This window comes from Chryseobacterium sp. UF-290 (assembly GCF_058245615.1).
This window is the reverse complement of sequence record NZ_JBSICB010000016.1, coordinates 1-57,671: the sequence shown is the minus strand read 5'-3', so window position 1 is coordinate 57,671 and position 57,671 is coordinate 1. Positions and strand designations below refer to the sequence as shown.

General features: G+C 37.5%; 54 protein-coding genes and 3 tRNA genes (1 of these 57 running past the window's edge). 47 read left to right on the top strand and 10 right to left on the bottom strand.

Going from position 1 to position 57,671, the window contains the following annotated elements; genetic code table 11:
- From AC4IF5_RS16760 to AC4IF5_RS16745, 4 genes are all read left to right on the top strand, one after another.
- On the top strand, nt 1–2,090 hold the 3' portion of the coding sequence (locus AC4IF5_RS16760; RefSeq protein WP_490736478.1) for a patatin-like phospholipase family protein. It extends 70 nt beyond the left edge of the window; only the last 2,090 of its 2,160 coding nucleotides appear in the window; its start codon lies off the left edge, out of view; its stop codon occupies nt 2,088–2,090.
- A 5-nt stretch (nt 2,091–2,095) separates the two neighbouring features.
- A complete protein-coding gene (gene ybeY / locus AC4IF5_RS16755) occupies nt 2,096–2,515 on the top strand; it encodes an rRNA maturation RNase YbeY (RefSeq protein WP_490736476.1) in 420 nt (139 codons plus the stop codon).
- A 147-nt stretch (nt 2,516–2,662) separates the two neighbouring features.
- Entirely contained in the window at nt 2,663–4,525 is a 1,863-nt protein-coding gene (gene mnmG / locus AC4IF5_RS16750; protein ID WP_490736474.1) for a tRNA uridine-5-carboxymethylaminomethyl(34) synthesis enzyme MnmG, read from the top strand.
- Between the two features lie 116 nt (nt 4,526–4,641).
- The gene (locus tag AC4IF5_RS16745) at nt 4,642–5,463 is read left to right on the top strand and encodes a class I SAM-dependent methyltransferase (protein WP_490736472.1); all 822 of its coding nucleotides are present in this window, start codon (nt 4,642–4,644) and stop codon (nt 5,461–5,463) included.
- Nucleotides 5,464–7,095: 1,632 nt separating this feature from the next.
- Here AC4IF5_RS16745 and AC4IF5_RS16740 read toward each other — a convergent pair.
- Nucleotides 7,096–8,286, bottom strand: coding sequence for a phosphoglycerate kinase (locus tag AC4IF5_RS16740; RefSeq protein ID WP_490736470.1), 1,191 nt, complete (start codon nt 8,284–8,286; stop codon nt 7,096–7,098).
- A 647-nt stretch (nt 8,287–8,933) separates the two neighbouring features.
- On the opposite strand from AC4IF5_RS16740, the gene rpiB reads away from it, so the two are divergent.
- The 8 genes from rpiB to tsaB all read left to right on the top strand — a co-directional run bounded on the left by rpiB (nt 8,934) and on the right by tsaB (nt 16,254).
- Nucleotides 8,934–9,368, top strand: a complete 435-nt coding sequence (gene rpiB / locus AC4IF5_RS16735) for a ribose 5-phosphate isomerase B (RefSeq protein ID WP_490736468.1) — start codon at nt 8,934–8,936, stop codon at nt 9,366–9,368.
- Between the two features lie 338 nt (nt 9,369–9,706).
- Entirely contained in the window at nt 9,707–11,860 is a 2,154-nt protein-coding gene (rnr, locus tag AC4IF5_RS16730; RefSeq protein ID WP_490736466.1) for a ribonuclease R, read from the top strand.
- A gap of 273 nt (nt 11,861–12,133) precedes the next feature.
- Complete coding sequence (locus AC4IF5_RS16725; protein ID WP_490736464.1) at nt 12,134–12,820, top strand: LysE family translocator; 687 nt, start codon at nt 12,134–12,136, stop codon at nt 12,818–12,820.
- Complete coding sequence (locus tag AC4IF5_RS16720) at nt 12,817–13,746, top strand: S66 peptidase family protein (protein WP_490736462.1); 930 nt, start codon at nt 12,817–12,819, stop codon at nt 13,744–13,746. The genes AC4IF5_RS16725 and AC4IF5_RS16720 overlap by 4 nt, the downstream gene beginning before the upstream one ends.
- Before the next feature lie 2 nt (nt 13,747–13,748).
- Nucleotides 13,749–14,240, top strand: a complete 492-nt coding sequence (locus tag AC4IF5_RS16715; RefSeq protein ID WP_490736460.1) for a hypothetical protein — start codon at nt 13,749–13,751, stop codon at nt 14,238–14,240.
- An 8-nt stretch (nt 14,241–14,248) separates the two neighbouring features.
- Complete coding sequence (locus AC4IF5_RS16710) at nt 14,249–14,620, top strand: YraN family protein (RefSeq protein WP_490736458.1); 372 nt, start codon at nt 14,249–14,251, stop codon at nt 14,618–14,620.
- 132 nt (nt 14,621–14,752) lie between these two features.
- Complete coding sequence (locus AC4IF5_RS16705) at nt 14,753–15,502, top strand: SDR family NAD(P)-dependent oxidoreductase (RefSeq protein ID WP_490736456.1); 750 nt, start codon at nt 14,753–14,755, stop codon at nt 15,500–15,502.
- 77 nt (nt 15,503–15,579) lie between these two features.
- A complete protein-coding gene (gene tsaB, locus AC4IF5_RS16700; protein ID WP_490736454.1) occupies nt 15,580–16,254 on the top strand; it encodes a tRNA (adenosine(37)-N6)-threonylcarbamoyltransferase complex dimerization subunit type 1 TsaB in 675 nt (224 codons plus the stop codon).
- Between the two features lie 71 nt (nt 16,255–16,325).
- Here tsaB and porW read toward each other — a convergent pair whose 3' ends face one another.
- From porW to AC4IF5_RS16680, 4 genes are all read right to left on the bottom strand, one after another.
- Entirely contained in the window at nt 16,326–18,860 is a 2,535-nt protein-coding gene (porW, locus tag AC4IF5_RS16695; RefSeq protein ID WP_490736452.1) for a type IX secretion system periplasmic lipoprotein PorW/SprE, read from the bottom strand.
- Between the two features lie 146 nt (nt 18,861–19,006).
- Nucleotides 19,007–19,570 (bottom strand): Maf family protein, encoded by a 564-nt coding sequence (locus tag AC4IF5_RS16690; RefSeq protein WP_490736450.1) that lies wholly within the window; start codon nt 19,568–19,570, stop codon nt 19,007–19,009.
- 8 nt (nt 19,571–19,578) lie between these two features.
- Nucleotides 19,579–20,097 carry a KdsC family phosphatase gene (locus AC4IF5_RS16685; protein WP_490736448.1) on the bottom strand — a complete coding sequence of 173 codons (519 nt, stop codon included), beginning with the start codon at nt 20,095–20,097 and terminating at the stop codon, nt 19,579–19,581.
- Nucleotides 20,087–20,836 carry a Rossmann-like and DUF2520 domain-containing protein gene (locus tag AC4IF5_RS16680; RefSeq protein WP_490736446.1) on the bottom strand — a complete coding sequence of 250 codons (750 nt, stop codon included), beginning with the start codon at nt 20,834–20,836 and terminating at the stop codon, nt 20,087–20,089. The genes AC4IF5_RS16685 and AC4IF5_RS16680 overlap by 11 nt, the downstream gene beginning before the upstream one ends.
- Nucleotides 20,837–21,018: 182 nt before the next feature.
- Between AC4IF5_RS16680 and AC4IF5_RS16675 the strand changes: the two genes are divergently transcribed.
- From AC4IF5_RS16675 to AC4IF5_RS16570, 22 genes are all read left to right on the top strand, one after another.
- Nucleotides 21,019–21,570, top strand: a complete 552-nt coding sequence (locus tag AC4IF5_RS16675) for an RNA polymerase sigma factor (RefSeq protein WP_490736444.1) — start codon at nt 21,019–21,021, stop codon at nt 21,568–21,570.
- 65 nt (nt 21,571–21,635) lie between these two features.
- A complete protein-coding gene (locus tag AC4IF5_RS16670) occupies nt 21,636–22,130 on the top strand; it encodes a hypothetical protein (RefSeq protein WP_490736443.1) in 495 nt (164 codons plus the stop codon).
- Between the two features lie 5 nt (nt 22,131–22,135).
- Nucleotides 22,136–22,651: a hypothetical protein gene (locus tag AC4IF5_RS16665; RefSeq protein ID WP_490736441.1), complete on the top strand. Its 516-nt coding sequence runs from the start codon at nt 22,136–22,138 to the stop codon at nt 22,649–22,651.
- 109 nt (nt 22,652–22,760) lie between these two features.
- On the top strand, nt 22,761–23,795 hold the full coding sequence (locus AC4IF5_RS16660) for a hypothetical protein (RefSeq protein ID WP_490736439.1): 1,035 nt from the start codon (nt 22,761–22,763) through the stop codon (nt 23,793–23,795).
- Nucleotides 23,796–24,012: 217 nt separating this feature from the next.
- Nucleotides 24,013–25,809 (top strand): translation elongation factor 4, encoded by a 1,797-nt coding sequence (gene lepA, locus AC4IF5_RS16655; protein ID WP_490736437.1) that lies wholly within the window; start codon nt 24,013–24,015, stop codon nt 25,807–25,809.
- Nucleotides 25,810–26,057: 248 nt separating this feature from the next.
- Nucleotides 26,058–26,753 carry an NUDIX hydrolase gene (locus AC4IF5_RS16650; RefSeq protein WP_490736435.1) on the top strand — a complete coding sequence of 232 codons (696 nt, stop codon included), beginning with the start codon at nt 26,058–26,060 and terminating at the stop codon, nt 26,751–26,753.
- 338 nt (nt 26,754–27,091) lie between these two features.
- Nucleotides 27,092–27,634, top strand: coding sequence for a riboflavin biosynthesis intermediates N-glycosidase (gene ybiA, locus AC4IF5_RS16645; protein ID WP_490736433.1), 543 nt, complete (start codon nt 27,092–27,094; stop codon nt 27,632–27,634).
- A 136-nt stretch (nt 27,635–27,770) separates the two neighbouring features.
- Nucleotides 27,771–28,106, top strand: a complete 336-nt coding sequence (locus tag AC4IF5_RS16640) for a hypothetical protein (RefSeq protein WP_490736431.1) — start codon at nt 27,771–27,773, stop codon at nt 28,104–28,106.
- Between the two features lie 2 nt (nt 28,107–28,108).
- Nucleotides 28,109–28,963 carry a hypothetical protein gene (locus AC4IF5_RS16635; protein WP_490736429.1) on the top strand — a complete coding sequence of 285 codons (855 nt, stop codon included), beginning with the start codon at nt 28,109–28,111 and terminating at the stop codon, nt 28,961–28,963.
- A 58-nt stretch (nt 28,964–29,021) separates the two neighbouring features.
- A complete protein-coding gene (locus AC4IF5_RS16630) occupies nt 29,022–30,092 on the top strand; it encodes an adenylosuccinate synthetase (RefSeq protein ID WP_490736427.1) in 1,071 nt (356 codons plus the stop codon).
- 80 nt (nt 30,093–30,172) lie between these two features.
- Nucleotides 30,173–31,405, top strand: a complete 1,233-nt coding sequence (locus AC4IF5_RS16625) for a TIGR02452 family protein (RefSeq protein WP_490736425.1) — start codon at nt 30,173–30,175, stop codon at nt 31,403–31,405.
- Nucleotides 31,402–32,037, top strand: a complete 636-nt coding sequence (locus tag AC4IF5_RS16620; RefSeq protein ID WP_490736423.1) for a DUF4291 domain-containing protein — start codon at nt 31,402–31,404, stop codon at nt 32,035–32,037. Before AC4IF5_RS16625 ends, AC4IF5_RS16620 begins: the two co-directional genes overlap by 4 nt.
- Nucleotides 32,038–32,040: 3 nt before the next feature.
- On the top strand, nt 32,041–32,940 hold the full coding sequence (locus AC4IF5_RS16615) for an ADP-ribosylglycohydrolase family protein (protein WP_490736421.1): 900 nt from the start codon (nt 32,041–32,043) through the stop codon (nt 32,938–32,940).
- Nucleotides 32,930–33,454 (top strand): O-acetyl-ADP-ribose deacetylase, encoded by a 525-nt coding sequence (locus tag AC4IF5_RS16610; RefSeq protein WP_490736419.1) that lies wholly within the window; start codon nt 32,930–32,932, stop codon nt 33,452–33,454. The genes AC4IF5_RS16615 and AC4IF5_RS16610 overlap by 11 nt, the downstream gene beginning before the upstream one ends.
- Before the next feature lie 63 nt (nt 33,455–33,517).
- Nucleotides 33,518–34,204 (top strand): SIR2 family NAD-dependent protein deacylase, encoded by a 687-nt coding sequence (locus AC4IF5_RS16605; RefSeq protein ID WP_490736416.1) that lies wholly within the window; start codon nt 33,518–33,520, stop codon nt 34,202–34,204.
- The gene (locus AC4IF5_RS16600; RefSeq protein ID WP_490736414.1) at nt 34,204–35,157 is read left to right on the top strand and encodes an ADP-ribosylglycohydrolase family protein; all 954 of its coding nucleotides are present in this window, start codon (nt 34,204–34,206) and stop codon (nt 35,155–35,157) included. The genes AC4IF5_RS16605 and AC4IF5_RS16600 overlap by 1 nt, the downstream gene beginning before the upstream one ends.
- 27 nt (nt 35,158–35,184) lie before the next feature.
- The gene (locus AC4IF5_RS16595; protein WP_490736412.1) at nt 35,185–36,141 is read left to right on the top strand and encodes an ADP-ribosylglycohydrolase family protein; all 957 of its coding nucleotides are present in this window, start codon (nt 35,185–35,187) and stop codon (nt 36,139–36,141) included.
- On the top strand, nt 36,141–36,680 hold the full coding sequence (locus AC4IF5_RS16590; RefSeq protein WP_490736410.1) for a hypothetical protein: 540 nt from the start codon (nt 36,141–36,143) through the stop codon (nt 36,678–36,680). The genes AC4IF5_RS16595 and AC4IF5_RS16590 overlap by 1 nt, the downstream gene beginning before the upstream one ends.
- Complete coding sequence (locus tag AC4IF5_RS16585; RefSeq protein ID WP_490736408.1) at nt 36,673–37,215, top strand: RNA 2'-phosphotransferase; 543 nt, start codon at nt 36,673–36,675, stop codon at nt 37,213–37,215. Before AC4IF5_RS16590 ends, AC4IF5_RS16585 begins: the two co-directional genes overlap by 8 nt.
- A 50-nt stretch (nt 37,216–37,265) precedes the next feature.
- On the top strand, nt 37,266–38,000 hold the full coding sequence (locus AC4IF5_RS16580; protein ID WP_490736406.1) for a metallophosphoesterase: 735 nt from the start codon (nt 37,266–37,268) through the stop codon (nt 37,998–38,000).
- A 134-nt stretch (nt 38,001–38,134) separates the two neighbouring features.
- Nucleotides 38,135–39,859 carry a M14 family metallopeptidase gene (locus tag AC4IF5_RS16575; protein ID WP_490736404.1) on the top strand — a complete coding sequence of 575 codons (1,725 nt, stop codon included), beginning with the start codon at nt 38,135–38,137 and terminating at the stop codon, nt 39,857–39,859.
- A 52-nt stretch (nt 39,860–39,911) separates the two neighbouring features.
- Nucleotides 39,912–40,076: a T9SS type A sorting domain-containing protein gene (locus AC4IF5_RS16570; RefSeq protein WP_490736515.1), complete on the top strand. Its 165-nt coding sequence runs from the start codon at nt 39,912–39,914 to the stop codon at nt 40,074–40,076.
- Nucleotides 40,077–40,124: 48 nt separating this feature from the next.
- Here AC4IF5_RS16570 and AC4IF5_RS16565 read toward each other — a convergent pair whose 3' ends face one another.
- Nucleotides 40,125–41,006 (bottom strand): cupin-like domain-containing protein, encoded by an 882-nt coding sequence (locus AC4IF5_RS16565; RefSeq protein WP_490736402.1) that lies wholly within the window; start codon nt 41,004–41,006, stop codon nt 40,125–40,127.
- Nucleotides 41,007–41,668: 662 nt separating this feature from the next.
- Here AC4IF5_RS16565 and AC4IF5_RS16560 point away from each other — a divergent pair.
- Nucleotides 41,669–44,380 carry a TonB-dependent receptor gene (locus AC4IF5_RS16560; RefSeq protein WP_490736400.1) on the top strand — a complete coding sequence of 904 codons (2,712 nt, stop codon included), beginning with the start codon at nt 41,669–41,671 and terminating at the stop codon, nt 44,378–44,380.
- 55 nt (nt 44,381–44,435) lie between these two features.
- Here AC4IF5_RS16560 and AC4IF5_RS16555 read toward each other — a convergent pair whose 3' ends face one another.
- Nucleotides 44,436–44,933, bottom strand: coding sequence for a DinB family protein (locus tag AC4IF5_RS16555; RefSeq protein WP_490736398.1), 498 nt, complete (start codon nt 44,931–44,933; stop codon nt 44,436–44,438).
- 186 nt (nt 44,934–45,119) lie between these two features.
- On the opposite strand from AC4IF5_RS16555, the gene AC4IF5_RS16550 reads away from it, so the two are divergent.
- From AC4IF5_RS16550 to AC4IF5_RS16510, 9 genes are all read left to right on the top strand, one after another.
- Nucleotides 45,120–46,019, top strand: a complete 900-nt coding sequence (locus tag AC4IF5_RS16550) for a GLPGLI family protein (RefSeq protein ID WP_490736396.1) — start codon at nt 45,120–45,122, stop codon at nt 46,017–46,019.
- 229 nt (nt 46,020–46,248) lie between these two features.
- The gene (locus tag AC4IF5_RS16545) at nt 46,249–46,530 is read left to right on the top strand and encodes a hypothetical protein (protein ID WP_490736394.1); all 282 of its coding nucleotides are present in this window, start codon (nt 46,249–46,251) and stop codon (nt 46,528–46,530) included.
- 122 nt (nt 46,531–46,652) lie between these two features.
- The gene (locus AC4IF5_RS16540; protein ID WP_123277129.1) at nt 46,653–46,907 is read left to right on the top strand and encodes a FeoA family protein; all 255 of its coding nucleotides are present in this window, start codon (nt 46,653–46,655) and stop codon (nt 46,905–46,907) included.
- Nucleotides 46,907–48,940, top strand: coding sequence for a ferrous iron transport protein B (gene feoB / locus AC4IF5_RS16535; RefSeq protein ID WP_490736391.1), 2,034 nt, complete (start codon nt 46,907–46,909; stop codon nt 48,938–48,940). Before AC4IF5_RS16540 ends, feoB begins: the two co-directional genes overlap by 1 nt.
- Before the next feature lie 245 nt (nt 48,941–49,185).
- Complete coding sequence (locus tag AC4IF5_RS16530; protein ID WP_490736389.1) at nt 49,186–50,172, top strand: DUF4421 family protein; 987 nt, start codon at nt 49,186–49,188, stop codon at nt 50,170–50,172.
- Between the two features lie 71 nt (nt 50,173–50,243).
- Nucleotides 50,244–51,626 carry a phosphoglucosamine mutase gene (gene glmM / locus AC4IF5_RS16525; RefSeq protein ID WP_490736387.1) on the top strand — a complete coding sequence of 461 codons (1,383 nt, stop codon included), beginning with the start codon at nt 50,244–50,246 and terminating at the stop codon, nt 51,624–51,626.
- A gap of 51 nt (nt 51,627–51,677) precedes the next feature.
- On the top strand, nt 51,678–52,259 hold the full coding sequence (locus tag AC4IF5_RS16520) for a Crp/Fnr family transcriptional regulator (protein ID WP_490736385.1): 582 nt from the start codon (nt 51,678–51,680) through the stop codon (nt 52,257–52,259).
- A 93-nt stretch (nt 52,260–52,352) separates the two neighbouring features.
- Nucleotides 52,353–53,324, top strand: a complete 972-nt coding sequence (locus tag AC4IF5_RS16515) for a quinone oxidoreductase family protein (protein WP_490736383.1) — start codon at nt 52,353–52,355, stop codon at nt 53,322–53,324.
- Between the two features lie 206 nt (nt 53,325–53,530).
- Nucleotides 53,531–54,913, top strand: a complete 1,383-nt coding sequence (locus tag AC4IF5_RS16510) for a tetratricopeptide repeat protein (RefSeq protein WP_490736380.1) — start codon at nt 53,531–53,533, stop codon at nt 54,911–54,913.
- 182 nt (nt 54,914–55,095) lie between these two features.
- Here AC4IF5_RS16510 and AC4IF5_RS16505 read toward each other — a convergent pair whose 3' ends face one another.
- Genes AC4IF5_RS16505 through AC4IF5_RS16495 form a run of 3 tightly spaced genes read right to left on the bottom strand, consistent with a single transcriptional unit; the run spans nt 55,096 to nt 57,050 of the window.
- The gene (locus AC4IF5_RS16505; RefSeq protein WP_490736378.1) at nt 55,096–55,974 is read right to left on the bottom strand and encodes a DMT family transporter; all 879 of its coding nucleotides are present in this window, start codon (nt 55,972–55,974) and stop codon (nt 55,096–55,098) included.
- Nucleotides 55,961–56,614, bottom strand: a complete 654-nt coding sequence (gene aat, locus AC4IF5_RS16500) for a leucyl/phenylalanyl-tRNA--protein transferase (RefSeq protein WP_490736377.1) — start codon at nt 56,612–56,614, stop codon at nt 55,961–55,963. The genes AC4IF5_RS16505 and aat overlap by 14 nt, the downstream gene beginning before the upstream one ends.
- 58 nt (nt 56,615–56,672) lie before the next feature.
- Nucleotides 56,673–57,050 carry a DUF3127 domain-containing protein gene (locus AC4IF5_RS16495; protein ID WP_490736375.1) on the bottom strand — a complete coding sequence of 126 codons (378 nt, stop codon included), beginning with the start codon at nt 57,048–57,050 and terminating at the stop codon, nt 56,673–56,675.
- Nucleotides 57,051–57,229: 179 nt separating this feature from the next.
- On the opposite strand from AC4IF5_RS16495, the gene AC4IF5_RS16490 reads away from it, so the two are divergent.
- From AC4IF5_RS16490 to AC4IF5_RS16480, 3 genes are all read left to right on the top strand, one after another.
- A tRNA-Leu gene (locus AC4IF5_RS16490) sits at nt 57,230–57,311 on the top strand.
- A gap of 4 nt (nt 57,312–57,315) precedes the next feature.
- Nucleotides 57,316–57,391, top strand: a tRNA-Gly gene (locus tag AC4IF5_RS16485).
- Between the two features lie 6 nt (nt 57,392–57,397).
- Nucleotides 57,398–57,481: transfer RNA gene (locus AC4IF5_RS16480), tRNA-Leu, on the top strand.
- The last annotated feature ends 190 nt before the right edge of the window (nt 57,482–57,671 follow it).

Here is a 57,671-nt window from a genome sequence, read left to right as displayed (position 1 = left end):
TGGTAATTCCGAAAAACCCTAAGATAGGACTGTCGCTCGCCGGTGGTGGTGCCAAAGGTTTTTCACACGTCGGAGTACTTAAAGTATTGGATTCATTGGGAGTGAAAGTAGACTATATTGCCGGAACAAGCATGGGCGCCATTGTCGGCGGACTCTATGCTTCCGGATATTCCGGAAAAGAAATAGAAAAAATCGTTATGGATACGGATTTCTATTCTCTCATTATGGATCCTAAATCACGGCAGGAAACCAGCTTTTTCAATAAATCCGTAGACAAATATCTTTTGTCTATTCCGTTGAAAAATGGAAAAATCACCCTTCCCTCTTCCATCAGTACAGGGCAGAGAAATGTCTATCTCCTTAAAGAACTTTTCAAGAATGTTTCAAATATTGAGGATTTTTCAAAAATGCCTATTCCGTTTCTGTGTGTTGCCACCAACCTTGAAAGCGGAAATATGCAGATATTCGAAAAGGGAGATCTTGTACAGTCGATCATGGCCAGTTCAGCATTTCCATCCTTAATGGATCCTGTTAAGATCGGAGACAGCATTTATATTGACGGAGCAATGACGGTGAACTACCCTTCAAAGCCATTAAAGGACAAAGGAATCGATATCGTGATTGGTGTGGACCTGAACCAGGATCTTTCTAAAAGAGAGGATTTAAACAATATTATAGCGATCCTTAACCAGGTCATCGATTTTGGCATAAAAAGAGATACCCGCAGACAATACAAGTATACGGACATTAACATCAAGCCTGATCTGAAAGGAATGTCCGCCACCAGCTATGATGACAAGAAAAAAATTCTGGACAGCGGCTACGCGGAAGGCTTAAAATATTCTCAGGTACTGGATCAGCTGCCCAAGCGGCCTTTTGAACGTCTCAGACAGCGTATAAACCCTATCTATTCCAATGTATATAAGATAGACAGCATTTCCATTGAAGGAAGTAAAATTTACGGCAAAAACTATACTTTGGGTAAGATGGGACTTCGTCTCCCCTCTTTACAGACCTATGGAAATATCAATAAGATGATTGATAAGCTTGTTGCTACCAACAATTACCGTTTTATCAACTACGATATCGTTCAGGAAAATGATGCCAATTATTTAAAGCTTTACGTCACTGAAGACGATACCCGGCATTTTTTAAAATTCGGACTGCATTATGATGAAGTTTTTAAAACAGGTCTTCTTTTGAATTATTCTGCAAAAAGGCTTTTATTTAAAAATTCAAACCTTTCCCTGGATGTCATTGTAGGAGACAGATTCAGATATTACCTGAATTATTTTATAGATAACGGATATATACCGGGATTTGGTATTTATTCCTCAGGAATGAGCTTCGATATAAAAAATGTAGACAATTATGTTGTAGACAGATGGGAATGGTTCAGAAATGAAGCTTTTATACAATCCGTATGGAAAGATAAATTCGCTATCGGGGGCGGGATAAGCCACGATTACTTCAAAGCGGAAAACAGCAACGGTGACAACAGGCGCTACAGCCGTTTTTTAAATCCTTACGTCTTTATGAAAACCGATACTCAGGATGATAAGGAATTTCCTACAAAAGGAATTTATTTTGCTGCGGAGGGAAAGGTGATTGACCTTTTAAAATCTGAGGTGGACAAAAGAATCGTTCAGGTAAAAGCAGATCTTAGAGTCAACGTTCCTATCGGGAAGCAATTCACTTATCGTCTCAATCTGTTCGGAGGAATTACGATTGGCGAAAATCTCCCCTCCTATTATCAGTACAGATTAGGGGGTATATTTGAACAGAACATTCTTAATTTTAAAAGTTTCGGAGGATTTTATTTTGCCCAGTTGTACACCAACAATGCAATATTAGCTTCCAACGATATTCAGTTTAAGTTTAATAAAAACTATTTTATCAGCGGAAACTTTACCTTTGCCAATCTGTCAAATGATATTAATTTTGAACAGGCAGTTAAAGTAAATTATAGTTCACTGGGACTTACTGCAGGGTATAAATCTCCTTTCGGACAGATTAAAGTAAATTTTAGCCACTCACTAAAAAACAATCAAAAAGGCATATTCAGTGTTATTTTAGGACACTGGTTTTAATTACAATGATACAATTCTTTTATGAAAATTTACCGGAATCGGTAGATACGGATTACAAAAAATGGCTGGAAGATCTGATTCTTTCAGAAGGAAAAAAATTAGGAGAAATCAATTATATTTTCTGCGATGACGAATATCTGCTTAAGATCAACCAGGATTATTTACAGCATGATTATTATACCGATATCATCACTTTCGATTATGTAAAAGGCAAGACAATAAGCGCTGAGATTTTTGTATCTTTGCAGCGCATTTCTGACAACGCTTCTACCCTATCCCGGGATTACGAAGAAGAATTGAGAAGGGTTTTAGCCCATGGTATTTTACACCTTGCAGGCTATAAAGATAAGACGGAAGAGGAAGAAAAAGAAATGCGGAGAATGGAGGATCTGTACTTAGCAAAATATAGGGATTTAAAGAATTAAAATTAAATAATCACTTAAAATCCGATGTCTAAAGTACTCAATTCTAGGAACAATATACATTTACCTAGAGTGCATTCTCCAAAAATGTTTCACGTGAAACATTGGTTATAAAGATAAGGTTTAAAGCTTAAAACAAGCGAGATAAAAATGATTTCAGAAATATATGATGTAATAGTAGTAGGTGCAGGACATGCAGGTTGTGAAGCGGCAGCAGCTGCGGCCAACCTCGGTTCAAAAACCTTACTTGTTACAATGAATATGCAGACCATCGGACAGATGAGCTGCAACCCGGCAATGGGTGGAATCGCAAAAGGACAGATCGTAAGAGAGATTGATGCAATGGGTGGATATTCCGGAATTGTCGCAGACAAATCTGCCATCCAGTTCAAAATGCTGAATCTTTCAAAAGGTCCTGCCATGTGGTCCCCAAGAACCCAAAACGACAGAATGCTTTTCGCAGAAGAATGGCGATTGGCATTAGAGAATACTCCCAATCTTGATTTCTTTCAGGATATGGTGAAACAGCTGATTATTGAAAACAATAAAGTAACAGGAATTATTACTTCTTTAGGAATTGAGATCAAAGCAAAATCAGTAGTCCTTACCAACGGAACATTCCTTAACGGATTAATTCACGTTGGTGACAAACAATTAGGCGGAGGAAGGATGGGTGAGCCAAGAGCATTTGGCATCACTGAACAATTGGTGACTTTAGGTTTTGAAGCCGGAAGAATGAAAACCGGTACTCCACCGAGAGTAGACGGAAGAAGTCTGGATTATTCCAAAATGGAAGAGCAGAAAGGAGATGAAAAACCTCAAAAGTTCAGCTATCTTGATACTCCTAAACTAACAAAACAACTAAGCTGTCATATTGTTTACACCAACGAAACGGTACACGATATCTTAAGAGAAGGCTTTGACAGAAGTCCAATGTTTAATGGAACAATTCAGAGCTTAGGTCCGAGATACTGTCCAAGTATTGAAGATAAGATCAACCGTTTTGCAGAAAGAAACAGACACCAGCTTTTCGTAGAACCGGAAGGATGGAAAACCGTTGAGATTTACGTAAACGGATTCAGCTCATCTCTACCGGAAGATGTACAGATCAAAGCCATGAAACATATTCCGGGATTTGAAAATGTAAAAGTTTTCCGTCCGGGTTATGCTATTGAATACGATTACTTCCCTCCTACCCAATTGAAACATACCCTAGAAACAAAATTAATCGACAATTTATATTTTGCAGGACAGATCAACGGAACTACAGGATATGAAGAAGCAGCTGGCCAGGGTTTAATTGCAGGTATCAATGCCCACAATAAAGTACATGAAAAAGACGAGTTCATTCTCAACAGAGATGAAGCTTATATTGGAGTACTCATCGATGATCTGATTACCAAAGGAACAGAAGAACCATACAGAATGTTTACTTCACGTGCCGAATACAGACTTCTTTTAAGACAGGATAATGCAGATATCAGATTAACTGAGAAAGCTTATCAATTAGGATTAGCTAAAGAAGAGAGATTAAGAAAGGTAGAGACTAAAATATCTGAAAGTCAATCACTTGAAGAGTTTTTACGGGAAACTTCTTTAAAACCAGGAGTTATCAATCCTATTCTTGAATCTATAGAAAGCAGTCCGGTAGATCAGGCTTACAGAGCAGCTCAGATCCTTACAAGACCTAATATGACATTAGAAAAGCTGGATAAAATTGATTTTATTAAAGATACTTCTTCTCAATATAGCGATGAAGTAAGAGAGCAGGCAGAGATCAATATCAAGTATAAAGGATATATTGAAAAGGAAAAAGAGAATGTAGCCAAACTAAATCGTCTGGAAAACATTAAAATTCCTGAAGATTTTGATTATACAAAGCTTTCCAGCCTTTCTGCAGAAGCAAAACAGAAGATGTCGAACGTACGTCCAAAGACTATTGCACAGGCAGGAAGAATAAGCGGTGTTTCTCCGGCTGATATAAACGTTTTACTGGTCTATTTAGGACGTTAAAAAAGAAATGTTTCACGTGAAACATTTAAAAAAATACAACGAAAATTAAGGTATTTATAAACGTTTAACAGCTTGTAAATATCTTAATTTTTTTAATATAACAGATAGCGATTTCAATGAAAATAAAAGATCATTTTCTTTCACAGGAAGTATTTGAAATTAAGGAAACAGAAACAAAAGGAGTATATAAGACCTCCCCTATTCCATCCAACATTTCCAGATACTATGAAAGCGAAGATTATATTTCCCATCATCAGGATTCCGGAAGTCTGAAGGAAAAACTTTATAAATTTCTTCAGTCCTTCAATCTGCAGTATAAAAAAAATATTCTGGTCGACAGAATAAAAAAAGGCTCCAAAGTTCTTGACTATGGATGTGGTGCAGGAGAATTTGTAAAGTATATAGAAAATGACTTTGAAGCTTTTGGTTTTGAACCCGATGCTGATGCCAGAAAAGCAGCGCAGGGAAAAATAACAAAAGCGAAGATACTTGATGATATCAATAAGATTGAAGAAAAAAGCTTAGATGCTATTACGTTATGGCATGTATTTGAACATATCGAAAATCAGGACGAAATGTTGAATATCTTTCACGGGAAATTAAAGGAAAAAGGACTTCTGGTCATTGCAGTTCCCAACCCTACTTCTTATGATGCAAAACATTATAAAGAATACTGGGCAGCTTACGACGTCCCAAGACACATTTATCATTTTTCTAAAAATGGAATGGAAAATCTGATCTCTAGAAAACCGGATTGGAAAATGAGAAAGATCAAACCTCTAATCCTGGATTCATATTACATCTCCATGTTGAGCGAAAAATATAAAAAATCTCCATTATTTTGGCTAAAAGCAATTATCTACGGAACGATTTCTAACGTAAAAGCCATTTTTTCGAACGAATTTTCAAGTTTGATATATATTATCGAAAAAAGATAGAAAATCGATTTTTAAGCCATTTCTGAAGGTCAATTTTCAGTATTTTCAACAAAAAATTTAAAAACTCGGGAAAATTTACTCCAGAGTTTTTATTTTTTGAAAGCGTTCTCAAATTCTATTGTAAAATTTTCATTTCCGAAAATGACTTATTCTGTAATAAAATTTTATAGAAAGTCCCCTACTCTATTTTTGTAAACACATAAAAATTAACAGAATATAATTTTAAAGGGGCAATGATCAATTACTCCTTAATTTTGAGAAAAGTATTTCATAATGTTCAAAAGATAAAATTAAGATATAGCATACTCCAAAAATTTGAGTTTATATTTTAAATATAACTATGGAGTTCAATTTCTTCTCTTCAAAATTAAAATAAGTATAAAACCAGAAATAAAATTCCCGGAACACAAAAAAGGAAAATTAAAACTCAAAAAATATATTAACTATCAATTATTTTACATAAATGAATTTTTTGGAAATCCAGTCAATTAGAAAATAAAAATTCACGCTTCCTACTCCAATATTTGAAAGCTGGAAAATTTGAAGAAAATTAAAAGTTGTTTATACTTAAAAACTATTTCTCAAAACATATAAATTTCTAATCCCCTGGGGCGATCACAAAAATTCTAATCGGGAACCGTTGAGTAAAGAAATATCTTTTTAATCCTCCAAAAACAAATCCCTAATCAGATGAATCTGAAAAATATCTAAAAACTTCAATTTTCAAATTGATTCCGGATCATCTGAGCAAGTCTCGAATCTAATTCATTAAATAAATAGTAAGGATATATAAGCAGTTTAAATACATGAAAAAACACTTAAATATCTGTAAATCAATATATAATTTAACTATTTACAGCATTAAGAATTGTAAAATAAAAATATATAATTTTTTTAAAAAAAACGGTCATAATTTGGTTATAAAATAATAGCTTATTAATTGATAATCATATAGTTTAAACACTATATATATGATGTAAACAATTTAAAAAAATAGAAAAATAAGAAGGAATAGCAATACAGTACCAGAATCTAAGTAGGTATGATAAGCCAGGAAATTCACAATAGAAAAGCTTTATCATTAGCCACGTCTATCATACTATACTAATTATCTTTTCTGTAAGATAGAAAAGCGTCAAAAATGATCCGTCGCAAGCAAGACTGTGTCATAGTAATAAAACTCATCTTCTTTAAAAATGAAAGCTAAGTAGCTCTGGAAGATCCTTTTCTTTATAAGCAATATTATTATATTTTTTTGACTCTCAAATATCACGACCCATGATTAATTTATGAAGAAAAAGAATCATTTTTATCTCAAAAAACTAACTCTAATTCTCCCTCAAAATTATATTTTCAGTAAATTCAGATAGCCCATATCCTGCCATAATCCATCATTAAAAATACAAGTTTTGTTCTTCAATAATGATATTTGAAGGGTCCTATTTTGAAACTTATAATTTTTGGAAAATATAAATTCCAGTAAATGAAGGTAATAATCTACTCATAACCTAAGGTTATATCTAAAATCTTTTTAAACCGCGATCAATACTGGATTTTATAGCAAAGTTCAAGCATAAAAAAAGTCTGCTAATATAATTAGCAGACCTCAGAATATTTGTTTTTACTTTCTACTTAGTTATTGATGGCGGCTACACCGGGAAGCTCAAGTCCTTCAAGACTTTCAAGCATTGCTCCACCTCCGGTAGAAACATAACTTACTTTGTCAGCATACCCGAATTGCTTAACGAATGCAACACTGTCTCCTCCTCCCACTAAAGAGAAAGCTCCTAGTCTTGTTGCTTCAGCAATGCTCTCACCAAGCGCCACAGTTCCTCCTGCAAAATGTGACATTTCAAAAACTCCGATCGGTCCGTTCCAAAGAATAGTTCTTGAATTCAATAATACATCGTTGAACTGATCTCTTGATTTATGACCGGCATCCAATCCCATCCATCCTTCAGGAATAGCATAGATATCTGCTTCTTTTCTTTCTGCATCATTGCTGAAACTTTCAGCGATAATAGCATCAGACGGAAGATATACCTTTACTTTATGCTCTTTAGCCTTCCCTAAAATTTCAAGAGCAAGAGGAAGCTTATCTTCTTCTACTAAAGAATTTCCAATTTTACCCCCTAAAGCCTTAATAAATGTAAATGCCATTCCTCCCCCAATGATCAGATTGTCTACCGCAGGAAGAATATTTTCTATGATGGTGATTTTAGTTGAAACTTTAGACCCACCCAGGATAGCTGTAACAGGTCTTTCACCACTTTTCAATACTTTATCGATTGCCTGTAATTCCTTAGCCATTAATAAACCGAAAAATTTAGTTGATGGGAAATACTGAGCGATAACAGCTGTAGAAGCATGAGCTCTATGCGCCGTTCCAAATGCATCATTTACATAAGCATCTCCCAGCTTAGAAAGCTGCTCAGCGAAACCTTCATCTCCTTTCTCCTCCTCGTTGTGGAAACGTACATTCTCCAATAATAAAATTTCACCAGGCTTCAGATCAGCAGCAGCTCTCTCAGCTTTTTCCCCGATGCACTCATCAACAAATTTCACTTCCTGTCCAAGAACGCTTGAAATCTCTCCTACAATATGCTTAAGAGAAAATTCATCCTTAACTTCTCCTTTCGGTCTCCCAAGGTGCGTCAATAAAATAACAGAACCACCATCCTTAAGGATTTTTTCAACGCTTGGCTTCACAGCAACAATTCTGGTATTATCGGTCACTTTCAGCTGGTCATCCTGTGGAACATTGAAGTCAACTCTTACAAGAGCCTTCTTATCTTTAAAATTGAAGTCGTTAATTGTTTTCATTTTATATTCAGATTTATTTTTTCCTGAGATCTCCATACAGCCGCCAACTCAGCTCAGATCGCTTTTCAGCAGACATCGGCAGGGGCAGCTCCATAAATTTCATTGAATTTTCGTTTCACAAATGTAAGGTTTTAAACTTTTTCAACAGATTGATTAAAATAAAAGTTTTCAAAAACTTTCCCCGAACCCAATCACCCATTAATCAACAATCTTTTTCTCTTTATAAAAAAAATAATGTAGTTGTTGTTATGTATTGTTAGTAACGGGGATAAGTTTTTGATCTAAAGTTTATCATATTCAACTGTCAGTCAATTCATATTTAACTCACAATATAAATCTCTGTAAACCTGCATATTCAGGGACTTATTCACAAATGTTGATAACTTTGAAGAAAAGCCATTATTAATTATTTTATTATGGAGAAAGCTGGGGATAGCTGAAGAAAACATCCGGAAAGTTGTGGCGAAAACATCCGGAAAGATTTTCTATTACGAAATAAATTGATCTTTAAAAACAGAAAGTTGAGAAAAGTTTTCCACACTTATTAACAGACCTTTTCACAATTAACTCCCGGTTTACTAACACGAATTGTTATTATTCTTACCTTTGTAATGAAATAGAATCTAAAAAAGCTTAATAAGAGTATTATGAAAAGAAAAATTGCTATTGCAGCGGACCATGCAGGCTATGAATATAAGGAGATTGTTAAAAACTACCTCTCAGAACAATTTGAAGTTCAGGATTTTGGCACGTTTTCCACAGACAGTGTGGATTATCCGGACTTTGTACACCCTGCTGCAACCTCTGTGGAAAACGGAGAAAATGAGCTGGGAATTCTGATCTGCGGAAGCGGAAACGGGGTACAGATCACTGCGAACAAACACCAGAAGATAAGATGCGCTCTTTGCTGGATGCCGGAGATAGCAACACTGGCAAGACAGCACAATGATGCGAATATGATTTCAATGCCCGCAAGGTTTATATCAAAGGAGCTGGCGATAGAAATTGTAGACAAATTTCTATCGACGGATTTCGAAGGAGGAAGACATCAGAACCGGGTTGATAAGATCACAGTTTGCTAAATATACTAAGGCTTGTAAATCATATTACAAGCCTTATTTATTTTTTATTCGTACATTTGCATTGTTCAATAGAAATTATACTCTATTATTCTCACTAAGAGCCTTTATCATATTCAAAATATATTTAGTAAAAGGTTTTTCTCTTTTCTTCTCTATAATTGTATTAAATTTATACAAAACTAAAACTCCCGTTATAAGTAAGTTTGAAAGGAAATTGCTGATGATTTACTCAAAGGGATAAATAGCAAAAATTGAATTACCTTTATCTGTAGTAATAGATAGAAATTAGAAGAGGTTTCATTTGAATGAAAACCAGAAACAATTAAAAGAAAATTAAAATGCCAAAAAAAAGAAAATATATAAGTCATAAAAATGATTTGAAACTGATGGAGATCGGAAGACTGATCCTGCGTTTCATGAATGCAAATGCATCAAAAATTTATAATTATAAGCAGATCGCTGACGGGATAGATTACAAGAACCCGAGACAAAGGGAACTTGTGATCCAGGCACTGCATAAGCTTCAGGGATCTGAAAAGATCAAAGAAGTGGAAAGAGGAAAGTATATCGTGAATCTGAAAATTGCGGGAACATTAACCGGAATTATAGATTTCAACCAGAGCGGAAATGCTTACGTAAATGTGGAGGGAATGGAAGATGATATCTTCATTCACTCCAAGAACGTAAAGGACGCCCTGCAGGGAGATAAGGTTCTTATTATAACTTATCATTATAAAGGAAAGAAACTGGAAGGCTCCGTTTTGGAAGTTTTGGAAAGAACCAGAACAGAATTTGTAGGAACTTTTCAGAAGGTTGCGCATAAGGATTTCGGGTTTGTGGTTTGTGATAAAAAAACGATCAATACAGATATTTTTATTCCGAAGAACAAATTCAATAATGCGGAGGATGGCGATAAGGTTATCGTTAAAATGACTGAATGGAAGCCTGGTGATAAAAATCCTGAGGGAGAAATTACACAGGTATTGGGTGCTCCGGGAGAGCATGAAACGGAGATCCACTCTATCCTTGCAGAATATGGTCTTCCTTACGAGTTTCCACAGGAAGTTGAGCTGGACGCGGATAAGATAGACAGAGCCATTACGGATGAAGAGGTAGCAAAGCGCTGGGATATGCGTAATATCTGTACATTTACCATTGACCCTAAAGACGCCAAGGACTTTGATGATGCCCTATCCATAAGAAAATTACAGAACGGAAACTGGGAGGTCGGTGTTCATATTGCGGATGTATCCCATTATGTGGTGCCGGGAACGATTCTGGACGATGAAGCCTATCAGAGAGCTACTTCAGTATACCTGGTAGACAGAGTTGTTCCAATGTTACCTGAAGTACTGAGCAATGATGTATGCTCCCTTCGTCCTCACGAAGATAAATATACCTTCTCAGCAGTTTTTGAACTGAATGATCAGGCTGAAATTCAGAAGCAGTGGTTTGGAAGAACAGTCATTCATTCAGACAGAAGATTTACCTATGAAGAAGCCCAGGAACGTATAGAGACGGGTGAAGGAGATTTGGCAGAAGAGATCAATGTTCTTGACAGACTGGCGAAGATCATGCGTAGCGAACGTATCAGAAAAGGGGCGATCACTTTTGACAGAAGCGAAGTAAGATTCAATCTTGATGAAAATAATGAACCGATCGGGGTTTACTTTAAGATAAGCAAGGATTCCAATCACCTGATCGAAGAGTTCATGCTTTTAGCCAATAAAAAAGTATCGGAATACGTATCCTTATCAAGAAAAGATGAGATTACCAATAATACTTTCATCTACAGGGTTCACGATGATCCGGATCCTGCAAAACTGGAATCATTAAGGGACTTTGTGGCCACTTTCGGATATAAGATGAATCTGGCCAACACGAAAAAGGTTGCCGAATCGTTAAATAAGCTTCTTCATGACGTCAAAGGAAAAGGAGAAGAAAATATGATCGAAACGCTGGCGATGAGAAGTATGAGCAAGGCGGTATATTCTACAGAACCGATCGGTCACTATGGGCTGGGGTTTGAGTATTATACCCACTTCACCTCTCCTATCCGACGTTATCCCGATCTGATCGCACACCGCCTTCTTCAGCATTATCTGGATGGCGGAAAATCTCCAAGCAGACAGGAGCTGGAGGACAAAGCGAAGCACTGCAGCTCAATGGAAAGACTGGCAGCAGATGCAGAAAGGGATTCTATCAAGTTCATGCAGGTAAAATTTATGGAAAAACATCTTGGGGAAACTTTCACGGGGGTAATTTCCGGTGTTGCTGAATTCGGATTCTGGGTAGAAATTCCTGAAAACGGAGCTGAAGGTCTGATCAAGCTGAGAGATCTTGTAGATGATTCTTATATGTATGATGCCAAAACCCATGCGGTATACGGCATAAGACACGGAAATAAATACCAATTGGGCGATCAGGTTAAGATCAAAGTAGTGAAAGCAAATCTGATACAGAAACAGCTGGATTTTAAGATCGTTGAATAATATCAGAATCAAAAAAATAATTAATGAAAAGAGGTTATTCCAAAGCTGGAATAACCTCTTTATTTTTTATGAAGTTTACAATGATAAAACTTCTTTACCGCTTCATTTTTCTTCAGGAACTCCTCTTTCCCGCCTTCAGCTTTCTTTTTAAAATCATACGCAAAACAGCAGGTAAAATAAAGTTGATATATCACAACTTTATTGAATAATTAAATCATAAAGTCTAACTTTGTATTAAACGAAATGAAATTTTTTCATTTTAAAACTTATTAAATGCTTGAATTAGTACTATCTGCCATCATTTTAGGATTCATGTTGAGTCTGGTTTTTATAGGACCTATATTTTTTCTCCTGATCGAAACCAGCTTTTCCAGAGGCCCAAAGCATGCCTTATCATTGGATCTTGGCGTTATCACTGCAGATCTGTTGTGTATTGTAGCAGCATATTATGCCAGTGCAGATATTGTTACCTTAATCGATAAGCATCCGGGCTTTTACAGGATCACTTCCATTCTGATTTTTATTTATGGGATTGTCATGCTGGTCACGAGGACCAAGATGCATATGCCCGGTGAAGAAAAGATCATTGGCCAAAATTATATAAAGACCTTTTTTAATGGTTTTTTCTTTAACCTTTTAAATGTAGGAGTGATCCTTTTCTGGCTGGTAACGGTAATTTCCGTAAGGAATCAATATCCGGATACCAGCAGTTTTGTTTTATATATAGGTATTGTGATCGCCACTTATCTCTGTATTGACCTTGCTAAAATATTTCTTGCCAAACAATTTCACGATAAACTTACACAGAAGCTGGCCAACCAGATCAGAAGGATTGTGGGGGCTATTCTTATTATTTTCAGCTTCTTTATCTTCCTGCAGAGTTTCAAAAAATTCAATCAGTTTGAAAGACAGCTGGAAGAAGCAGAGAAAAAAGAAATAAAATATCAACAAACGAAATGAAAAAAAATGTCTTTCCAAAAGCCCTGAAGAAGGGGGCTAAAATTGCTGTTATTTCCCCTGCCGGATCTGTAGATGCTTCCCAGCTTGAAAAAGGGATAGAAATGATTAAAAGTAAAGGATTTGAGCCTGTATTGGGAGAACATCTTTACTCCAGATTTTCGAATGGGTATAACTATGCCGGAACAGAAAAGGAAAGATTAAAAGATCTCAACTGGGCTTTAAACGACAAAGAAATCTGTGCCGTGTGGGCTTCCAGAGGAGGCTATGGATGTCAGCACCTGATTCAGCATCTGAGACTGAAAGGATTTACAGAGAATCCGAAATGGTATATCGGATATTCCGATAATACGGTGATCCAAAGCTATCTGCTGAAAAAAGGCTTTGTGTCTATCCATGGGCAGACCATCAAAACATCAAGTTTTGGAGTGACGGATGAGAGCTATGATCTGATCTTTGATATTTTAAAAGGAAAAACGCTTAAATATAGCTTAAAATCACATCAGCTGAATAAAGAAGGGAATATGGAAGGAGAAGTGGTCGGAGGAAATTTAGCCCTGATCTACGCCCTTCTGGGAACCCGGTATTCTTTTGATTTTAGAGATAAAATTTTATTCATTGAAGATATCGGAGAAAACTTCTATGCGCTGGACCGAATGATCATGAGCCTTGAGCTGGCAGGAGTTTTCAATAAGATCAAAGGACTTATCGTAGGGGGAATGACCAATATGGGCGATGAAAAAGAAAACAAAAGCTATGAAGAAAGCTTTGACGGGTTTGCCTATAAGCTGATCTCAGAAAGAATTTCAAAATATAAATTCCCTGTAGTATTTGGCTTTCCGAACGGGCATATTAAAGATAACAGACCTCTTATTATAGGTGGAAAAGCTAAGGTAAAGGTTGAGTCTAAAGTAAAGATCGAGTTTTAAAAATGGATAATATAATTCTTAAATATTCTTACTCTCCAGGTTTTATTGGAGAATTTATATGCAAGGATTTATTAATTTCCCGGACCTTTGAAACTAGGCTTCAGTTTTTCTGGCATTTTGATCCGGGCTACTTTCCCGATAATAATGATGGACGACAGTATAGAAGAATTACTACTATAAAAGATAAATTGCCGGAAGAGTTGCAGGAAATCCTTAAAAAAGTAATGCAGTCTGACATAAAGGTAATTGTACCGGAAATCATAAAAACAGATAGGATTGAATATTCCACATCTGCGCATTTTAAAAATGAATTTTATAAACTGCAAATTCAAAACGAGGAAAAATATATCAATATTCCCTATGATATTTCCAAAGTTCTGATAGAAGGAAATGATGCAGAGCTGTTTTTTGATCTTCATACTGAATTGAAATCCTGGATTGATGAGGAATTTGAAATAGCTTCAGAAGGAAAAGCCGTTAAACTCAATAAATAAAGGAAACAATGGCTGATCACAATGATTTTGGAAAAGCAGCAGAAGATATGGCAGCTGATTATCTTCAGAAGAATGGCTATAAGGTCCTTGTCAGGAACTTTCGTTTTCAGAAAGCGGAGATCGATATTATTGCTGAGAAAGATGACTTAGTGATAATTGTTGAAGTGAAAGCAAGATCTACAGACGCCTTCATGCTGCCACAGGAAGCAGTCACCAAAACAAAAATAAGATCAATTGTTTCCGCTGCCAACCGCTACCTGAAAGAATTTGAAAAAGACAATGAGGTAAGATTTGACATTATTTCCATTCTTCCGGATGAAAATAAGAACCTTATCATCAACCATATAACCGATGCTTTTCAGGCGTTTGATGCGAATTAACCATGCAAAAGACAGATTGTGAAGTGATATATTCCGCTGTCGTTTACTTTGATAGATAGTATCCGGTATCAGCGCAGCAATACGCTGCTTCGGCAAATTGTTATGCTGATATCATTAAATAATTAATTTTTTATGAAAACAATATTAATCACCGGAGCCACTTCCGGAATAGGCAGATCCACTGCGGAACTTTTGGCTAAACAGGGAAACAGGATCATTATCTGTGGAAGAAGAAACGAGGTCCTTGAATCGGTAAAATCTGAACTATCTCAATATACCGAAATATTTAGTTTGAAATTCGATGTGAGAAGCCTTGAAGAAGTGGAGGATGCAATCAGTTCGCTTCCTGAAAACTGGAAAGATATTGATGTTCTGATCAATAATGCGGGAAATGCCCATGGACTTGATCCTCTTTCTGACGGTAAGACGGATGACTGGGATTCTATGATCGACGGTAATGTAAAAGGATTGCTCTATGTTTCAAAGATGATCATTCCCGGAATGAAAACTAAAAATTTAGGTCATATTGTAAATATCAGTTCTGTAGCAGCAAGACAAACGTATGCAAACGGTGTGGTTTATTGTGCTACCAAAAAAGCGGTAGACGTGATTTCTGAAGGAATGAGGCTTGAGCTTACCGGATCTGGCATCAAGGTGACCAATATTCAGCCGGGCGCGGTAGAAACAGATTTCTCTCTGGTAAGATTCAAAGGAGATGATGAGAAGGCGGCAACAGTGTACGCGGGATATGAACCCTTGAAGGCAGATGATATAGCAGATGCGATCGCTTATTGTATCAATGCTCCAAAACATGTTACCATTTCTGATATGACCATTTATCCAAGTGCCCAGTCAGAACCAAGAACAATCTATAGAAAATAGTCTCAAAATAAAGGATTAAATTTGCGGCATATGTAAAACGATTTTGCTCTTTCGCAATTTAGCTTAAAATAAAAAAAATGAAAATTCTATATCTCGAAACCTCCTCTAAAAACTGCTCTGTAGCAATATCAGACGATGAAAAACTGCTATGTCTTTGTGAAGAGGTTTCTGAAAACTATAAGCAGTCCGAGAGCCTTCATACTTATGTAGAATGGGCCTTGGAAGGAGCTGGAATCTCACTTAAGGATATCGATGCCGTTTCTTTGGGAAAAGGGCCGGGCTCCTATACAGGTTTAAGGATCGGTGCAGCTTCTGCAAAAGGATTCTGTTACGGATTAAAAGTACCTTTCATTGCAGTAAATTCTCTTGAAAGCATGATAGAGCCGTTTTTAGGCGATAATTACGACTTTATAGTCCCTTTGATCGATGCGAGGAGAATGGAGGTTTATACGGCCGTTTATGACGGTAATACGGGTAAGGAAGTATCCGGAACCGAAGCGAAGATTTTAGATGAGGCTTCTTTTGAAGAATTTAAAGACAAAAAAATCATTTTCGCTGGTGATGGAGCAAAAAAGGCAAAAGATATTTTGCAGCTTCCTGATGCGGTCTTTAAAGACGATGTCTACCCTTCCGCGCAATATCTTATCAAAAAGACATTGGAGAAAATACAAAACAGCGAATTTGAAGATATCGCTTATTTTGAACCTTTTTATCTCAAAGACTTTCATGGAGTAAAGAAAAAGAAATCGTAAGATCCTATATGTCCAGAAAAAATAAATAATTATATACAAAAAAGCGAAGATTTAATCTTCGCTTTTTTGTTTTATTGAGGTTTTGCGGGTACTGATCCTGATTTGTTTGAGTTCAGCTTTTTATTTTTTTGTGTATTGCCCTGGTCAGGCTGATCTATATTATTGATTGATTGTATTTTATTGAGGTCTTCCGGTTTTTGAGGTGTACCATTGCCATTGGGAGCTCCGGGAGGCTGCTGTGGGATGGTGTTCCCTTTATTATCTGTTGCCTGGAAGCTGAGGTCGCTTTTCAGGTAGTTCAGCATTTCTTTAGCTCTTATTCCTTCAGGAGTTTTGGAATAGTTCAGCGCAATCTGCTCAAGCTGTAATATCATGACCTCTTTCCCACTCGATTTTCCCGAATTGAAGGCATTTAAAAGATACAGTTTAGGAACCAGTGCGTCTTTCGGAAACTTCTGAATGGTCTGGTCAATCAGCTCTTTACTTTCCCCGAATTTCTCCGATTCAAATAAGGCATATGCCCTTTTATATTCATTTTCAACCTCTTCTGTTGATTTTACAAAAGACTTATTTTTAGGATTTCTTGCAAATTCTGCATAAGAAGTATAAGGATAATCTGTCAGAAGTATTTGTTTTGCTTTTTCTGAAGCCTGAGGATTTTTCTCATAATTCATTGCGAAAATTTCATACAGGGCCTGAAGCATTACTTTTTCTTCTGGTTTTACATCCACAAGATCATATAAGGTTTTCGTAGCCAGGGGAGTATTGGTGAAATAATTCTGATACATGATCCCTAATCCCAGAGAAGCGGTATCCCTGTCCTTTTTTAGCTGGCTCAGTTTGGCTTGATCCGTCGGGATCTGCTCAATATAATAAGCCGGTTCAAAACGTCTCGGATTAGGTGCTGAGGTTACTCCCAGTGCTTCATTCTTCATGTCTTCGAGAGTGGCCATTTTCTTGGAGAAACGCCAGTTATCCGCAAGAGCCCTGTCTCCCCATACCTGTTTAAACGAGGATGTTCCTTTGCTTACTGTTCCTGTATTGCTGAAATAAAAACCTTTGGTCGTTACCCCAAAATCTTCAAAAGAATTGGAACTGTTGGCAAAAACTGAATTTGCGCTATAGTCACCGGTATCAAACCCTTTATTTCTTTCAGCACGTCTTCTCTCCTGTTCCTCTTTCTCTTCCTTGATCTTTAATTTGGCAATATATTGGGAGAAAAACTCTGTTTTCTGGGTATTGTCCATCTTTGCGAGAGCAAGAATACTGTCATTCTTTTTGATCAGATAGTAGTTCCTGGAGATCTTTTTAATGTATTCAGACTGATCCTTTAATAATACTTTGGAAGGCTCATAGGTCATCACGGCAAGAGCGGAGTCATAATAACTTCCGGCTCCGATATAGTCATTTTTATCAAGATAGCCCTTCCCTATTTCATAATAGGCCAGACCACGGATCTGGGGATCTGAAACCTTTTCAAATAAAGATTTTCTGAAAAACTGCTGTGCTTCATCTTTTTTGCCTGCCTTATTGGCCATTAAACCTAAAGCATAATAAAACTCATTCTTTCTGGAACCGTACGTTCCTTTCTTGCTGATATTTTCCAGATAGTTTTTTGCACCGTTATAATCCCCTTTGCCATTGAAGGTTTTCGCAATAGCGATTTGAGATTTTACTTCAAATTCAAAATCATTTGCATATTTGTAAGCCGCTGCAAAGCTTTCTCTCGCCTTGTCATTTTGTCCCAGATTTTCAAGGACCTGACCTCTCAGGTAGGCGATTCTGCTTTTCAGCTTCCGGTTGTTGTTCAGTTCAAAAGCGATATCAAGCTCTTTGGCGGCATCTTCCTTTTTTCCTGCATCTAAAAGAGATTCAGCGTAATAGATGCTCAGCAGCTTGGCATAAGTTTTATCGATCTTCTCTCCTTTCAGTTTGGCAAAAGTTTCATGGGCCCGGTGATAATCTTTGATCTTATCATAAGCCAGACCCTGATAAATTCTTGCCAACGGAAGCCTTTTATCATCTTTCATGTGTGTGAAGACATAATTGAGCGCGTCCAGAGCCTCCAGGGATTTACCACGATATATTCTTGCCTGGGCAAGGATCATATAGGCATCAAAAATCTGCTTGTTTTTTTCTTCCCCGTTTCTGATTACAGAATATTTGTTGATTGCTTTTAATGCTTTTGCTTCCGCAATTTCCAGTGTGGTAGCTCCTTTGGCTGGACCTTCCTCCTGATTTTCGGCATTAGCTCCCGGTCCTCCGGGTATATTGGGAACTCCGGAATTTCCTCTTCCCTGAGGCCTGTTAGCGACTTCAGCCATTTTCATAGAATTCTCTGCAAAAGCTTCAGTCTGGCCAAGATCACTGCCTAAAGGCTGCTCTTCAAACGTAAGAATAGGAATATAAGGAGCATAAAAATTATCCTTATGTCCCTTATCTCTGGATGTAAACTCACTGTTTAACGCGTCTTCAGCATTAAACAGGGTGTTGTAATATGTGGAAAATCCTTTCAATAGCTTTGATCGCTGCTCCGGCTTTTTTGTTTTGGTAGCACAGGAAGCAACAAGACATATCACTAAAAGGAATAATATATTCTTTTTCATTATTCAATATAACTCGCTAATCTGCTTTTTATTATCAGCAGTTTGATGATTTTGTAAAAATAATAAAATTTTATAATGAATAATATTTATATTTCTTCCTGAAAGATTTTATTTCTTCTTTACAAATGTGGGAGTCTCCATAATTTTTAAATCAGAGACGTTTCTTTCAGAATTTTATAAACAAGATGGGTAGGAAGTCCCATAATGGTATAAAAGCTTCCGGTCATACTCCTGATCTTGGCCATGCCCAGCCATTCCTGAATCCCGTAGCTTCCTGCTTTGTCGAAAGGTTTATAGTTTTGAATATAATACTGTATTTCTTCATCGCTGATGGTATCGAATGTCACATCAGCCACATCAGTTTCCGTAAAGGTTCTGTCTGCAGTTTTGATTGTAATTCCCGTATAGACCTGGTGGATTCTTCCCGAAAGCTGCTGGAGCATATTGTACGCATCCGTTTCATCTTTAGGTTTCCCCAGGATCTGATCATCGATTGCTACCACGGTATCTGCTGTCAGTAATACTTCATCCGCTTCCAGGCTTCTGAATGCATCCGCTTTCAGTTCAGATAAATAAGCAGCGGCTTCCTCTATTCTGATGTGCTGCGGAAGGATCTCCTCACAATCTATTTTTACAACTTCGAAATCAAAGCCAAGGCTGGAAAGCAATTCTTTTCTTCTGGGCGATTGTGATGCTAAAAGTAATTTCATAGAAGTGATTATACAGATTGGGTGTTATCATCATGCCAGTTCCCCTGTACTTTCATTACCTGCTCAATAACATCACGTACAGCACCGCTTCCTCCTTTTTTCGGAGAAATATAATGGGAAATACCTTTCACTTCAGGAACCGCATTTTCAGGACATGCAGCAATAGCCGAACTTTCCATGATATGAATATCCGGAAGGTCATCACCCATCGTCAGGATTTCCTCATTCTTAAGATTATATTTCCTTTTAAAATCTTCAAAGTCTTCAATTTTGTTATGTGATTTCGCATAATAATCCTGAATACCGAGATAATTGATCCTGTGCTTTACCATTTCGTCATTTCCTCCGGTAATAACGCCTATCAGATAATTGTTTTTTAATGCTTTAACCACGGCATAACCATCCAGTACATTCATTACCCTGCTCATATTTCCTCCCGGCATTAAATAGACACTCCCGTCTGTAAAAACTCCGTCTACATCAAATACAAATGCTTTAATATCTTTTAATTTCTCTTTATAGCTCATACATTTTCTGAATAGAATGATTCATTGTTTTATAAATTTCAAGACTTTCGTCTTTTAATAACTGCTCATGCAACTCCAAAATTCTTACATCATTTCTCACCGCAGGTCCGGTCTGAGCCTTTTTAGGTTCAATTTCATGAATTTTCTGAACCGTTTCATCGATTAACGGCAAAAAATAATCGAACGGGATTTCCTGGGAATCCGAAATTTCTTTAGCCCTAGAAAAAAGGTGGTTCACAAAGTTGCAGGCAAAAACTGCCGTCAGGTGAATATATTTTCTTTTTTCGTGATCGCTTTCCATCACATTCTCTGAAATTTTGGAAGCAAGCTCAAACAGTGTTTTTTTGTCCTCTTCATTTTCTGCTTCAATGAAAAACGGAATTTTTTCATATTCCAGCTCTTTTGATTTTGAAAAGGTCTGCAAAGGGTAGAAGCTGGCCTTTCTGTACGTTCCGGCAAGAACTTCTTTAGGAAGCGAGCCTGAAGTATGGGCAACCAGGGTATCTTTTTTAGCAACAATCCCTGAAACTTCCTCCACAGAATTATCGCTCACACAGATGATATAAAGATCCGCATCTTCCAGCTGCCCGGTAGAGTAGGGAATATGTAGCTCTTCAGAAATTTTACTCAATTCTTTTTCGTTCCTGCCAAAAATCTGGACGAGGGAAATACCTTTCAATGTGAAAGCTTTTGCCATGTGATAAGCAACATTTCCGGAACCGATAATTACAATTTGCATCTAACAAATATAAGATTTTAAGCCGAGCCGGGAAAGGATGGGCGGAATAGAAACCCGGAAGTTCAATATAGGCACGTTTATTGCGTAACTGTCTCATATTATTTTTAATATTTACACTGAAAATTGAAAAATTAATTTAACTTTCAGTTATTTTTGTAATCCAAAACAATGAAAGGCATCTCATGAAGATTAAGGACGCGGAAATTATTTCGTTGATGCAGAATCCACGGACCCAGGATAAAGGTGTCCGTGCCTTGATGGATGCCTATCAAAGCAGATTGTACTGGCACATAAGAAGAATTATTGTGGACGGAGATCTTGCTCAGGATACTTTGCAGGAAACTTTTATTAAAGCTTATCAGAATTTTCATCAGTTCAAAAATGATAGCCAGCTGTATACCTGGTTGTACAGAATTGCTACCAACGAAGCACTGCAGCAGGTCAATAAAATGAAGAAGATGCAGAAGACCGATGAAGATCCCGAGTACCATATGCAGAATCTTGTAGCCGATAATGTGGGAGGTGATGCGGAAGAAATACAGATTCTGTTGCAGAACGCCATACAGAGCCTGCCTGAAAAGCAGAAGCTGGTATTTATGATGCGGTATTATGATGATTTGCCCTACGAAGAGATATCGAAGATCGTAGAGATGTCTGTAGGGACCCTAAAAACCAATTATCATTATGCCAAACAAAAAATAGAAGATTATATTAAAGAAAATTACGAAAGCTAATTTTTGAGAAAACAAAGATGAAAGAGTTCGACATAGAAAAACTTGAGCGTAAAAACATTTACACAATGCCTGATAATTTATTTGAAAATATTCAGGAGAATGTTATGAATGATATAAAGACAAGCAAAAAAGCACCAGTCTTTAAGCTGAACTGGATGTATGCAGCGGCTGCATCGCTGGCTTTGATCTTTGGAGCAACCTATGTTTTCAATTCCGGTGACAATTCCGTGGAAAAAACACTGAATGCAGAACAGGCATATGCGGTCAATACAGGAGAACCGAAAACGGAAAGCGAACTTGCCTATGAAACTTTAAAAGCTGATTTAACTTCTGTTGAAAATAATAATCAAACAATTGAAAATCAGAAAAATAATAAAGCTTACGCCGTTAAAAGCGAAAATGTAAATGAAAATACAACAGAATCACCAAAAACGGTGAAAGCTGTGACAAAAAAAGAAGAAACCCAGATGAATGAATATTTGGATTCGTTTTCTAATTCTGAAATCGCAGAATTAGCAAGTAACTCAACTCAGGACGTTTATTTGGATTTATACAATTAAAAAAGATGAAAAAGATATTATTGACATTTTTGATTATTTATGGTTTTGGCTTAAATGCCCAAAGGACGGACTATAACTGGAAAAAAATGGATCCTAAACAAAGAAAAGAAGTCATCAATAATCTTTCTCCCGAAGAAAGAAAAGAGCTGCTTAAGAATTTTAGGAATAATATGGTGATAGAAAACCTGGCCATAGATGCAAGTGATAAAACTGAATTTATACAGGTATATAATGAATATCTGGATAGCCAGAAAAAAATAATAAACCAGTTCAAATCCAACTCGGATTTTAATCCGGAAACCCTTTCTGATGACGAAGCGAAAGCTAAGTTGCAGCAAAGCTTTGAGTTGGGACAAAAATTGCTGGATAACAGAAAGAAATATGCAGATAAAATGCAGCAGGTGATTCCCTGTCAGAAAGTTCTGAAGCTGTTTCAGTCTGAAGGAATGATGAGAGATAAAATGAATGAAAGAAAACCTCACGGAAACTATAATGCTCCGGGACCTAAACAAAACCCATAATAGTTTATTTTTTTAATGTTGGACGGCTCTTACAAATCTTTTTTTGTGAGAGCCGTTTAATTTAATATTGAACAAATTTATATTTTTGTGGAAACTGTAAAAATACATTATGAAAAAAATTATTTTGTTTATCTTTTTCTCAGTATTTATTTCTGCTCAAAAAATTCAATTGATAGAACTCAGAAACAATATAAAAGATAAAAATCATGTAGCCCAATCTCTTACTTTACTTGACAGAAGAGAAGACAAAGCTATAGGAATAGTTTCTCATAGAAAAGATCCTTATGAGGTAAGATTTGAGAAGGATGATCTAGAAAAATTATTTGCAGACTGGTTTTTAGAAAATAACAAAGAACGGGGAAGTAATAAGTACTTCCTTATACTGGAACATGTAAAGGTGAAAGATATACCAACAGAAAGGTCAGTTATGGGACACCTGGAAATGCGAATATCTACTTTTTTAGAGAAAAACGGTAAATACTATTTTTTAAAAAAAATTAGAATTTCAAAAGATTTTCAACAGAGAGATCATGCTTATATTACCAGAGCTATAGCTGCCAAAATTTCAGCAGAATTATCCAATATCGTAAAGGATTCCTATTCTGAAACAGGATTGGGAATTCCTATTTCAGAGACGGATCTTGAAAATTATGAAAAAGTGATATCTGAACAGTTGCCCATATATAGTTCCGGCTCTTTTGCGGATGGTGTTTATAGAGATTATAAATCATTTGCAGAACAAAAGCCGGATAAAGAACTTACTGTAAGAAAGAATAAACGAGGGGTGATTAAAGGGGTAGAAAGGGTAGATGGCTATGATAATCTAAGCAGAGGATTTTTTGCGATTGTCGACAGTGGAATTGCTTATAAAAAAACGCCCACAAGTCTTATTGCAATTGAAAAAGATAATGATGGATTCTTTATAATAGCCTCTGAAGAAGAGCTCTTTCCGCAGGATAATACAATGACTATTGTAGGAGCAGGAGCCTTTGGTGCAATAGGAGGTTTAATAGGGGCTGTAATAGATGTCACTTCCTCAAAAGCTCGCAAACAAAATGCAAAGTATTATAGAGTAGGGATTGATGCGCTTACAGGGGAATATATTTTACCGGAAGGTTTTGTTAAATATAGAAAATATAAATAAGAAAATCATTTCTGTTTTTTGATTTGTGGAATCTGGAGATTCATTGTGAGAGAAACAGTAATTGCTTAATAAATGTTTCTGCCAGATAGGAGGCTTTGAAATCGAACCTATTGATTTAATTAAAAAATTCCTCTGGATTTAAGCATTTAATATTGAGCAAAATGAAAGACAATAATCTCTCGCTTTTTTTTATCTTTGCAAATTACAAGATTCTTAAATGAAAAACATACGAAATTTTTGCATAATCGCTCATATCGACCATGGTAAAAGTACCCTGGCAGACCGTCTTTTGGAGTATACAAATACGGTTACCCAAAGAGAATTACAGGCCCAGACACTGGATGATATGGATTTGGAGAAAGAGCGTGGAATTACGATAAAGTCCCATGCGATCCAGATGGATTATGAATATAAAGGAGAAAAATATATTTTAAATCTGATCGATACACCGGGACACGTTGACTTTTCCTATGAAGTATCCCGTTCCATTGCGGCCTGTGAAGGAGCGCTTCTCATCGTAGACGCTGCACAGAGCATCCAGGCACAAACGATCAGTAATTTATATCTCGCGTTAGAAAATGATCTGACCATCATTCCGATCCTGAATAAAATAGACCTTCCTTCTGCAAACCCTGAAGAAGTAACGGATGAGATCATGAATCTTATCGGATGTGAATATGAAGATGTGCTGAGGGTTTCAGGAAAAACAGGAGAAGGGGTACACAATCTGCTTGAACAGATTGTAGAAAGAATTCCTGCACCTGTAGGAGATCCTGAAGCACCGCTTCAGGCGTTGATCTTCGATTCTGTTTACAATCCGTTCAGAGGTATTGAAGCTTACTTTAAGGTAGTCAACGGAAGTATCAAAAAAGGAGAAAAGGTAAAGTTCATGGCGACAGGAAAGACCTATGAAGCTGATGAAGTAGGAACCCTAAAGTTGAAGCAGGCACCTAAAAAAGAAATTAAAACAGGAGATGTAGGATATATTATTTCCGGGATTAAAGATGCAAGAGAAGTAAAAGTAGGAGATACCATTACTTCTTTTGAAAACTCTGCATCGGGACCTATCGAAGGTTTTGAGGAAGTAAAACCAATGGTATTTGCCGGTATTTATCCAATTGATTCTGAAGATTTTGAAGAGCTGAGATTCTCATTGGAGAAGCTGAGACTTAATGATGCATCGCTGGTTTTCGAGCCGGAAAGCTCTGCGGCGCTTGGTTTCGGATTCCGTTGCGGATTCCTGGGAATGCTTCACATGGAGATTGTTCAGGAACGTCTTGACAGAGAATTCAATATGAACGTGATCACTACGGTACCGAACGTATCTTACTTTGGATATTCCAAAAAAGAACCGGAAGTTCCGATCCTGATCAATAACCCTTCTGAAATGATGGATCCGTCGATCATGGATAGAGTGGAAGAGCCGTTCATCAAGGCTTCTATCATTACAAAATCTGATTTCGTAGGAGCCGTAATGACCTTATGTATTGAGAAAAGAGGAGAGATCGTCAATCAAAGCTATTTAACATCTGAAAGAGTTGAGCTGATATTCAATATGCCGTTGGCAGAAGTTGTATTTGATTTCTATGACAGATTGAAATCAATCTCCAAAGGATATGCATCATTTGATTACCACCCGATCGGGTTCAGGGCTTCCAAACTTGTAAAGATGGATATCCTGATCAACGGTGATATGGTAGATGCCCTTTCATCACTGATTCACGACAGTAATGCTTACAGCATCGGTAAAAAGATGTGTGAGAAACTTCGTGAGCTGATCCCCAGACAACAGTTTGATATTGCGGTTCAGGCTGCTTTAGGAACGAAAGTTATCGCCAGAGAGACGATCAAAGCATTAAGAAAAGACGTTACCGCAAAATGTTATGGTGGAGATATTTCAAGAAAGCGTAAGCTATTGGAAAAGCAGAAGGAAGGTAAGAAGAAAATGAAGCAGATCGGAAGGGTAGAAGTACCACAGTCTGCATTCATGGCTGTATTAAAGCTTAATGACTAATTCATTATAAAACAGAAACCGCTTCGATGGAAGCGGTTTTTTTATTTACTTTTTACGCGTGAATTTTATTTCCATTGTTTTCATTTCTTTTCCAGGTTGGCTTGGATCAGGGAGTGAATTTTTCATAAATGTTTAATTTTAAGTTGATTATAACGGTAATTTAAAGGGATCAATTTTTATTGTATCTGAAATTTTTTTATTGTTATGATAAATTGTAATTTTGTGTATTCGTAACGCAAATTAATTTTATGGAGACTCCAAAGAAACTACAGGATATAAAAGTGGCAGTAGACGCTGTTATTTTCGGATATTTCGACAAAAAAGATCTTCAGATCCTTTTGATCAAAAGAAATATTGAACCTTTTAAAGGAGGATGGGCTCTTCCGGGTGGTCTGGTTCTGGATGACGAAAATCTGGATGATGCCGTAAAAAGAGAGCTGTATGAAGAAGCGGGCATAAAGCCCGATTTTCTGGAGCAATTGTATACATTTGGTAATGTAGGGCGTGACCCGAGGAATAGAGTGGTTTCTGTGGCGTATCTGGGCCTCGTAAACCCTTCTTACCATGAACTGTTTGCAGACTCAGATGCAGAAGATGCGCAATGGTTCAGTGTAAATAAGCTTCCTGGACTGGCATTCGATCACAAAAGTATTATCGATATAGCGTTAAAAAGACTCCGTACCAAAATTCAATACCAGCCGATCGGCTTCAATCTTCTCAATGAAGAATTCCCTTTTTCAGATCTTGAAAATCTTTACAAAACTATTGTAGGCCAGGAAATAGACAGAAGAAACTTCCGTAAAAAGATCATGAGCTATGGACTGCTCAATGAAACCAATAATGTCAAAAAAGAAGGCAGCGGAAGACCTGGAAAGCTTTTCACCTTTAATCAGGAAAAATACAAAGAACTTGAAGAGCAGGGATTCTACTTCGAAATCAAATAGTTTTAATGCTACAATTTATATTTAAAATCAAGTGATTGGCTCAATCACTTGATGATTAAAAGGTTCTCAAAGTAAGTAAAAATGCCACGATTGCACGAATAAAAGTTCATGATAATGAATTTTTTAAATCATAAATGCGTATAAAGACTGTAAAAAATATTCGGCATTCGTGGCCAAAGAAAAGGTATATTTTGTTATATATTACGGTTTTTTAAAATTTCGATTAAAATTTATTATTCTGAAAATCAGTATTTTGTGATAATTAGTGTAAAAATAACACAAATAAATTTGGTACAATGACTAATATTGTATTACATTTGCGTATAAATAACACAATAATGAAATGCACCAGTCAGAATATTAAAGAGCAGTTTCAGAAAAAGAAAAGGATCAGGTTTCTCTTTTTCTGGGGACACACGGTGAAAGATGAGGTGACCAAATCCTGTTTCAGTCAGTGGTTTCCGGGGAATTTTGAAGAGGACGGTATTCTTTATAAGACGGCTGAGCACTATATGATGGCTGCCAAGGCAAGATTGTTCAATGATACGGAAATAGAAGAAAAGATCTTACAGTCAGCAGCTCCCGATCAGGCAAAAAGTCTGGGGCGGAAAGTAAAGGACTTCGATCCTCAGCTTTGGGATGAGCATAAATATGAGATCGTGAAAAAAGGAAATTTTTTAAAATTTTCTCAGAACCAGAAATTCAAAAATTTTTTATTGTCAACCGGAGATAAAATTCTGGTGGAAGCAAGTCCTTATGATAAGATCTGGGGAATTGGCATGCTGGAAACAGACAAAAGAGCTGAAAATCCATTGTTATGGGAAGGAGAGAATCTTTTAGGATTTGCTTTGATGGAAGTAAGAGATGAATTAAGGGGGTAAAAACACACAACAACCACACACAAAATAGTAATGATGAAAAAGAAGAATATTGAAAAATGCTTTGCCTTACAGAAAATAAGAGTCTAAAATTATGCCTTCTTGTTTTTGCGTAATTATAACACAAAATAACAAACTTATGGAAGATGAATTAAAACCAAGATTTATCGAATCATTACAGAGAAATAATGATCAGATCAGAGAAGACCGGGCCAGGACAATCGGAGCAGATTCAGAATTGATCTACAGACGCCGGGTTGAAGATATTGAACTGAAGATCAAGAGACTGGAAAGGGAACAGGAAGGTCTTATTGATATCAGCCCTTTAGACAGGAACAGCTTAACCTTTGCGGATTTTAATCCCGAAGCATTTGTTCAGAAAGACATGGAATTATCATTAACAATCAGAAATCTGAATATTCAGCTTGAAGTAACCAGAAAGAGATTTGAATATTTATTTGGAAAAACATTTTAGCTATGGGAAGTACTAGATACGATATGGACGCTCGTTATGACAGAGCAAGCAAAGCAGGTTACGGAACAAAATCCGCAAGTGAGATCTTCACTCAGAATACCAAAAGAAAAGCTCATGAATCAATGAATCCTTATGGTATTTCTTTCAGGGAATCCAGGGACTCTGAAGTTCATCCTAACTCTGTTCCTGTTATTTTAGGATTAGATGTTACAGGAAGTATGGGACATATCCCGCACGAACTGATCCGGGAAGGCTTACCAAAGCTGATGGGGGGAATCATCCAGGGAGGAGTACCGGATGCAGCCTTGCTATTCTTAGGAATCGGAGATCATGAATGTGACGGATATCCGCTTCAGGTAGGACAGTTTGAATCAGGAGATGAAGAACTCGATATGTGGCTTACCCGCACCTATATTGAATCCGGAGGCGGAGGAAATGCAGGTGAAAGCTATCTTTTAGCCTGGTATTTTGCGGCATTTCATACGAGGACAGATGCCTTTGAAAAAAGAAAACAAAAAGGCTTACTGTTTACGGTAGGAGATGAGCCTTGTCTGAGAACACTTCCTGCTTCTGCTATCAGGGAGATTATGGGGAGCGGTCAGCATACTTATACCCATACAGAATTGCTGGAAGAAGCGAAAAAAAGATATGAAGTATATCATATCAGTGTATTACATTCCGATCAGGCAATACGGGCAGACAGAGGCTGGAAGGATCTGCTGGGGCAAAATTGCATATCAATAGAAGATCACAGGGAAATTCCTAACGTGATTAAAAATATCATCTGTAATAAGTTTAAAGATCAGACCTTTGGAAGATCAGGAATCCGGGGCGTAGATGATATTCAGATGCTTTAGATCTGAATACTATTTCCTGATGGGACATAAGAAGATGGTAAAAAATAAACAGTAGAACATGAAAAAGGCACAAATAGTTATAGGACTTGGTTTTGGTGATGAAGGAAAAGGGATCACCACAGATTTTTTAGCAGGCCGGAATCCGGAGGCTGTAGTCATAAGATTTTCCGGAGGACAGCAGGCGGCCCATACTGTAATGATCGGAGGTAGAAAGCATATCCATTCCAGTTTTGCAAGCGGTGCGTTACGGGGATTGCCTTCTTACTTTACTGAACACTGCACTATTCATCCCACATTTTTGCTGAATGAACAGGAAGAATTAAAAGCAAAAAAAGGAAATATTGAGTTGCACATTCACCCATTGGCAAAAGTAACGACACCCTTTGATGTCTGGCAAAACAGGACCAGTGCCAGAAATCTGGAGCATGGAACATGCGGAAAAGGAGTGGGAGCCACAATGAAGAGGAATGAAAGTCCCTATAAATTATTTGCCATTGATCTGATTGCTCCAAGGGAAATGCTGATTGAAAAGCTGAAAGGAATTGCTTACTACTATGGCTTTGCAGATGAAAATGAGATTGAGAAACATCTGCAGGCCTTTTTAGAGGCTATTGATAAAATAGACTGGAAAATAGATGACTATACCTACCTGAATACATTTGATCATCTTATTTTTGAAGGCAGCCAGGGAGTTTTACTGGATATGGATCATGGGATTTTTCCCCATGTGACCTATGCGAATACAACATCAAAAAACGCATACCAGATCTGTCAATTTTTAAAAATTGAAGATATTGAAATGTATTACGTAACAAGAGCCTATGCAACCCGGCATGGAAACGGCTGGATGAGCAATGAAAAGGAAATGAATCTCAGAAATAACGAAGAGGAAACATGTACCTTTAATGAATACCAGAAAGAGTTTCGGTTGGGAACATTAGATTATGGCCTGTTGAATTATGCATTAAAACTGGACGGAGCTTATTGCTGCCCAACCCAAAAGAATCTTGTGATTACCTGCCTGGATCAGACTGATGAAAAATTTGAGCCGGAAAAGCTGAATATAGAATTCGATTCTGTTTACGGATCATATTCTCCCTATTCAAAAGATTTTAAAAAGCTTTTTTAATTCCTGCAGATAGAGGGATTAATTTTATATTAGTTTGGGAATAGAATGATGATATTGATAATGAATAAAAGTAAGTAACGATGAAAACAACAAAACTTTACAGACCAGTAGGTGAAAAAGAAATGATTCTGATCATGGAGAGCGGATTTCAAAAATTTCCTCCGAGACTGGAATGGCAGCCTGTTTTCTATCCGGTTCTCGATGAAAGCTACGCATCAGAAATTGCTGAAAAATGGAATACCAGAGATGAAGCAGGAAACTATCTTGGTTTTGTGACTGAATTTGATGTTTTGCAAGAAGTGGCTAATCAATATCCCGCTCAAAATGTAGGAGCCAGAAACCATAATGAGCTGTGGGTGCCTTCAGAAGAATTGGAAACATTCAATGAAGCCATTACAGGAAAGATCAGAGTGACTAAAGTGTTTATAGGAAAAGACTTTAAAGAAGCTGCCAATGATGACGTAGAAAGCTTATTGTTAAATATAAAAAAACTAACGATGACAAATAAAGGAATGGCAAAGGATACTTTGGAAATTCTTGCCAGAAAATATTATCTTAACGAAAACAACGAAAAAATACATCTGGAAAACGAGCTGGAAACCTGTAAGAAAGGAACCGTTCTGTATTCTCCCGAAGCGCTTTCGGAACTTACCCGGAATGAGTTACCCGGAAAAGATTTTGAAACAAGATTTGAAGTCTGGAGGTGCAGCTCTTTACGAGCCATTTTAAAGCTCTCTGAAGAAGAGGATCAGGAAAAAATCATGTGCCTGAATTTTGCTTCTGCCAAAAATCCTGGCGGTGGATTTATCAACGGAGCGGAAGCCCAGGAAGAAAGTCTGGCAAGAACTTCAGCTTTATATGAAAGTTTGCTGCAGGCCTGGGATTATTATACCATCCATAGAGCGATGGAATCCTGCTTTTATACAGATACAATGATCTACAGCCCAAAAGTTCCTGTTTTCAGAAAAGATAAAGGAGAGTTGCTGCCGAAACCTGTTTTATGTAACTTCATCACCTCTCCAGCGGTCAATGCGGGCGTTGTAAAAAAACAGGAGCCGGAAAGAGCGCATGAGATTTTCGGAGCAATGGAAGTGAGAACCGATAAAATGCTGGCATTAGCTTTAGATCAGGGAAATGAAACATTGATACTGGGAGCCTGGGGATGTGGTGTTTTTAAAAATGATCCGGAAGAAATCGCTGAGCTGTTTAGAAAATACCTGCATGGAAAGTATAAAAACAAATTCAAAAGAGTGGTTTTTGCTATCCTGACTAAGAAAGAAGAAATGTTGAAGCCATTTGAAGAAATACAATGAAACTTAAATTAAAAAAATATGAAGAGCAGCTACCTGATTGGCCTCAAAAAGGATACCATATCATGGCACAATATGACGATGAGAAAATTGTAGTATATCAGTCATATAAGAAAGAAATAGGAGAATTTGCTGTTAAAAATCAATACTTTGGTGGAGAATTCAGTCTGGAAAGAATGACCTGGATAAAACCCAATTTTCTGTGGATGATGTACCGGAATGGCTGGGGTACAAAAGAAGGACAGGAGAGCGTTCTTGCTATTCATTTAAAGAAGGAGGCTTTCAGAGAATATCTGGAAAACAGTGTTTATTCCTCCTACAATGAAAGACAGGAAGTTTCAAGGAAAGAATGGCAGATTCATGTAAAAGAATCTTCAGTCAGGCTGCAATGGGATCCGGATCATGATCCTTTTGGAAACAAATTGGAGAGGAAAGCGATACAGATTGGATTGAGGGGTAAATTTATCAGATCTTTTGCTGATCAAGATATCATTCTCATTGAAGATATTTCAGGCTTTGTGAAAGAACAGTATCAATTTGTGTTAAATAATGAGCTGAATAACTTGTTGATTCCTGAAGAAAAGATGTTGCTATTTGATGACGACAGCTTAAAAAGAAAACTGAATTTAAAATGAAACATGATAAACTCCTTCTTGCAGAAAAATCTCTTAAGTTCCATAGGAGATGCTTTCGGAGAATGCTTTTTTGGAGAGGAAAGTCTGGTGAAAGCTTATATTTATCAGAGGATTCTTCCCGAAGTGGCCCTGGATTTTACAGATGATACCATTATGTCGGTCGCTGTTTTCAACGCATTGAAAAAATGGGGAAAAATCGATCAGGATGATCTGGCAGAAGAGTTTACAAAAAATTATTATCTGGATATCAGCAGAGGTTACGGACCTTCTATGCATCAGTACTTCAGAGCAGTAAAAAACGGTGAGAGCTGGAAAGAGGTTTCTTACTCAAAATTTGAAGGACAGGGCTCTATGGGAAACGGTGGGGCTATGAGAGCATCAGTCATTGGAGCTTATTTTTATGATGATCTTGATAAGCTTAAAGAAAATGCTGAACTTTCCTGTGAAGTGACCCATGCCAGCAGAGAAGCGATAGAAGGAACAAAGGCAATCGCTTTAGCGGCTGCTTTTGCTGTTCAGGAAACATCAGGGATGATCCGGATGAATCAGCAGGATTTCATGTATAAAATTCAGAATGAGCTGAATGATTCTGATATGAAAAGCAAACTGAATAAAGCGCTTTATCTGGATGGGAACCCAAGCATAGAATTGCTTGTAAAAACCCTTGGAAACGGAATTAAAATGACTGCACAGGACACCGTACCGCTCGTCATCTGGATGTTGTCAAGATATAGGAAGAATTTTGAAGAATGCCTATGGAATACAGTGTCAGCATTAGGAGACAGAGATACAACCTGTGCAATGGCCGGTGGGGTAAGCATACTATGTTGTGACGAGGATACAATTCCTGATTGGACGAAAAAGATAGAAAACTGGAAAAAAAGTCAATTTTATGAACATTGAACTGATCAAAGGAGATATTACAAAGATCCATGCAGATGCCATTGTGAACGCTGCCAATTCATCCCTGCTTGGTGGCGGTGGCGTAGACGGAGCGATTCACAGGGCAGGAGGACCACAGATTCTGGAAGAATGCAGAGCCATCAGAAACAGACAGGGAAAATGTAATACCGGAGAAGCTGTAGTAACTGCTGCAGGAAATCTTCCTGCCAGATATGTTATCCATACAGTAGGACCGGTTTGGAACAATGATGAAGAAAAATCTTCAAAGCTTTTGTCAGATTGCTATATCAATTCTTTAAAGCTGGCAGAAAGCCTTGGCGTAGAAACAATAGCTTTTCCAAACATCAGCACAGGAATTTATAGATTTCCAAAAGAACTGGCGGGAAAAATTGCTGTGGATGAGGTCAGGAAATTTAAAACAGATACCATAGAGAAAGTTATTTTTGTTTGTTTTGATGATGACAATGAAGAAATTTATAAAAGGCTTTTAAACTTGCCTCTTCAGGATCAGTAATAAAAATATTTGTGTATTAGAGGAAAAATAAAAGCTCAGTGAACGAAAAAAAATTTTAAAACAATGAAAAAACTAACCATATTAAGCGGTGCAGGAATCAGTGCAGAAAGCGGAATCAAAACTTTCAGAGACGGAGACGGTCTTTGGGAGAATCATAATGTAACAGATGTGGCCAGTCCGGAAGGATGGAGAAGAGACAGGGCCCTGGTATTGGAGTTTTATAATCAGAGAAGACACCAGCTGCATGAGGTGCAGCCCAATGATGCCCACCGGCTGATTGCCGATCTGGAAAAATATTTTGAAGTTCAGATCATTACCCAGAATATTGATGACCTTCACGAAAGAGCAGGATCTACGAATATTCTTCATATTCATGGGGAACTGTTCAAATCTTGCTCCTGTAACAATAAGAGTCTGATCTACGAGCAAAAAGGCGATATCAATATAGGAGATAAAGCAGAAGATGGAGCACAGTTAAGACCTTTCATCGTTTGGTTCGGGGAAGATGTTCCTTTGTATCAGACCGCAAGAGAAATCGTAAAAGATTCAGATATCTTACTGGTAATCGGAACCTCTTTACAGGTATATCCTGCGGCCGGATTGATCCACGAGATCAAGGACGACTGTCTTTTAATTGTCATTAACCCTAATGAAACAAACTTTGGATACGGACAAAGAGCAGTTGTGATGAAAGAAACCGCCACCCAGGGAATGAAGCTGTTATTTGATAAACTGATCAATCTTGCATAATGGAAAATAAAGTCAAAGCAGGAATTATGGGCGTTTGCACCGGGGATGCTCTCGGCGTTCCGGTAGAGTTTAAGAAAAGAGAAGATTTAAAAAAGAACCCGGTCACCAAAATGCTGGAGTATATGTCCTGGAAGCAGCCTAAAGGAACCTGGAGTGATGATAGCTCTCTGACCCTTTGTCTGGCTGAAGAGCTTGCCAGAGGCTATGATCTTGAAAAGATCGGTCAAAGCTTTGTAACATGGGTAAAATACGGACATTGGACTGCTCATGGAAGGCTTTTTGATATAGGCGGAACGACAAGACATTCCATCGCAAGACTGATAAAAGGTGAAAGTGCCAGGTTTTCAGGAAATATTTTTGAAGAAGACAACGGGAATGGTTCTCTGATGAGGATTCTTCCCCTTGCGTTTTATCTTGAAAACGAAGACGATATCCAGAAGGTATATCTTACGGTAAAAGAGGTTTCGTCCATTACCCATGGACATTTCCGCTCTGTTTTTTCCTGTTTTATGTATGTGGCTTTTGCCATTCAGCTGATCAAAGGGAAAAATAAAAAAGAGGCCTATTCATATATGCAGAAAGTATGTTTGGAATATTCATTAAATCAGGGCTTTAACCCGAAAGAGATTGGGCTGTTTCATAGGGTTTTAAAAAATGATATTTCGAATTATTCTGAAGATGAAATTCAAAGCAGTGGTTATGTTCTTCACAGCCTGGAGGCCTCCCTGTGGTGCTTCTTAAACTCAGAAAGCTATTCGGAAGCGGTTCTGAAAGCTGTTAATCTGGGTGAAGATACCGATACTACAGGAGCGATCACAGGAGGAATTGCAGGAATTTATTATGGTTTTGACAATATCCCCCAGGAATGGATTGCTGAGCTGGTAAGGAAGGATGATATTGAAGAATTGTGTGATCTACTATTTAAAAAGTTATCCATTAATAAAATGGGTTAGACTTATTCAGGATAAAATAAAAAAATAATGAAAAATATCTTGAAAAATAAAATTAAAGCCGGGATCTTTGGGGTTTGCATCGGGGATGCTCTCGGCGTTCCGGTAGAATTCAGAAGCAGAGAGCAGTTGAAGCGTTCACCTGTAACAAAAATGAGATCCTTGGGAACTCATCATCAGCCTGTAGGAACCTGGAGTGATGATGGTTCGTTGACATTGTGTCTTGCAGACAGTTTGTGTAACGGATATGATCCTGAAGATATGGCATTGAAATTTTTACAATGGTATAATGCTGAAATATGGACCCCTCACGGACGGGTTTTTGATATCGGAATAACAACAAGACAGGCTGTTTACAGGATCAGTAAAGGATATGCGCCTCAATTGTGTGGCGGGACAGGTGAATTTGATAATGGAAATGGATCTTTAATGAGAATTTTGCCCCTATTATTCTACATTAAAAACTTTCCGGTTGAAAAGCGTTTTGATAAGGTTAAAGAAGTATCCTCCATTACTCATGGTCATATTCGTTCTGTGATTTCATGTTTTATTTATCTGGAGTTTTTATTGGAGCTTCTGAATGGAAATGAAAAATTTAAGGCTTATCATACCATGCAGGAATCAGTGAAACGCTTTTTAGATTATAATCCGGTTTGTTCACAGACTGAAATGGATAAATTTGAAAGAATCTTAAATAAAAATATCTTTGAATGTGAAGAAGATAAAATAAGTTCTGACGGTTATGTTCTTCACAGCCTGGAGGCCTCCCTGTGGTGCTTCTTAAACTCAGAAAGCTATTCGGAAGCGGTTCTGAAAGCTGTTAATCTGGGTGAAGATACCGATACTACAGGAGCGATCACAGGAGGAATTGCAGGAATTTATTATGGTTTTGACAATATCCCCCAGGAATGGATTGCTGAGCTGGTAAGGAAGGATGATATTGAAGAATTGTGTGAGAAATTGTATAAAAAACTAATACTAAACTAATGAAAATAACAGAACTGAACCATATAGATCTGATCACCAGCCAAATCAAAGGAATTTTGAAAAACCTGGCAGAAAAAGAGTACGAAAGTAATGTAGGGAACAGGCAATGGACAAAGTATATTTTAAAACACCTTAAAGATTTGGGGCATTCATATGGTTTTGAAGTTTGTCCAGATACTGATAACGGAAATTCAGAATGGTTGTATGATATGATCTGGTACAGGAATGAAGATGGCTATTTAAAAGAAATTTCATTGATAATGGAATCAGAATGGAGCTATGGATATGATTGTGTTCGCTATGATTTTGAAAAGCTGTTACAGGCGGATGCACAATTAAAGCTAATGATCTGTTGTCACAAAAACAAAGAAACTGATATTACGTATTTTAAGGAATATTTTTCCAAAGCCATTCAAAAATATCATAATAATACTCCAAAATCCAGATATATTTTTGCTATTCTGCAGGATTTTATACCATTTAAATTTGAATTTTATGAGTATAAGAATAACGGTTTAGAACAAATCAGCGATGAATGAGATAGAAAATAAAAAGATAAGTAAATTTTTAAGCCTTATTTTAAGGCATCAGCCGGAAAGCATCGGTCTAAAACTGGATGAAAACGGCTGGGCGGATGTGGAAGAGCTTCGGACAAAATCTGCCGGAAAGAGGATGTTTTTTACTTTAAAAGAACTGGATGAGGTCGTGGAAACGAACAATAAGAAGCGATTTGCTTTCAATGAAGATAAAACCATGATCCGTGCCAATCAGGGACATTCTATTGATATAGATCTTGCCCTGGAAGCAATACAGCCTCCTGATTTTCTCTATCATGGGACAGCAGAAGCCAATATTTCCTCCATTTTAGAAAAAGGAATTGAGAAAAGAAGCCGTCAGCATGTGCACTTAAGCGCTGATAAAGAGACCGCTACAAAGGTTGGGATGAGGCACGGGAAACCGGTTATTCTGACCATAAGGACCGGGAAAATGCATGAAGACGGATTACCATTCTATCGCTCCGCAAATGGCGTGTGGCTGACGGATTTTGTAGATACAAAATATATATCAAAATAACATGTGAAAAAGTTGAGGAGGAAGTAAAAGACTTGATAAACAATAATTTGATGAGCAGAACATTAGTAATAGGAGATATTCACGGAGGATTTAAGGCTTTGCAGCAGGTTTTTGAACGGGCGGAAGTAACTCATGATGACAAACTTATCTTTCTCGGAGACTATGTAGACGGATGGAGCGGGTCTTCCCGGGTGATACGGTTTCTGATGGAGCTTTCAGGAAATCAGGAATGCATATTCATCAAAGGAAATCATGATGCCTGGTGTGAAGATTGGCTTGCTTTCGGAAATGAGCCTGATGTATGGCTTTTCAATGGTGGAAAAAGCACTATAGAAAGCTATGCTGATTATCCCCTGGAAGATCTTGAAGTTCATCTTGAATTTTTTCAGAGCATGAAAAATTATCATGTTGATGATCAGAACCGCCTGTTTATCCATGCGGGCTATTCTTCTATGCATGGGCCGGAGAAAGAAGTTTATTCCAGCAATTACCGCTGGGACAGAACCCTTTGGGAAACAGCGGTAGCGATGGATAAAAAACTAGAAAAAAATTCAGAGTTATACCCTAAAAGACTGCTTCTGTATAACGAAATATTCATAGGGCACACCCCCACTTTATATCTTGGGATCCGAACTCCCGTCAATAAAGCCAATATCTGGAATATGGATACCGGGGCAGCCTTTACCGGAGCTTTGTCCGTCATGGATATCGATACCAAAGAATTCTGGCAAAGCGATCCGCTTCCGCTTTTATATCCCAATGAAAACGGAAGAAATAGAGACTGATTTAAGGCCGAAAAACAAGATCACATTAAGTGGGTTCAGATAATTTTAAATAAGATAAAGAATAGCGATTTTGTCTTTTTACTTTTTTGCCAGAATCATATTGACTAATTTTAAAGTCAGAAAATATGACTTCCATGAAACTGAAATATCTCTTACTCACTTTTAGCTCCGCTTTAGTCCTTGGTCAGAAAACATTCCAGACTCCTTTTGAAAAGGGAAATGGCAACCAGACCGTTACCTATGATGAAATGAATACTTATTATCAGGACCTGGCGAAAAATTTTAACACGATTCAATACCTTAAAAAAGGAGAAGATGATAATGGAAAACCTATTTATGTTGTCGTGTATAATCCTTTTCCTGAAAAAGACCTGGAAAAATTAAGAAAAGATAAGGCTATTCTTTTTGTCAATAACGGAATTCACCCTGGTGAACCGGACGGAATTGATGCTACAATGATGCTGATGCGTGATCTTGCCACCCAAAAGATAAGAACACCCCGGAACTTTATTATTGCTGCTATTTCTGCCTATAATATCAGCGGAATGCTCAACAGAGGGGCTTATTCCAGAGCCAATCAGAACGGTCCCGAACACTATGGTTTCAGAGGAAACGCAAGGAATTATGATCTGAACAGAGACTTTATCAAAGCTGATTCTAAAAATGCAAGAAGCTTTCAGGAAATTTACCAATGGCTGAAACCAGACGTATTTATTGACAATCACGTCAGTAACGGTGCAGACTATCAGTATACATTCACTTATATTTCTACCTTTAAAGAACGTTTGGGAAATGTTTTAGGATCTTATTTCTACAACGATTATCAGGCTAAAAATCTTGATGAAATGAAAAAGCTGGGCTACGAGAGTACTCCCTATGTAAACATTCACGGAGATGTTCCTGAAGTTGGTTTTGCTGCTTTTGAGGATTCTCCGAGATATTCTACAGGATATACCGCTCTTTTCAACTCTTTGGGAACCGTCCCGGAAACCCATATGCTGAAGCCTTATGATAAAAGGGTAGATGCTACCTATAAATATATGCTGGTCAATCTTCAGCATTTAGATAAGGATTACCATAAAATAAAGCAGCTACGTCTTGAAAATTTAAAACAATATCAGGCGGGAAAGCAATACGGAATCCGTTGGAAGATAGACTCAACCCAATTTTCTACCATGGATTTTAAGGGATATGAAGGAAGATATAAGCCCAGTGACGTTTCCGGAAAACCAAGATTATACTATGACAGGAACAAGCCTTTCACAAAAACAATAAAACTGTTTACCACAGCGGTTCCTACAGGATATATCACCATCCCCAAATACTACGTAATTCCCCAGTCACAATACCGGGTTCTGGAGGAATTTAAAAGGAACAGGATTCGGATGAAACCGATTCAGAAAGACAGTACCATTGCAGTAGAGTCTTACAGGATCAAAGATTTTAAAACCGTTAAAAATCCTTATGAAGGCCATTATCTGCACTATGAGACAACTGTAGATACAGCAAAGGAAAATAGGATGTTTTCAGCAGGAGACTATATTGTATCTACAGATCAGCCTGGTGTAAAATATATTATTGAAACACTTGAACCTGAGGCATTAGACTCATTTTTTAACTGGAACTTTTTTGATGGGATTTTAGCTCAGAAAGAATATTATTCAGCTTATATTTTCGAAGATACAGCTACGGAGCTGCTGAAAAATGATAAAAAACTGAAAGAAGCATTTGAAGCGGCCAAACTCTCTGATAAATCATTGAGGGACAGTGGAGAAGCCCAGTTGGACTGGATCTACAGACACTCTCCTTACTTTGAAGAGAAAACTTTCAGACAATATCCTGTGTATAGAGCGTTATAGATGATTTTGAAGTATCTGCTAACGCACTAAGCCTTTCAGAAGTAAAGGCAGAATATCCGAAGTCAGTAGGTATGACCTTACCGGAAAATTGCAGAAAAATGAGAAGGTAAATAGTGACAACACAACCATTAATGTCAAAGATCTTTCTGCAGAAAATTATTTCTTAAAGATGAAGGAAGGAAAACCTGAAAGATCTTATAAAATTATCAGGAAGTAAGCTTCAACTTAAATAAAAAAGACGTTTCGATCGAAACGTCTTTTTACTTTATTTTGGCAGGCCTCTCTTCAGAGCAATTTCTGCCCTTTTAACAGCTACTTTTTCTTTCCAGTCCATATATTTCTTTTTGAAATTAGACTTCATGATGTCATCGAACTTACGCTGTACCGTTAAGTTCCATAGGGAATGAGCTTTTACCGCCCAAGATTTGTCCCATGCCCTCAAAGAAATAGAGAAACTTCCGTCCAGATATTTCATCCAGTGCCACCATCCGGTCGGCATGAATAAAGTATCTCCATGCTCCAGGAAGCATTCTATACCCTCTACACCATCCAGTGCGGGGAATTTTGTGAAATCCGGGTTTTCAATATCATAATCTTCCAGCGCATAGGTTGCATAAGGAATCTGATACAGCCTTTCTTTCCACTTATAATCAAAAAGAAGGATATGTTTTCTTCCGTTGAAGTGGGTATGGAAAATATGTGCCATGTCAATATCAAAATGGAGGAAGGTTACCGAACCTTTTCCACCGAAGAACATATTCGGATATTTATCAAGGAAGCCTCCCATGAGTGCCTTAGGAGAAATATAATCTTCCAAAAGCTTTGGAGCGTATTTTATAGGGTCGAAAAGGAATATTCTCAGATCTGTAGGCTCTCGCTGTATAAGATCTATATAATCTCCAAACTTCATTTTTGCGGCAGATGCATTGATGGGAGCAGAAGGATCTGCTTTCGAGCTGTCATATAACGGAACCTCCACATCTCCTACAACCTCCTTCATATATTCCATTGTCCATTTTTCATAAGCAGGCCATTTTCTTGCCATATTTTTGATGACAACGGGCCTTCTTGGCTTTAGATATTTTTCGTAGAATTCTTCTTTAGAAATATCATCGACAACATCTATAGGCTTTAAAATAATTCCCATTTTAATAATTTTATGTTACAAAATTATTAAATAAATATTTACGAACCCTCTGTTTAATTTTTTTTTAATCTATGATTCAAATCAGATTTTACAATTTAGACTAAATAAAAATATAAATATTTATTTGTACCAAAAAAACTGTAAAAATGAAACAAAATACCCTGTAAGAGAATTACAGGGCAAAAACACAAATTAGATGAATAAAAATCCATTCAGCCACTAAGGTATTATTTTTATTTAATAAGCAAAATCAGCTGAAAGTTGATAACATTAATAAGATGGAATGAATAAGTTATTTTAATTCAAAACACGGGGATATAACTTTAATTATAATTTTTAAATCGGATAGCTTGAGAAATTTTTTTTACAAAATAAAAAAATATTGATTTTTTAATATTTTTTTAAATCATTGATTAATAGTAATTTAAAATTTGTATTGTCACTACAGATTATACCTGAATAAGCTCCTGACAGGTATTGTTTTTACAAATTAAAGCCTTAAACATCACATTTTTAACAATTAATATTGATTTATTATTTCAAATGAAAAAAAATATAACGATATTTTTAGTGATAAGATTTAACCTTTGCCCATAAAACACATCTTTAAGAAAAGTGTAACGAAAAACAATAATGGATAACTAATTGAGCAAATAATAAGTATGAAAAAGAATATTTCCTTATTTCTGATGCTTTTCTTTACTGTGCTTACTTTTGCACAGAAAACCGTATCAGGAAAGATCACTGATGATGACGGGGTAGCGATACCCAGTGCCAGCGTTACGATTGAAGAGCCGGGTAAAGATGCTATTCTTGCCTATGGAATTACCAATTCTAAAGGTGAATATAAAGTAACATTCACTTCCGGGGAAAGTAATGTGGACCTTAAGGTAAAAGCATTCAATCAGAAGCCCCTTACCAGGCAGATCAGTAACAGCGATCAGACCCTTAATTTCAAAATGCAGTCTGAAGCAACAGAGATAAAGGAAGTACAGCTGAAAACCAAAATGATCACAGCAAGAGGAGACACCATTTCTTATGATCTTAAAGCATTCAACAGTAAAAACGACCGAACCCTGGCCGATGTCATGAAAAAAATCCCGGGAATTGAAGTGAATAAGGACGGAAGCATCCTGTATCAGGGGAATGCAATCAACAAATTCTATGTCAATGGGAAAGACCTCATGGAAGGAGGATATGGAACGATCAACAATTCACTTCCGAAAGATGCTGTACAGAAGGTGGAAGTGCTGGAAAACCACCAGCCGGTTAAGATCCTTCAGGATAAGGTTCCTTCAGAGCAGGCAGCCATCAACATTAAGCTGAAAAATTCTGTGACCATGACGGGTAGAGGAGAAGTAGGAACAGGTTTCGGAGATCCATGGCTTTGGAATGTAAAGCTGACGCCTATGTTTTTCGGGCAGAAAAGTCAGTGGGTAGTCAATTACAAAACCAATAATATGGGAGAACAGGTGGAAAATGAAGGAAATATCCTGGCGTTCGGAAGCAGTTGGGAAGGAAGAAGAAGCAATATCTCTCAAAATAACTGGTTAAATGTAGAAAATGCAAGCACACCGGATCTTCCGGTAAAAAGATACCTGATGAACAGTGTACATTACTTATCTGCCAATTATCTTACCAACATCGATAAAAAGAAAGAATGGGAGCTCAAAGCCAATGCCAATTATACCAACAATGCGGTGGAAAGAGAGTCAAACAGTATTACCAGAGATATCCAGCAGGGGATACAGTACAATACAAGGTTCCTCAACAATTTTTATACAGATAAGCTGAAAGGAGAATTGATCTTTACTAAAAATGCCAAAAAGGGATTCTTTAAGAATACAACGACATTCTCCCAGTTTTGGAACGCAGACAGGGCCCTGGCGGAAAGAAATGATAATATCGGATACAGACTTGGAAACGAAGCGGTAGAATCACCTACTTCCTCTTTTCAGAACTCTTTGAGTACCATTATTCCATGGAAAGAGAAAATGGTGAATCTGAAATCTTATATCAGCTATCAGAATGATAGGCAGACATTGGAGATATCTCCTGCAAATTATTTGCAGTTTCCTTACAAAGAGCCGGGAAGCACTGATCTTTCTACCATTGATTTCACTCCGGGAAGTACGGCTTTACAGCATTTTAAAATTAAAACATTAGATACATCACATTCTGCCAATATCAGTTTCTCCACAAAAGGCTGGACATTTACACCACAGGTAGGATTTGATTACTCTACAGATAATCTGATTACAAATTTTGATGGAAGCACAGTAGGTAATTCTCCGGATTTTGGAAGCTTAGCCTATGAAAATGATTTGAAATTCACAAGAATAAATCCGTCTGCTTCGGTGGGAATTAATTATAAATCCGAATCATGGAGCTTATTTTCAAGCTTCCCGGTAAATTTCAATAATATCAAGGCTGAAGATGCTTTCAGAAATGTTTCAAAATCTTTGAATAAAGTAACCTTTACCCCTACTATTTTTGCCCAATATTCATTCGCTTCGTTTTTTAAAGCAAGCATCAATGGAAGCATCAGTAATAATTTTGGAGATATTCAGACCGCGTATGCCGGATATATTCTGACGAGTCCCGGAGGATTTAATGTTATGAACCCTAATAATCCAATACCGGAAACCAATACAACAAATGGGGGAGTAAGACTGGAGTACAGAAACCCGCTAAATAACCTTTTCTTTAATGTAGGATACAGGCTGAGTGATGCTAAAAACAATTTGATTGCTTCGAGTATCGTTAATGAATCAGGATTTAGGGTGACCGAATATCTGGAAAGAGAAAATAAAAGAACAAGTAACAGCTATTATGCGGAAATCGGGAAATATTTTCCGAAGTTTAAAACCAATGCATCATTAAACTACAGCAATACAATATCTAAATCTCAATCCATCAGAAATGATGATGATATTGATACAAAAACAAACGGTAATACTTTAGGGTTTAAGATCAACAATACATACTTCTCATGGATGAGCATTGACTTTAATGCCTCGAAAACCTGGAACAAGCAGTCTAATATTTACCTTACAGGAAATAAAGGGAAGTCAGAAGGATACAATCATAATTTGAACGTTTTCTTCTATCCGTTAGAAAACCATACCATCGGATTCTATTGGGATCAGATCAACTCAAAATCTGCTGATATGAAATACAACAATGGTTTCTTTGATCTTTCCTATCAGTTTTCATGGGCTAAAAAGAAAGTTGATTTCGAGTTGAAATGGATGAATATTGCCAACAAAAAAGTATTTGAAAGAATTGATATTGATAATACAACCATTACACAGACAACCATGCTGCTTCGCCCAAGCCAGGTAATGTTTACTGTAAAGTTCAACTTTAAATAAAATAACAAAAAACCAATCCCGGAGGATTGGTTTTTTGTTGAGATATATTGATGGATTAAAAACCCTGATCATCTGCAGAAGGGCCATAGCTTCCGGGGAGCGGAATGTCATTCAGCCGGTAATATACTCCAAGCTGAGCTCTGTGATGGGTAATCTGGTTCAGGGCATGACGGATGGACTCATATTTTGTCCATTTTGCCAGTTCGTGGCCATTGTTTTTCAGAGCCCAGGTCGCATTCAGGTCACTTTCCTGAGCATTTTCAAGAGCTTCCTTTCCGGATCGATAATTCTGGTCAAGAGCTTGCAGAAGATCCTCTCTGGTAGAAAATTGCTTGGGCTGATAACCACTGCCCGCAAAATCAAGCTCAGAAGTTTTAAGCATGGTATCGGGCCATTCAAAGATTTCAGCAATATGGGTAGAAAGAGGCATCATTTTCATGCTTTTCTCGTGGGGTGCATAATCGTTCTTTCCTTCGGGATAAGCCTCGAAAAATTTTCTGGTCGTCTGATACTCAGAGGTAAACTCATTTTTAAATTGGGATAAGGTGTCCATATTATTTTGTTTTTTAGTATCTTAAAGGTAAGATTTTTAGCCTCTAAAATGTTGTAAAGAAATCATAATTTTTTGATGCTGCGTACACCTTTTGTACAGGGAAAGAGGTCTTCCCGAAAAATAAAATTTGAAAAAAGCTGTAACAAAAACAAAGATCCCAGTACTAATTATATAAACCTTGATACAATGAAAAAGTTATTCTCCGTATTTCTTATCACTCTTTTTGCCTTTGCATGGGCGCAGGAATCCAAAGAAACCGCAAACCGTTTCTTTTATGAACTGACTTTTAAGCCGAAGAAAGATTCGGCAAAACTGGATAAGGTTATTACGATCCTGGATATTACACCAGTAAAATCTATTTATCAGGATTATACAATGCCTGCTCAGGATTCTATTATTAAAGTTCAGGTAGAAGAAATGGAGAAGACTAAGTCGTTCAAAGACCTGAGTAAAATGATAAGATGGCCTAAGTTTTCCTATAAGATTATCAAAAGCTACCCTGAAATGAAGGTGCAGTATGTAGATAAGATCAGCAGAAACTTTTTCTCTTATGATGATGACGTGAAATTGCAATGGAATATTTTACCTGAAAAACAGAAAATAGGTGTGTACAATGCTCAGAAAGCAACTACAGAATTTGGAGGAAGACAATGGACAGCATGGTTCAGCTCAGATATTCCTTTTCAGGATGGACCATATAAATTTTCAGGATTGCCTGGCTTGATTGTCAAAATAGAAGATGCTGATAAAAATTATTCATGGCAGCTTAGTGGAAACAAAAAAATAGAAAATTATGATGAAGTGTCCTATGCAGATAAGATCAATGCTAAAATGGGAATGTCTAGCAACACGATAACTCCAACAACAAAAGAAAAATTTCAAAAATCATTTGATGCCTTTAAGGCGGATCCTTTTGCTGAATCCCGTCCTTACATGACACCAGAGACAATGAGCAAACCAATGCCGGGAACAGACGGAACAATAGGAGATTTTATGAAAAGAATGGAAAAACAAGTAAAGGATTTCTTTGGATCCAATGATAACCCGATTGAAAAAGAGAAGGCTTCAGATAAAAAGAAAAAATAAGCATTCATATCAACTAAATTATATTCCGAATCAACCCAGATACAGCCATGTATTTGGGTTGATTTTTATTAAATATATTCTACACTTAAATAGAATTTGTTAAAAAAAGAATACTATTTTGAATTAATTTATTAGAATATGCCAGTTAATTTAAGAATTAGTAAACAAAATTTGATTTTATATATTCTTCTTAGTATGTTTGTTTGACAACAATTTAAAATATTATACAATGAAAAAAATTATTTTCATGTTGTTATTGACAACATCAGTAATGTTACTTGCTAAGAATGAAAGACCAATTAAGAAGGCAGAGCTTAAAAAAGAAACAAAAACAATTTTAATAGTTAAGAAAACTATTGAGGAAGAAAAAGTTAAAGTAAAGGAGATTAAAAAGATAAGTAAGGAAGGTATGAATTTGGAAGGATGTATGGCTATTGCCTCCTATGTTGGAAGTTACGACCCTCCGTTAGGTGCGGCAATGATGGGAGAATGTGTTCGAAATTATAATTAGTATAAGCCACATTTTAAAATCAACCCAGATGCAGCAATGCATCTGGGTTGATTCTTTTAAGGACGAAACGTTATTTAGATTAAATTTAAATAACGTATATTTGTATCACTAAAAATCAGGCTTTGAAAGAGAAAGGATTACATAAATTAAGTGGATTCCCTAAAAACAAAATGGGGAAGATATTGGGGTATGATAATGACCATCTGAAAATGCCCAATAAAATCATTGAAATGGGGCTTCTTCCGGAAACTGTTTTCAGGATTTTATACCAGGCTCCTTTTAATGGGCCTATGTATGTGGAGTTTGGAGCAGAGAAAAGCCGGATTGCTCTTCGTGAGGAAGAAGGAGATTATATCATTGTTGAAGAATTGAATTAATGCAGGAAAACAAGAAAAAACAGATACTTTTAGTCGGAAATCCCAATGTAGGAAAGTCAACGGTTTTTAACTCCCTTTGTAACAAAAAGCAGAAGACCGGAAACTATGCCGGTGTTACCGTTGCAAGCCATTCGGGAAACTATACATATAAAAATGAGGAAGTTGAAGTCATTGACCTTCCCGGTTCTTATAGTGTTTATCCAAGCTCTGAGGATGAAGCTATTTTTTCAAAATATCTTATTGACGAACAGAAAAACTACGCAGGAGTCGTTTATATCCTTGAAGCACTCAGCTTAAAAAGAGGGCTTCTTCTGTTCCAGCAGATCCAGGATCTTGGAATTCCAATGATTCTGATTGTCAATCAGATGGATCAGGCAGAAAGAAGAGGCATAACCATCGATATTCAAAAATTTTCCGAAGCATTGGGGATTAAGATCATTCAGACCAATGCCAAAAAACAGATCGGAATTGATGAAATAAGAGAAGCCGTTTATAGTGGTGAATTTGTAAAGACGGATAAGATTTCTTTTGAAACGCCGAACGAGCACAGGGATTTTATTCAGAAGCTGGCATCACACAAAGGCCTGGACAATGAATATAAAGCATGGATGAGCCTTTCACTGGGCACAGATCTTGGCAGGATAGAATCTGTCATGGATCAGATTAATGAATCTGAAGCTAAAAGTTTGGTTCCTAAAAGATTACAGGTTCAGGAAACCGTCAGAAGATACCAGAATGTTGATAAAATACTGGAAGATGTTATTTCCAAAAAGCCTCAGTTTAAAGAATTGCTGACTGAGAAACTGGACAGGGTTTTAGTTCATAAATTCTGGGGATATGTTGTGTTCCTGCTCATCTTATTGGTTATTTTCCAGAGTGTATTCTTCCTGGCAGAATATCCGATGAACTGGATTGAAGAGACGTTCTCATGGCTGGCAGCCTTTACCGGGGAGCACCTTCCGGAAGGGCCGGTAAATTCGCTGATCTCCAACGGAATTGTTCCGGGAGTAGGGGGAATTGTCGTATTTGCCCCGCAGATCGGGATTCTGTTATATTTCCTTTACTTATTGGAAGACTCAGGATATATGGCAAGAGTGGTATTCCTGATGGATAGGCTGCTTCGTCCGTTCGGACTGAACGGGAAAAGTATTGTTCCACTGGTTTCGGGGACAGCTTGTGCTATTCCGGCTGTAATTTCCACAAGAAATATTGAAAACATAAAAGAAAGATTGCTGACCATTCTTGTAACGCCGTTTATGACATGTTCTGCAAGGCTTCCGGTATACAGTATCATCATCGGCCTGATTATTTCAGAAGGAACATTTTTAGGAATAAAATATAAAGCGCTGGTTTTGATGGCCATGTATCTGCTTGGGTTTTTAGTGGCCTTATTCTCAGCGGCCATTCTCAAAAGATTTATTAAAAACAAAGGAAAAACCTATCTGGTAATGGATCTTCCTGCCTATAAAAAACCGCTTTTCGGATATGACCTTAAAATGGTTTTAGGTAAAGTATGGGATTTCATCACCGGAGCCGGGAAGATAATTTTCATCGTAAGTATCATTATCTGGTTCTTAAGCTATTTCGGACCTAAGCAGGATCCGAATGAATTTGTTGCCACCAATGTAGAGCTGGATCATTCTTATCTGGCGAAAATGGGTAAAGGAATAGAGCCCGTGATCGCTCCGCTGGGTTACGACTGGAAAATGGGTGTGGGAATCCTTACAAGCTTCGTTGCAAGAGAAGTTTTTGTAGGAACCATGTCTACTTTATACAGCCTGGAAGATGATGCGCCGGAAGTAAAGGTGATCGAGAAAATGAGAAGAGATGTAAAACCGGACGGCGAAAAGGTATTCAGTTTTGCAACAGGAATTTCCGTTCTTCTGTTTTATGCATTTGCAATGCAGTGTGTTTCCACACTTGCAGTAGTCTACAGAGAAACCAAAAGCTGGAAATGGACCGGCTTTCAGGTAGCCATGATGACCGGTTTGGCATATTTTGTGTCGATGATAGCATATCAGATCTTAAAGTAATGGACTCATCATTAATTTTTCAATACGTTATTATCTTATTAGTGGTAGCATTTGCATGTTACTCCCTATTTAAGGTGCTAAAAAAGAATTTTGCTCCAAAGAAATTCAGCTCCAAAAGAAGCGGCTGCGATAAAGATTGCGGTTGTTCTTAAAATCAGCTTCAGTGGGTAATTGAAAAAAATGTAGTATTTTCATTTTTTTAATTTAACATATCCGTTTTGGGCAGGTCAAAAGCTTTTTTCGTTTTGTTATTTTTTCTGTTTGCTTTGCAGATGGAAGCCCAGACCGATACTGCTCTTGTGAAGTCATATGCAGAACAAGTGATGATCCGTGCTAATCTGGACACCAATATCGAAAGCTATATCTTTTCGGAAGGAGAATATAAAAATGCCAATAAGACGGTATTGTCGATCAACAATAAAATAAAAACTTCCCTTTCGGTAGATTACAAGATCATCAGTGCCACCTTGTCATTTGCTCCACACTTTTTTAACGACAATAATGACGATGAGCTGAAAGGAAGAAGCTCTTATACGGATCTGAGCTTCAGATTTTTTCCCAAAAGATTTATTCAGACTCTTTACTATAAAAATGTAAAGGGGTTTTATATTGAAAACATGAAAGATTTTCTTCCGGAATGGGAGGAAGGAAGAGATCCCTATATCCGGTTTCCGGATTTAAGGGTGCAAAGTTTTGGAGGATCTACATCTTATGTTCTTAATAAAAACTTCTCAGCAAAAAGTATTTATACCCAGGGAGAATGGCAAAAAAAGAGCAGCGGAAGCTGGGTTCCTTTTCTGGACTATGACCTTACCATTTTCAGAAATAAGATTGAAGATATAGAAAGTAAAGAACTTCAGTATAATATTGGAGGCAATATCGGATATTTTTACAATTGGGTAATTGGTAAAAAGGTAAATATCTCCCCTTATTTGGCTGTAGGGATCGGAGGAAAATTTTCGAGTTACCGTGATAGGGAAAACGGCGGATCAAAAGAAAATATACAATACCTTACAGTAAGAATGGATGGAGGCCTCCATATCGGATATAATACAGACCGGTTTCTGTTTGGAGGAAAAATCAATTTCAATGGAGATACCTATCAGAAAAGCAATCAAACGACAGAAAATAATAATCTATACGGATTGCTGTACATCGGATACCGTTTTGCCCCGCCGAAAGTGGTAAAAAACACTTACGAAAAAATTCAAAAAAAGATTCCCGTCCTGTAAGTTGAAGTCTTTTTAAGTATCTTTGTTTCGGACAATTTATTATACTAACAACAAAGAAATATAAAATCATAATGTCGTTAATAAAATCTATTTCAGGAATTCGCGGAACGATAGGCGGAAAAGTAAATGATAACTTAACGCCGCTTGATGTGGTAAAATTCGCTTCCGCATTCGGAACCTGGCTCCAGAATAATAAAAATAAAAAAGACCTGACCCTTGTTATAGGGAGAGACGCCAGAATATCCGGTCAGATGGTATCTTCCTTAGTTACTGCAACATTACAGGGACTTGGGATCAATGTAGTAGATCTTGGATTATCTACAACGCCTACCGTTGAAGTAATGGTTCCTGAGCTGAATGCAGACGGGGGAATTATCCTTACAGCATCCCACAATCCAAAACAGTGGAATGCTCTTAAGCTTTTGAACGAAAAGGGAGAATTTATCAGTGGTGAAAACGGTGCTGAAGTATTGGCTTTAGCAGAAAATGAAGATTTCAATTATGCAGAAGTGGATGATCTTGGAAAGTATGAAACAAGAGATGATGCATTTGATATTCATATCCAGCAGATCCTTGACCTGCCGATGGTAGATGTTGAAGCGATCAAAGCTAAGAGCTTTAAAGTAGTGCTGGATGCGGTAAACTCTACAGGAGGGATTGTCATTCCCATGCTTTTAGATAAATTAGGTTGTGAAACCATTAAATTATACTGTGAACCGACAGGGCATTTCCCTCACAATCCTGAACCTTTGAAGGAGCATTTGGGAGATATCTGTGAATTGGTAAAAAAAGAAAATGCCGATTTGGGAATTGTAGTGGATCCGGATGTTGACAGATTAGCCCTAATCGACGAAAAAGGCGAAATGTTCGGAGAAGAATATACGCTGGTTGCCGTTGCGGATTACTTATTGAAGCATAAAAACGGGACAGCGATCTCTAACCTTTCTTCAAGCCGTGCTCTGAGAGATGTGGCGAGGTCCCACAATTCAGAATACTTTGCCAGTGCAGTAGGGGAGGTGAATGTAGTGACTCTGATGAAGGAGAAGAATGCTGTGATCGGAGGAGAAGGGAATGGAGGAATTATCTACCCTGAATTACATTATGGAAGAGATTCTTTAGTAGGAGTAGCATTATTTTTAACGCACTTAGCCAAAGAAAATAAAACAGTTTCTGAGCTGAGAGCAGGATATCCGGCGTATTTCATGGGTAAAAAGAAAATAGAGCTGACTCCCGAGATCGATGTGGATGCTATTTTAAGCAAAATGGAACAGGAATATCAGAATGAGGAAGTATCAACGGTTGATGGGGTGAAAATTGACTTTGAAAACAATTGGGTTCACCTTAGAAAATCGAATACTGAGCCGATCATCAGAATTTATACGGAAGCTTCATCACAGGAAGAAGCCGACCAATTAGGAGATGATATCATTGCCAAGATCAGAAGTTTAATTTAAATAGATCATAAGAACGGAACGAATAGAGCTCCGTTCTTTTTTTATACCGGAATGTTTGAACACATTAAAAACAGATTTCCTTTCCCGAAAGAAAAATGGAGAAAGTTCCTGGGCTGCTTCGAACGCATGGAAGTTCCTTCCAAAACGGAGCTTTTAAAGGAAGGAGAGATTTCGTACAATGCTTATTACCTTGAAAAAGGAATGGTGAGAGCCTGGTACAATAATGATGGCAAAGATGTTACCTTTCAGTTTTTCCTTGAAAACACAATGTTTTCTTCCCTTGAAAGCTTTAAAAAAGGGCTGCCGAGTATGGTCTCTTTTGAAACAATAGAACCCTGTATCTTATACAGGATCAATAAACCTGATGTGGAAGCTTTTTTAGAAGAGATCTATGAAAACTCCGAACTCAGAAGTCTATTCATGGATGCTCTCTTTGAAAGGATTTTTGACTATATGAAGCATTTTTTTTCATTCATCAAAGACACTCCGCAGCAACGCTATATCAATCTGGTTAAAGCAAAACCTGAGATCATCAAAAGAGTTCCCCAGCATTATATTGCTTCCTATTTAGGCATTACAACCGTACATCTCAGCAGAATAAAAAGTAAGATACTGAAAGAAAAGCTTCTTTAAATACGGGAAGGATGCCGGAAATTGACAGTTGATAACAAATGTTATTGCTCAGGGATCTGCTCAGGAAATAATTTTGCATAAAAATGTAAAACAATGAAAGCGGCAATAGTATTTGAAAAAGGAAGTATTCCTCGGTATGCGGATTTCCCGGAACCTGAAATCACAACAGATGATGAAATTTTGGTTTCAGTAAAAGCGGCATCCATTAAAAATCTTGACAGAGCCAGGGCAAGCGGCAATCACTATTCTACGGAAAATGAGGTGCATCAACCTAAAGTCATCGGTTCGGACGGGGTAGGATATCTGGAAAACGGAAGCAAAGTATACTTTTTCAGTAAAAAAGGAACCGTTGCCGAGAGGGCCGTGGCGGATAAGAAAGTGATGGTTCCAATTCCGGAAGCTCTGGATCTTTCTGTGGCAGCAGCGTTGCCCAATGCAGTAATGGGATCTGCGATGGGTCTGAAATTTAAAGCCGGAATGCAGCCCGGAGATACCGTTTTGATCAATGGAGCAACAGGGATTACCGGAAGAATAGCCGTTCAGATTGCCAGATTATATGGAGCCCAAAAAATTATAGTTACCGGAAGAAATGAAAAGTCCCTGAAGGAACTTCTGGATTTAGGAGCTGATGAAGCCGTTTCCCTTCAGCTAAGTGATGAAGACTTCAGGCAAAAGATCAAAAATATCCATCAGGAGACCCCTGTTGATATCATCCTGGATTATATCTGGGGGCATTCTGTAGAACTGATCCTGTCAGCCTTCAAAGGAGACGGAACGTTTTCCCATAGGACGAAGCTCATTACGGTAGGTGGAATGAGTGGAGATACCATTCAGCTGTCCTCCCAGATCCTCAGAGGAACTGATATTCAGATCTCAGGATCAGGATTAGGGAGCTGGACGAAGGAAGAATCTGCTCTTCTGTTTTCAGAGATCATCCCGGAAATGTTTCAGGCGGCCGTGGAGGGAAAGATTAAAATAGAAACACAAGAGATTGATATCAAAGATATTGAATCCGGGTGGAATGCTGAGATACAAAGCGGAAAACGGCTGGTAATAAGAATTTAACTGCAATTTCATTTTTTTATCCACAATCCTTTTATTGGTTTTCTTTTTTTACTATTTTTATAATAGAAATTTATGAAATGGAAAATTCAAAAAAAAGTTGCAACTTTGCATAAATATTTGAATATCAGTTTCAGATGTATTATTAATTAAAAGTTTGCCGAGGTCTGTAAGCAAATTCAGACATCGGGCCGACAAAGAGGACACTATTGGAAGAGTATTTTGGAAATGAACTTGTAAAGAAGTTCGAGGAAATGATGGAAAACAATGACGAATTCTACTTCGATACCGAAGAGCTGGAAGACATTATTGTTTATTATTTGGAGCTTGGTGATTTTAATTACGCCGATATGGCGGTTAATTACGGACTCAAGCTTCATCCCAATTCATTGGATATCAAGATCAAAAAGCTTGAAATCCTTCTGGAATGGGAAGAGTATAATACGGCGAAGGAGCTTATTGATGAGCTGAAAGGTTCCTCTATGGAAAACACGGACTTTTTGGTTTGCTACGCCAAGTATTATTCGAATCTAGGAAATCCCAGAAAATCCATTGAAATCTGTAAAAAAGCTTTGACATTAGAGGAAGAAGAAAACTTTCTCCACAACTTTATTGCGGATGAATATGTGAATCTCGGAGATCCTTTTAACGCTCTTAAACATTACAGAAAAGCGCTGAAGGAAGATCCGGCGGATGAATATGCGCTGGAAAACTGCATGGTGTGTTTCAGTGACCTGAATAAGAGCGAGGAGGCTACTGCCTTTCTTAATGAATATTTGGATGAATTCCCTTATTCTGAAACCGCATGGTTTGAATACGGGCAGTTTTATTTCAACAGAAAAAATTATGATGAAGCCATAAAAGGATATGACTACCTGCTGGCGATCAATTCAAATTCTGTGGGAGTATATGCTAATAAAGCGGCTTGCTATGAAGCTTTAGGACAATATCAAAAGGCTATTGAAACCTATGAGGAAATGCTTGAGCTTGAATATACCAAGGCATTTACCTTTTATAAGATCGGATTATGTAATAAAGCGTTAAAACAGCCTATTTTAGCTTTAAATGCCTTCCAGAAATCATTAAGAGAAGACCCTCAGTTTTATCTTGCCATGATGGAGCAGTCCTATCTTTACGAAGAAATGGGCGGAATGTCTGAAGCATTGCACTTTGCAAAAGAAGCAACCCAATTGAACGAAAACAATCTTGACTATCAGAAAAGATTAGCGTTCTTATTCATCGATTCAGGAAAGTTTGAAGAAAGCCTTTCCTGCCTTAAAAAGCTGGTGGATGCGGAACCTACAAGATTCTACAATTGGTATGCCTATTCAGAGGTTCTGATGCTGGTCGGAGAATATGAGGAAGCGGTAACGGTGTTGAATAGAGCAATCAAAAAACACCACAGAGCCGAATTGTATTATCAGTTAAGCAACTGTTTTTTCAACCTGAAGGATCAGAGCAAAGGAATAGAATCGCTTCAGAAGGCGGTAGATCTGGACCCGTCTTTAGTCAAGGATATGCAGAAAAAATATCCGTACATCAAAGATGAGGTGAAAAAGGTAAAAGCTTCTAAAGTGAAGAAAAAGAATTAGATTAAATCTTAAATTAAATAGAAAGTCTGCAGAAATGCAGGCTTTTTTTTATTCATAATTGGGATCGGGTGTAAATGTTGCGGAATAGTATAAGATATAAAGAGCTTTGAATGAGCATTAAAATAATTTATTTTCAGTAGAGCATAATGAAATTCATTCCGTCGTTGTCCCTGAAGTTCTATCTATTTTTTGGGATTGGTTCTTAGAAAGATTAATCCGCCAATAATAACTCCTGCCCCTATAAACTGCAGATAAGTCAGCTTTTCACCGTCTATGATACCCCAGATAATTGCTACAATAGGCATTACTAAAGTAACGGTGGATGCAAAAAGAGGAGAGGAAACTTTCAGTAAACGATAGTTCATCATCATGGCCAAACCCGTCCCGAAAATAGATAACAGGCTGACAAACATCAATCCCAGTAAGTTATCTTTAGAAAAACTGAATTCTGAAAAGAACCCGGTACCCGTCAATGCAATGATAGATGGAAAAAATAATACAAAGGAGAAAACAAAAGCAGACAGAATAGTGGAAGAAACCTCCATCAGCTTTGATTTTACGGTCGTTGTGCTCAAGGCATAGCATAATGTTGCCAACAATAGCAATAAGATGGGAATCAGCTTAAACTCTCCACTTTCTCCACCCCCGAAAGCGAGGATACAAACTCCTGTAAAGCTTATTAATGTTCCTATGATCTGCTTCCTAGTGGTTTCAAATTTCCAGATCAGTGCCCCCACAATAATCACAAAAATAGGCATCATAGAATTGATGATTCCCGCAATACTGCTGCTTACTTCCGTTTCCGCAATAGGAAACAGGAACATCGGGATGAAATTCCCGGTAAATGCTGCAAGAATCAACCATTTCAGATGCTTTTTAGGAAAAAGTTTGTAGTTAGAAATGGCAATAGGAAGCAAAATAATCCCGGCAATAAGAACTCTTAATGATCCCACCTGAAACGGATTGAAATGTTCCAGGGATTTTTTGATCAAAATAAATGAGGATCCCCAAATAATGCTCAGGATTATCAGAAGAACCCACTTTTCTTTATCTGCGTTCATTATTTTCGTGTAAGATTTTTAGAAATTCTTTTTTAGGAATCATTTTTGCCCCTAAGCTTTCCAGGTGTTCGGTATGAGATTGACAGTCAATTAGCTTCAGATCATCTTTGTTGCTTTCAACGAAGTGAATGAAGCCTGCTTTTGAAGCATTGCTTACCTTGGCAAACATGCTTTCTCCACAGAAAACATTGCCGATCTGTAGTCCGTAAAAACCACCTACAAGTTCTCCGTTCTGCCATACTTCAATACTTTTGGCTAAGCCATATTCATGAAGCTGAATAAAAGAACTCATCAGCTCATCAGAGAGCCAGGTGCCTGTCTGTTCTTTCCGGGTTGTCTGCTGACAGTTTCTGATGACTTCCCTGAAATTCCGGTTCTCTGAAAAAGTAAAAATATTCCTGTTCAGGATCTTTCTCATCGATTTTGAAATCTTTATTTCTTCAGGGAACAGGACAAATCTCGGATCCGGACACCACCACAGGATCTCCTCTCCGGGATTGTACCAGGGAAAGATACCCAGCTGATAGGCAAACCAAATGCGCTCTACAGACAGATCGCCCCCAAAGGCAACCAATCCTTCATGACCGTCATACAGTTCCGGGTCGGGAAATGAAATCTCGTTTTCGTCTAATCGGACCATTCTTAGAAAAAAAATCCCACTTCAAAAAGCAGGATTTATATTTGATCTTTTTCTTTAATTAGAAAGGTAAATCATCATCGTCATCTCCGGCAAACGGATTCTCGTTGGAAACCGGGGACGCTGACTGCTGAGGCATCGCCTGAGTAGGTTCTGAAGCATTATCGAAAACTTTCTCTACTCTCCACCCTGTAATAGAGTTGAAGTATTTAGTCTCACCCTGAGGAGAAACCCATTCTCTACCTCTGATGTTGATTCCTACCTTTACGTTCTCACCTTCTTTAAGGTTATCCAATAAGCTGATCTTATCAGATAAAAATTCTATGTTTATCGGCTGTGGATACTGTTCTTGAGTCAAAATAACCATTTCTCTCTTTTGAAATCCACTCGCAAATGTTTGAGTATCAAAAACTTTCTTTACCGTTCCTTGTAATTCCATATTGTAAGTATTAACGATGTAAAAGTAAGAAAATGAATCGTAATAATAGGGATGGTGTCAAAAAAAAGTAAAAATTTTAATTTTTTTCCGTGGAAAGTTTGGAGATAAAGGAAAATGTCCTATATTTGCACTCACAAAAACGAAGCAAGCTCTTTAAAACTTACAATACAAAAAAACCAGCGGATGTGGTGTAATTGGTAGCCACGCCAGACTTAGGATCTGGTGCCGTGAGGCGTGGGGGTTCGAGTCCCTTCATCCGCACTATGCGAAAATAGCTCAGCTGGTAGAGCACAACCTTGCCAAGGTTGGGGTCGCGGGTTCGAATCCCGTTTTTCGCTCCACACCATGCCCTGGTGGTGGAACTGGTAGACACGCAGGACTTAAAATCCTGTGCCTCTTTTGGCGTGCGGGTTCAAGTCCCGCCTGGGGTACAAGACCCTCTGTAATATACGGAGGGTTTTTTGTTTTATTAGAGAGCATTCTCTAAATAAAAAAATCTTATATTTGTAAGAAATAGAGCTGTAACGATTAAAAAGTGAACAGCAAAACCAGCGGATGTGGTGTAATTGGTAGCCACGCCAGACTTAGGATCTGGTGCCGTGAGGCGTGGGGGTTCGAGTC

Excerpts from the sequence above, each read along its gene's own strand:
- AC4IF5_RS16680 (WP_490736446.1), bottom strand. The coding sequence starts at position 20,836 with ATGCAAATTGTAATTATCGGTTCCGGAAATGTTGCTTATCACATGGCA.
- rnr (WP_490736466.1), top strand. The coding sequence starts at position 9,707 with ATGCCAAAAAAAAGAAAATATATAAGTCATAAAAATGATTTGAAACTG.
- AC4IF5_RS16690 (WP_490736450.1), bottom strand. The coding sequence starts at position 19,570 with ATGAAATTACTTTTAGCATCACAATCGCCCAGAAGAAAAGAATTGCTT.
- AC4IF5_RS16565 (WP_490736402.1), bottom strand. The coding sequence starts at position 41,006 with ATGGGAATTATTTTAAAGCCTATAGATGTTGTCGATGATATTTCTAAA.
- tsaB (WP_490736454.1), top strand. The coding sequence starts at position 15,580 with ATGAAAATTCTATATCTCGAAACCTCCTCTAAAAACTGCTCTGTAGCA.
- AC4IF5_RS16705 (WP_490736456.1), top strand. The coding sequence starts at position 14,753 with ATGAAAACAATATTAATCACCGGAGCCACTTCCGGAATAGGCAGATCC.
- AC4IF5_RS16520 (WP_490736385.1), top strand. The coding sequence starts at position 51,678 with ATGTTTGAACACATTAAAAACAGATTTCCTTTCCCGAAAGAAAAATGG.
- AC4IF5_RS16580 (WP_490736406.1), top strand. The coding sequence starts at position 37,266 with ATGAGCAGAACATTAGTAATAGGAGATATTCACGGAGGATTTAAGGCT.
- AC4IF5_RS16615 (WP_490736421.1), top strand. The coding sequence starts at position 32,041 with ATGATAAACTCCTTCTTGCAGAAAAATCTCTTAAGTTCCATAGGAGAT.
- glmM (WP_490736387.1), top strand. The coding sequence starts at position 50,244 with ATGTCGTTAATAAAATCTATTTCAGGAATTCGCGGAACGATAGGCGGA.
- AC4IF5_RS16590 (WP_490736410.1), top strand. The coding sequence starts at position 36,141 with ATGAAAATAACAGAACTGAACCATATAGATCTGATCACCAGCCAAATC.
- aat (WP_490736377.1), bottom strand. The coding sequence starts at position 56,614 with ATGGTCCGATTAGACGAAAACGAGATTTCATTTCCCGACCCGGAACTG.
- AC4IF5_RS16585 (WP_490736408.1), top strand. The coding sequence starts at position 36,673 with ATGAATGAGATAGAAAATAAAAAGATAAGTAAATTTTTAAGCCTTATT.
- AC4IF5_RS16550 (WP_490736396.1), top strand. The coding sequence starts at position 45,120 with ATGAAAAAGTTATTCTCCGTATTTCTTATCACTCTTTTTGCCTTTGCA.
- AC4IF5_RS16505 (WP_490736378.1), bottom strand. The coding sequence starts at position 55,974 with ATGAACGCAGATAAAGAAAAGTGGGTTCTTCTGATAATCCTGAGCATT.
- AC4IF5_RS16715 (WP_490736460.1), top strand. The coding sequence starts at position 13,749 with ATGGATAATATAATTCTTAAATATTCTTACTCTCCAGGTTTTATTGGA.
- AC4IF5_RS16650 (WP_490736435.1), top strand. The coding sequence starts at position 26,058 with ATGGAGACTCCAAAGAAACTACAGGATATAAAAGTGGCAGTAGACGCT.
- mnmG (WP_490736474.1), top strand. The coding sequence starts at position 2,663 with ATGATTTCAGAAATATATGATGTAATAGTAGTAGGTGCAGGACATGCA.
- AC4IF5_RS16610 (WP_490736419.1), top strand. The coding sequence starts at position 32,930 with ATGAACATTGAACTGATCAAAGGAGATATTACAAAGATCCATGCAGAT.
- AC4IF5_RS16720 (WP_490736462.1), top strand. The coding sequence starts at position 12,817 with ATGAAAAAAAATGTCTTTCCAAAAGCCCTGAAGAAGGGGGCTAAAATT.
- AC4IF5_RS16495 (WP_490736375.1), bottom strand. The coding sequence starts at position 57,050 with ATGGAATTACAAGGAACGGTAAAGAAAGTTTTTGATACTCAAACATTT.
- AC4IF5_RS16665 (WP_490736441.1), top strand. The coding sequence starts at position 22,136 with ATGAAAAAGATATTATTGACATTTTTGATTATTTATGGTTTTGGCTTA.
- rpiB (WP_490736468.1), top strand. The coding sequence starts at position 8,934 with ATGAAAAGAAAAATTGCTATTGCAGCGGACCATGCAGGCTATGAATAT.
- AC4IF5_RS16745 (WP_490736472.1), top strand. The coding sequence starts at position 4,642 with ATGAAAATAAAAGATCATTTTCTTTCACAGGAAGTATTTGAAATTAAG.
- AC4IF5_RS16595 (WP_490736412.1), top strand. The coding sequence starts at position 35,185 with ATGAAAAATATCTTGAAAAATAAAATTAAAGCCGGGATCTTTGGGGTT.
- feoB (WP_490736391.1), top strand. The coding sequence starts at position 46,907 with ATGCAGGAAAACAAGAAAAAACAGATACTTTTAGTCGGAAATCCCAAT.
- AC4IF5_RS16660 (WP_490736439.1), top strand. The coding sequence starts at position 22,761 with ATGAAAAAAATTATTTTGTTTATCTTTTTCTCAGTATTTATTTCTGCT.
- AC4IF5_RS16575 (WP_490736404.1), top strand. The coding sequence starts at position 38,135 with ATGAAACTGAAATATCTCTTACTCACTTTTAGCTCCGCTTTAGTCCTT.
- AC4IF5_RS16555 (WP_490736398.1), bottom strand. The coding sequence starts at position 44,933 with ATGGACACCTTATCCCAATTTAAAAATGAGTTTACCTCTGAGTATCAG.
- ybeY (WP_490736476.1), top strand. The coding sequence starts at position 2,096 with ATGATACAATTCTTTTATGAAAATTTACCGGAATCGGTAGATACGGAT.
- AC4IF5_RS16675 (WP_490736444.1), top strand. The coding sequence starts at position 21,019 with ATGAAGATTAAGGACGCGGAAATTATTTCGTTGATGCAGAATCCACGG.
- AC4IF5_RS16620 (WP_490736423.1), top strand. The coding sequence starts at position 31,402 with ATGAAACTTAAATTAAAAAAATATGAAGAGCAGCTACCTGATTGGCCT.
- ybiA (WP_490736433.1), top strand. The coding sequence starts at position 27,092 with ATGAAATGCACCAGTCAGAATATTAAAGAGCAGTTTCAGAAAAAGAAA.
- AC4IF5_RS16625 (WP_490736425.1), top strand. The coding sequence starts at position 30,173 with ATGAAAACAACAAAACTTTACAGACCAGTAGGTGAAAAAGAAATGATT.
- AC4IF5_RS16630 (WP_490736427.1), top strand. The coding sequence starts at position 29,022 with ATGAAAAAGGCACAAATAGTTATAGGACTTGGTTTTGGTGATGAAGGA.
- AC4IF5_RS16670 (WP_490736443.1), top strand. The coding sequence starts at position 21,636 with ATGCCTGATAATTTATTTGAAAATATTCAGGAGAATGTTATGAATGAT.
- AC4IF5_RS16605 (WP_490736416.1), top strand. The coding sequence starts at position 33,518 with ATGAAAAAACTAACCATATTAAGCGGTGCAGGAATCAGTGCAGAAAGC.
- AC4IF5_RS16710 (WP_490736458.1), top strand. The coding sequence starts at position 14,249 with ATGGCTGATCACAATGATTTTGGAAAAGCAGCAGAAGATATGGCAGCT.
- lepA (WP_490736437.1), top strand. The coding sequence starts at position 24,013 with ATGAAAAACATACGAAATTTTTGCATAATCGCTCATATCGACCATGGT.
- AC4IF5_RS16600 (WP_490736414.1), top strand. The coding sequence starts at position 34,204 with ATGGAAAATAAAGTCAAAGCAGGAATTATGGGCGTTTGCACCGGGGAT.
- AC4IF5_RS16685 (WP_490736448.1), bottom strand. The coding sequence starts at position 20,097 with ATGAGCTATAAAGAGAAATTAAAAGATATTAAAGCATTTGTATTTGAT.
- AC4IF5_RS16725 (WP_490736464.1), top strand. The coding sequence starts at position 12,134 with ATGCTTGAATTAGTACTATCTGCCATCATTTTAGGATTCATGTTGAGT.
- porW (WP_490736452.1), bottom strand. The coding sequence starts at position 18,860 with ATGAAAAAGAATATATTATTCCTTTTAGTGATATGTCTTGTTGCTTCC.
- AC4IF5_RS16635 (WP_490736429.1), top strand. The coding sequence starts at position 28,109 with ATGGGAAGTACTAGATACGATATGGACGCTCGTTATGACAGAGCAAGC.
- AC4IF5_RS16515 (WP_490736383.1), top strand. The coding sequence starts at position 52,353 with ATGAAAGCGGCAATAGTATTTGAAAAAGGAAGTATTCCTCGGTATGCG.
- AC4IF5_RS16560 (WP_490736400.1), top strand. The coding sequence starts at position 41,669 with ATGAAAAAGAATATTTCCTTATTTCTGATGCTTTTCTTTACTGTGCTT.
- AC4IF5_RS16545 (WP_490736394.1), top strand. The coding sequence starts at position 46,249 with ATGAAAAAAATTATTTTCATGTTGTTATTGACAACATCAGTAATGTTA.
- AC4IF5_RS16640 (WP_490736431.1), top strand. The coding sequence starts at position 27,771 with ATGGAAGATGAATTAAAACCAAGATTTATCGAATCATTACAGAGAAAT.
- AC4IF5_RS16740 (WP_490736470.1), bottom strand. The coding sequence starts at position 8,286 with ATGAAAACAATTAACGACTTCAATTTTAAAGATAAGAAGGCTCTTGTA.